Source organism: Caballeronia sp. EK (assembly GCF_014384845.1).
GTDB classification, from domain to species: Bacteria; Pseudomonadota; Gammaproteobacteria; order Burkholderiales; family Burkholderiaceae; genus Caballeronia; species Caballeronia jiangsuensis.
Genome location: NZ_JACSUE010000005.1, coordinates 1 through 57,017, shown reverse-complemented (window position 1 = coordinate 57,017; position 57,017 = coordinate 1). Strand labels below are relative to the sequence as shown.

The window sequence follows — 57,017 nt, the reverse complement described above, 5'->3', positions numbered from 1 at the left end:
GCACAACGGCTGGACCCTAACGCCAGCGACACGCGACACGCCGAGCCTGCGCGAACGCATCTTTGGTCAAGGGCCGTTCGAGCCTAAGCCCGAAGTACCCCGGCAGCATCAACCCTTGGAGAGAGAGCAGCCATGAAAGTCAAGATCGAGAATCAGGGCGACAGTGATATCCGCGTCGTGACGGATCACGACACGATCAACGACACCACGCTAGAGGCAGGCGCGACCGACGTGTTCGAGTCGAATGACGAGGGCGTCATCGAACTGCGGGAACTCGGCAGCGGCAGCAGTGAGCAGCAGGAGGATGACCAGCGCGAGCAGGCCTGAGGGACGAAAAAAAGCCCGCGAGGACAGCGGGCCGGAAGGTGTTTCAACGCGATTCAATTATAGGCCGAGCAGCCACACGATATGCTCGCGCACGTAGTCAAGACTCATGCGCGGGTCGGCATCGTAGCCGCCTCGTGCTGTCCCGACCCAGACGCCGCGACCGACTAGCGGCTGATGCGGCCACAAGGTGCAGAAGAACAGCGCCTGCTCAGGCTTAAACAATCCTTCCTCGTCAACGTAGATCACGTCGCCCTCGGTGTCGTCTGGATAGACAGCCTGCACAAGGTCGCAGCCGATCGCCTTGTAAAGCTCCTGTAGTCGGTCCTGTGTGCCTGAGCCGTCGCGCTCGAACTCGGTGACGGTCTGCATGAATGGGTCAATCAGATACGCTTTCATGGTGTTTCTCAAATGATGACGGCGACCAGACCGGTTACTGCAATGCAGATCAACAGCAGGCCGCACGCTATATAGGTAGTCGGGTTAGAGAGCAGCTTTCGCATTGCGCTTGTCGAGAAAGCGCTTGGCGGCATACATACCGGGCAGCGCGACAGAGAGGAACAGGCCTACGTCGCTCGGATGATGGGAGCCGCCCATCGCAGCGAAGGCCGTACCACCGAAAAGACCGAGCAGGAACAGCGACAGGTACTTCATGGCCCGACCGAAGCGCGGGAAGTTCTTGAACAGCCAAGCCAAGCAGACAACAATTACTAGAAATGCGGCAATGCCAATCATGACGTTCTCTCAATCTTGTAAAAGCGGAAGTTCGTGCCCTGTGCATCGTGCTGGATGCCGTAACAGAGCGTGACGGTGTAATGCGTGTCCTCGCCGAAGCGGGCGGCTTCGCGCACGGCCTTTTCGAGGGCATTGCGTGACCACTTGCTTTTCTCTGGCTCAAGCAGGCAGTCGCCTGCACGCATGCAGGCAATCCGCGCCACCAGTGACACACTCGGGACTGCGGTTTCGACCGTGGACATTAACGGCTCCATCCGAGGCTTTCCGTCACCTGTCCGGGCAGATACCCGACCTGCTCGCCTTCAGCGAGATAGACCATGAAGCCATCATCGGTAAGCAGTTCAGCGACTTGTCCGATCTTGTATTCGAGCGGCCAGCTAGGTTGATGTGCGAATCGCACTTCGGCCTGCGGCGGCAGGCCTTCTAATACTTCCATCAGTTCTTCGACAGTCATTCGGTTACCTAAGGGTTATGGGTGAAACAGGGTTTTTTGATATGACATGCTGCCCTGAGACACCAATATATTCGTACCCCATACCATAGGGTACGAGAACCCGTTGGCGAACCGCTCTAACCTGGAAGGCTTGTCATGCAAGGCCTTCAGGGCCCTCCGACGCTAGGCTGGCATAATGCCCAGTCGTCATTTCTTCTGAGGCTTTTATGCCTGATCTGAAAGAAGTCCACGAGACCGCGAACGCCATCATCGGGATGTTCGATCGTGAACTCCTGCCGCGTATCATCGTGCAGGCCGACAATGACGCGGCGAAGATGTCCGCCTGTCTTACGTTGTCGATGTTCGAGCAGTTTCACGCCGCCATGAAGTTAAGCAGGCTTGGCCTAGCAAGTCATGCGGCAGGACCGATTCGGTCGATGCTTGATGGGCTCGGCGACCTACTGAACTTATCGAGGGACCCAGCCTATCTGGACTCGATGAAGCTCTATACCGCTCAGGAGAACGGTAAGCTATTCAACGAGCTTCTGGGTAGCAAAAATATCGATGACGACATGAGACGCACGCTCGAAACATGGGTCGGAGTAAACAAGCCGATCGTCGCGGAGCTATTGGCCCGGCAGGTTAGGACGTTCGGACTTAAGGACAAGCTAAAGAAAGTCGACGTGGAGCCGATGTATGTGTCCTATCGAGTGCTGTGTGCGTTCGTCCATTCGAACGCGACGACCTTGCTGCAACGGCACGACAGTGGAGCGTCGCCAGTGCTTGAGTATCGCGCAGCGATAAGGCCCGAGGTGGTGGTCATGCTGCATAACCTCGCCGTCGACTACCTCATTCGCTGTGTGAACGAGATACCCAAGTTCTCGACCGGCGTGTCTGCCGAGGAAGTCGACACGATGACGACGAAGGCAGTGGCTATGTGGCGAGAGGTGGCGCCTGCGCCCGAAGGCGAGTAGGCGTCTGAGGTCGTCGCCGTCGTCGTCGGTGCCTGCTGCTGTGGGAGGACGAGGCCGAATGTCCTCGTCGCCCATGTTCTGGTTACTGCCAGTTGAGATGTCCGGCGGAAAGGGCCTTGAACTTTGTATCCAGGACGACTCGCCCAGAATTCGGCAGGTTGGCGATCAGGTAATCAATACATTCGATGAGTCGTTGGTTCACAACGCTGCGCTTGATAACAGTGAGAGCGGCGCAGGCTTGCACCCGGCAAATGGTTCGCTCAAGTTGTGATTGAATTTCGTAGCTAGTCAACGATGCAAGAGCCTGCCAGCCAAATTGATCTCCGAGTAGCGCTAGTAGCCGGTCATAATAAGGCTTCGCTCGCGGCGACACTCCATCGTTGTAAGAAACGCCTCTTCCGATCCGGCATGTGAGGAAGACCTTGATGAGCTTGTTCGCAAAGTTCGGCAAGATATCCGGCTGCGAGACAATGTATGAAGCCAGCGTGTCTGCAACCGGGGCTTCGTGATGAAAGTTGTCCCATCCGTTGTGTTTTTCCAGCAATTCGTCAAGTAATGCATCGACTTGCAGGGCTTTTTCAGAAGGTGAACGGAAGGCGTTGCCTCCGACGGCGGCAAAGAACTGCTCACCAAGGAGGTGTTTGTCCGCGTATAGATTTGTGTTGTAACCTTCGAGCGTCAGTCCAAGCTTGTACTTCGTTTCAACGTCGCTAGACGCCCACACGGTCACCGCCAGTATGGAGATGTTCTTTCGAACCTGCGGGTCAGTGTCAGCCGCAACATAGATCCCGAACATGGTGCGAAGCATGTGGCCACAGTGATGCGACGCGAGGGATTTGATCTTCTGCTCGATGCTCGCTTGATTGGCAGGCTCGAACGGCTTGGTGTAGGTGCGAAGATTTTGAATGAACGCTTGTACTTGAAGTGCGGCCTCCGTCGGTTGGTCGTTGAGGACGTCCTGTATGCATGTGGTCAACCAGCCGAGCAATTCATATGCGTTGATCACATAGTTAGTCGGATGCGAGATTCCAATATCGTTCCGCATATCAAGGATGTGCTTCAGCTTTTTATGAGTTGTCTCGGCAATCAACTCAAGCTTGCGGCAGGTGTCTAGCAGTACCGCATCCTTCAATGAACGAAGGTCGTCCTCAGACTTATAGAATTCCCGCGCCTTGCCTCCAACGGCAGCGTCGTAGAAGATGTCGAGGCCATAGGCAACGACTTTTTTATGCAGGTTAAGGACAACCTCGTTCCAGACGGCATTAAGCGAATAGTCGAATAGCCCGAACCCGGCCCCAACGACAAATTTGGACAAATAGCGAGCGTCCTTCTTAACCTCGGGAGGAAGCGACGCTATAACGTTTGGAAGGGCTTGTCCAATGATGGCTCTTTGATCCTGCGCGGCGATTATGTTGTCGTGTGGCAGCCCGATGTTTTTCAGGAAGTCCACGATTCTTTGCGCCTGTGGGTCGACAAGCTCCATCGACTGCTTCGGGGTTAGTTCGTTCATGCCGGTTGATAGTTAGAAGGTTGGTGTGTGAAGGAGCCGTCGCGGCGTGTTGTAGGTCGAAGTTACTCACGTGCGTCACGTCGATGCACAGAACCGCACGCGGTGCGAACACGAGTCAACGGCCCCAAGACTAATGTTAGAAATGGGGTCCTACGGAAGGTCGGCGCGCTGCGCCTCGTAGTCAAATTGAAGCTGAGGCGAGAGGGCCGGCATCGGCACTTCCCACGTCAAGATAGCGTTGACCCCGTTCTCAGCCGCATGCTTCGCAAGCGTCGTGTCGCCCGTGTATAGCGATTCAACCCGATTCGCTTTCGCGATGGCGATCACTTGACGGTCGAACTTTACCTTGGCCTTCGTTTCATTAGGCGTGAGCTTTCTCTTTCGTTTTGAATCGCCATCTTCAATCATGGCGCATTCGATGGCTGCGCGTTGATCGAAAGCAGCGACCGAAAAAACCCGAGAGCCCGCAAAGACTTGCACCCGCTTGTCTTTGTCGTGTCCGCCTTCGACAAGGTACTCGGCCAAGACCGGTGTAGGGATGAGAATACGTTGCTTCGACATGCTCAGGCGGCGAATCAAGTGATTAATGCGCTCTGCGCACTGCGTCAGTGGCTCTCCAGTCGTTGGGTCGAGCGGGACCTTGTAATCGCCGTCGAAGGCGAGTGCGAGAAAAGATGTATCAAACACTACCATCAGTGCAACCCGTCACTTTCGCCTCTTAAGGCGGTAATGTAGCCGTCGATGTCGTCATGCTTGCTCCAGCCGGAACTTTCCAGCTTACGGAGCCGATCTGTAACTTCGAGAAGTGTTTCATCGTCTAGGACGCTGAACTCGTTAATCTTCAGCGAAGTGACATGCCATGCACCGTCTTCTCGACGCTCCCAGCGAGCATCACCGTTTACACGCAGAATCGGACCTTTGTAGAGATAAGGTGCCAGGTCTTGTGCAAGCTGGCGGCTGATCTCGCCGTGCCATGAGCGGCCGTCTGGGTCGATGATTGTGGCGTGAGCGCTTTTATCCCGACCGCCGACTCTCACGAGTTCGCCGTCGAATGTTGCAGGTTCGGTGAACGGTCCAAATGTAAGTGGTCGCGGTAGATCTTTGCCTGGGAATCGGAGGACGACGGCACCCATTTCTTGGCCAAGGAAGCGTTGGCGGAGTTCGCCGGTCGCGTTATCGTCACGAAGCAGAGCGTTCAGTTCGTCGAATCCAATGCGGGCATCGTTTGCAGCTTCCCCTCTGCTAAGGTCGGCGATGCGTGCTGACACTTTCGATGCGGCCTCAACATCGACCTTCAGCACAGGCATAGTGCTACCTTCTTCGATGTGATCGAGGTGGACGTTGGCATCGTTCCCGAATAGCCTTGCAAGCGAAGTCATGTACTTCGCGAGGCGCTCCATCGGTATTGTTCCCGGCGTGAAGGCGCCTATCCGAAACAGATATTCGTCTTGGTCGTCCATGTCTATAAGCCTCCGCTTCGTCAGGGCACCGTCGCGCATGGAGCAGCAGCACCGAACGTAGCTCCGCAAAACCGAGCTAAGCTCGCGGATACTTCCCTATTTTCAGTCGTTAATTCGTCGACAGTGATCATATCAATGTCGGGGCGCTCAAGAAAAGGGGGCAGCACCACATGTCTGTTCATATCCCAATTTTGGCATTCACTGTGCCATCAAAATGGGACATGCGACGTCCGTGCGCGACTGGGACGCCTTACGCCGGCTTTTTAGCGGTTATTCTTGTGCGGCGGGTGAGGCGCGACGACCGGCTGTTGGATGGAGTGTTGGATGGAAAAGAGGGATTTTTCCTGAAAATCCCTATTCACACGGGTTTGAGCCTCGTTCCCGTCTTTGCTGCTGCAAAGAAAGTAACCAAAGAAACAGCTTTCCCCAGCCTAAGCACTTCACACCGGCCGCGGCACAGGCGATTGGCCTAATGGCCCGGCAGTAGCGAGTGCCCTCGAAGGTCTCGCGGGGCTTGGACCGCGCACGGTCTGACGAGCCATACCCTTGAGCGCGCTGGTTCAGCACCAAAGAGCTTCGGCACAGCGCTACGCGCTGCCGTTGGGTATGCGAGGGAAACCGTCGAAGAAGCGCACGCGGACCCGATTGACCCATCGGCCGCGAAGCGGGCCGGAGCCATTTCGTGCTGAACCAGTCAGTGAAGCGGTGCGATGCGTCAGACCGTGCGCGAGCCAAGCCCGAATGGGCCTTCGAGGGCGACACTTAGGCGAGTGCCACCACGGGCTGGCAAGCATGGCCAACGTGCGTGTGACCGCGGGCGATGAGAAGCTGCTTTCTTTGGTTACTTTCTTTGCAGCAGTGTATAGACCGGGGACATCGCTGACAGGTGTGCGGGGACATGGTTGACACTTTCGGGCATGCAACGCCCGAGACCAATCATGCCGTGGAACCCCCAAAACATCATGCAACTTCGCCTTGATTTCGTGAGCCTTGCGCTCAAGCGCGAGATCCCGTTCAGTGAGCTGTGCCGGCGTTTCGGCATCAGCCGGCAGACGGGATACAAGATACTCAGACGTTATGAAGTGGGCGGCGATCAAGCGCTTGCCGATCTCTCCCGTCGCCCGCTCACCAGCCCGCGCATCAGTGCGCCGGAGCTCGAGCAGCAGGTGCTGCAACTGCGCGATGCCCACCCGGCTTGGGGCGCGCGTAAGCTCAGCCGACGCCTCGTCGATATGGGGCTGGCCAGGCTGGCACCCAGCACGGTCAATTCGATCCTGCATCGCCACGGGCGCATCGGCCAGAAGGCCTCGGCCGATGCCACCGCCTGGCAGCGCTTTGAGCGCGGCGAGCCCAACGAGCTGTGGCAGATGGACTTCAAAGGCGATTTCCTCATACTCGATCAGACGCGCTGTTTCCCGCTCACCGTGCTGGACGATCATTCGCGCTACAACGTGGTGCTGCACGCGTGCGGCGCCACCGATGGCAACACCGTGCGCGCCCAGTTGGAGCGCGCCTTCACCTGCTACGGCCTGCCCGCCCAGATCAACACTGACAACGGCGCGCCCTGGGGCTCGCCGGGCAAGCCCGGCCAGCTCTCGGAGCTGGCCATCTGGCTGATTCGCCTGGGCATTCGTGTCACCTACAGCCGTCCCTATCACCCGCAGACCAACGGCAAGGACGAACGCTTTCACCGCTCGCTGAAAGCCGAAGTGCTCAACGGGCGCAGCTTCACCACCCAGGCTCAGGTACAGAGCGAATTTGATTACTGGCGCGAGATTTACAACCACCAGCGCCCGCATCAGGGCATCGGCATGGCCACGCCGATCACGCGCTATCGCAGCAGCCCGCGCGCGATGCCCAGCACGCTGGCGCCGATCGAGTACGGTCCCGACGACGAAGTGTTGCGCGTGGGCTGGAACGGCAAGATAACGTTTCGAGGCTACCAACTACGCGTATCGAGCGCATTGCATCGATTGGACGTGGCAGCGCGTATGAACCCGGAAATTGCAGACGCCTATGATTTTTATTTCGCTCATCATCGACTCATGACCTTTGACCCAAATCAGCCCGATGCGTCAAGATAGAAGTGTCAGCTATGTCTCCGCACATGTGTCAACCATGTCTCCGGTCCATACACAGCAGCAAAGAAAGTGACCCCCGCCCCGGGGAGGGGCAGTGCTAATAGACCACCGCGAAACCGGGATCCGGCGAAAACCCAACTCAGTCACGCACACGGGATTCGGGCGAAAAAACCCAACTCAATCAACCGTGCGATCATTAGGATTGGCAAACAACGCCTTCATCTCCGGCGACATCGGGAATTCCAGGTTCATACCATCCGGCGGAATCGGCCGCATGAACCAGGTGTCGTAGAGCTTCGCAGCTTCGCCAGAACGCTGCATATTGGCGATCACATCATCCACGATGCGCTTGAACACCGGATCGCCCTTTCTCATCATGCATCCATACGCCTCATTCGCCAGCGATGCGCCCGTCACCGTATATTCATTGCGCGCGGCGCCTTCCTGAGCGATCTTGCCGTAGAGAAGCGGATCGTCCATCACGAAAGCCACCGCGCGATCCGACTTCAGCGCGGCGAACGCTTCCGCATGATCGCGCGCGCTGATAATGCGCAGATTCAGCTTCTTGTCGATGCTCATCTGCCGCAACATGCGCTCATCCGATGTGCCCGCCGTCGTCGCCACCGTCTTGTTCGCGAGGTCCGCGTAATCGCGGATGCCCGACTTCTTCTTCACGGCCATGCGGATGCCGTACTGAAAGAAGCTGTTCGAAAACGCGACGAGCGGATCGCGGTCGGCCACATGCGCGGTCGAGCCGCATTCCAGATCGACCTGATTGTTCACGACATACGAGATGCGGTTCGCCGACGTGACCTGCACGTTCTTCACCGCGAGATTCGGCAATTTGAGGCGCTTCTTGATTTCGTCGACGACTTTCAGCGCGATGTCGTACGAGTAGCCGACCGGCTGCTGCTTCACCGTGTACGAAAACGGCACCGACGACTCGCGTGTGCCGAGCACGATCGCGCCGTTCTCCACGATCTTGCGCAGCGTCGCGGAAGGCGGCATCTGATCGACGGTGGCCTGCGCCGTGGTGAGTTCGGCAGCGGTGGCGCCATGCGCGCCGGCGGATGCGAGCACGAGCCACGAGGCGAGGGCGGCACTTCGTTGCGCCCAGGTGCGATGCGGCGCGAAGGCATGCGGCAGCTTCATGGATGTCCTCGTTAGAAGCGGCGTGCGGTGAGTCCGGCGAGATTCACCGAGTGCGCCGCGTGGCTGCGCGGCGCCTTTGTTACGTCGATATCAGGCCGGTTTGCCCCAGCTGTCGCGCAGGCTCACGATGCGGTTGAACACCGGCTTGCCCGGCTGCGAATCCACACGGTCCGCGACGAAATAGCCGTGCCGCTCGAACTGGACGCGGTCTTCGGCGTTCGCATCGCGCGCGCTCGGCTCGAGATACGCGTTCACGACGCGCTTCGAATCCGGGTTGAGCGCATCGAGGAATTCCGCGCCGCCCGCGCCGGGCTGCGGTTCCTTGAAGAGACGGTCATAGAGGCGCACTTCGGCCGCATACGCGGTGGCCGCGCTGACCCAGTGGATCGTGCCCTTCACCTTGTAGTTGTTCGCGCCTTCCGTGCCCGACCGGCTGTCCGGGAAGTAGTTGCAATGGACGGCGATCACGTTGCCGTTTTCGTCCTTGTCCGCGCCCGTGCATTCCACGACGAAGCCGTATTTCAGGCGCACCTTGTTGCCCGGGAAGAGGCGGAAATAGCCCTTCGGCGGCGTTTCCTGAAAGTCCTCGCGCTCGATCCACAACTCGCGCGAGAACGGGAACGTGCGCACGCCGCGATCCGGATGATGCGGATGCACCGGCGCGCTGCACGACTCGCTCTGTCCTTCCGGATAGTTGTCGATGATGAGCTTGAGCGGATCGAGCACGCCGATCGCGCGCGGCGCTTTCTCGTCGAGATCGTCGCGCAGTGCGCCTTCGAGCACGCTCATGTCGATCCACGAATCGACCTTGGTGACACCGACGCGCTCGACCATCAAGCGGATGCTTTCCGGCGTGAAGCCGCGCCGGCGCACACCGACAATGGTCGGCATGCGCGGATCGTCCCAGCCATCGACGTGATTGTCCTGCACGAGCTGCAGCAGCTTGCGCTTGCTCGTGATCGCATACGTGAGATTCAGGCGCGAGAACTCGATCTGCTGCGGCAGCGGACGTTGAAACACGCCGTCGTCAGCGAGCTGCGCGAGGAACCAGTCATAGAGCGGCCGATGATCCTCGAATTCCAGCGTGCAGAGCGAGTGCGTGATGTTCTCGATCGCGTCCGACACGCAGTGCGCGTAGTCGTACATCGGGTAGATGCACCACGTGTCGCCCGTGCGGTAATGATGCGCGAAGCGGATGCGATAGATCACCGGATCGCGCATGTTGAAGTTCGGCGACGCCATGTCGATCTTCGCGCGCAGCACGTGCTCGCCTTCCTTGAACTCGCCCGCCTTCATGCGGCGGAAGAGGTCGAGGTTCTCTTCGGGCGTACGCGAGCGATACGGCGAGTCGATGCCCGCTTCGGTGGCCGAGCCGCGCGTCGCGCGCATCTCTTCGGCGGTCTGACTGTCGACGTACGCCTGGCCCTTGGCGATGAGCATCTCGGCGAACTCGTACAGCTTGTCGTAGTAGTCGCTCGCGAAATATTTGTGCTCCGCGCCGTCCTTGTTCCAGTCGAAGCCGAGCCATTTCACGGCGTCGATGATCGAATCGACGTATTCGACGCTTTCCTTCTCGGGGTTCGTGTCGTCGAAGCGCAGATGGCACACGCCGCCGTAAGCCGCGGCGAGGCCGAAGTTCACGCAGATGCTCTTCGCATGGCCGATGTGCAGATAGCCGTTCGGCTCGGGCGGAAAGCGCGTCTCGACCCGCTGCGCCCATTTGCCGGAGCGGTTGTCGTCTTCGATGATGTTGCGAATGAAATTGGATGGCGCCGGAGCGTCGTTGCGATCGGTGTTCATGCGAAAGAGAGTGCCAGCGGATGCGCTCGCGCGCGTGAAACGGTTCGGGAAGCGTTCCTTGCGGCCAGCCGGCCAGAAACGCGTACGAATGCCTTGAATATTGGGTCGATTCTACCTTACGCAACCATCGAGGGCAGGCCGCGACGGCGTTCGTCGCGCGATTCGCACAGTCGCCTCCTTTTGTCCTTTTGCGAGTTCCATTACACGGTGTGTGCGCGATAACGCGCTTCGTAACCGCCGTAACGGGACGTAAATCGCGTTGAAAGGCACGGGTGCGCGATTCTAAGATCGGCTCGCCTGCATCGATCGCAGGCATGCACGAAAAGCACGACACATCACAACGATAAAACAAGGAAGCCCATCATGAAGAAGATCGCCCTCACGACGCTCAGGTTCGCCGCTGCAGCCGCGCTCGTATCGAGCCTCGCGGCCTGCGCGAACGTGTCCCGCCAGCAGGCGCACGCCGGAGTCGGCGCGGCCGCGGGCGGCGCGCTCGGCTATCTGGTCACGGGCGGGCCGATCGGCACTGTCGCGGGCGCGGCGGCGGGCGGTCTGATCGGCGCCGGCGTTCGCTGATCTCCGCTCAGATTGCCTTCGACGCCCGCAACTGCGCGATTTTCGCCTCGTCGTAACCGAGCACTTCGGCGAGTACGCTCGTCGTGTGCTCGCCCAGTAACGGCGGATGCGTGCGCGCTTCGGGCGGCGTCGCGCTCATCTTGATCGGACTCGCGACGACCTTCACCGTGCCGGCCGTCGGATGCGGCAAATCGATCTGCATCTTGCGCGCGAGCACCTGCGGATCTTCGAACACTTCGCCCAGATCGTTGATCGGACCGCACGGCACGCCCGCGGCTTCGAGTTCCGCGATCCATTCGTGCTTGCCCTTCAGCCGCACCATGTCCGCGAGAATGGGCACGAGGATGTCGCGGTTGCGCACGCGCGACGGGTTCGCCGTGAAACGCGGATCGTCGGCCAGATCCGCACGACCGCCGACGTCCACGAACTTGCGGAACTGCCCGTCGTTGCCCACGGCGACGATGATCCAGCCATCGCTCGTCTGGAAGGTCTGATACGGCACGATGTTCGGATGCGCATTGCCCCAGCGCACCGGCGGCGTGCCGCTCGCGAGAAAGTTGGTGTTCATGTTGGCGAGCATCGCGACCTGAACATCCAGCAGTGCCATGTCGATGTATTGGCCTTCGCCCGTGCGGTCGCGGTGCGCGAGCGCGGTGAGCACGCCGATGGTCGCGTACATGCCGGTCATCAGGTCCGCGATCGCCACGCCGGCCTTTTGCGGACCGCCGCCGGGCTGGCCGTCGCGCTCGCCGGTGATGCTCATGAACCCGCCGATGCCCTGCACGATGAAGTCGTAGCCCGCGCGCTGCGCATACGGCCCGGTCTGTCCGAAGCCCGTGACCGAGCAATAGACGAGGTCCGGCTTCACGGTCTTCAGCGATTCGTAGTCGAGCCCGTACTTCTTCAGTTGCCCGGCCTTGTAGTTCTCCAGCACGACATCGCTTTGCGCGGCCAGCTCGCGGACGATCCGCTGGCCTTCCGGCGTGGCGATATCCACCGTCACGGAACGCTTGTTGCGGTTCGCGGCGAGATAGTACGCGGCCTCGTGCGTGTCCTCGCCGCCGGGCGTCTTCAGGTAGGGCGGCCCCCAGTGGCGCGTGTCGTCGCCGGTTTCGGGCCGCTCGATCTTGATGACGTCCGCGCCGAAATCGGCGAGGGTCTGCGCGCACCACGGACCCGCCAGCACGCGGGTCAGGTCCAGCACGCGGATATGGCTCAAGGCTCCCATTCGATGGTTCGCTCGCTCAAATTGTCTCCGGACTGCGAATGTCGCACAGAACGGCCGCCCGCGCGAGACCGGACATACCGCGCGGACACGCCGCGCGCCCGGCTGCGCGCGGCGAATCCCGTATAATCGACAATCACCCTTGCCGCGCCGGCAACGCTCGAAGCGAGCCGCCCGCGAGCACCATCAAAGAACCGAAGACACGCCCCGTACGCTATGAAAGCCGCCGAAATACGCGAGAAATTCCTGAAGTTTTTCGAATCGAAGGGCCATACGATCGTGCGTTCGTCGAGCCTCGTGCCCGGCAACGACCCGACGCTGCTCTTCACCAACTCGGGCATGGTCCAGTTCAAGGACGTGTTCCTGGGCAGCGAATCGCGTCCGTACTCGCGCGCGACCACCGCGCAGCGCAGCGTGCGCGCGGGCGGCAAACACAACGATCTGGAGAACGTCGGCTACACCGCGCGCCATCACACGTTCTTCGAGATGCTCGGCAACTTCTCGTTCGGCGATTACTTCAAGCGCGACGCCATCCACTATTGCTGGGAACTGCTGACCAAGGTCTACAACCTGCCGGCGGAAAAACTCACGGTGACCGTCTACCAGGAAGACGACGAAGCCTTCGACATCTGGGCGAAGGAAATCGGCGTGCCGGTCGAGCGCATCATCCGTATCGGCGACAACAAGGGCGCGCGCTACGCATCGGACAACTTCTGGCAGATGGCCGACACCGGCCCGTGCGGTCCGTGCTCCGAAGTGTTCTACGACCACGGCCCGGAAATCTGGGGTGGCCCGCCGGGGTCTCCTGAAGAAGACGGCGACCGTTTCATCGAGATCTGGAATCTCGTGTTCATGCAGTTCAACCGCGACGCGCAGGGCAACATGACGCCGCTGCCCAAGCAGTGCGTCGATACGGGCATGGGCCTCGAACGGCTCGCCGCCGTGCTGCAGCATGTGCACAGCAACTACGAAATCGATCTGTTCCAGACGCTCATCAAGGCCGCGAGCCGCGAGACGAACACCGAAGATCTGGAAAACAACTCGCTGAAGGTGATCGCGGACCACATCCGCGCGTGCTCGTTCCTCATCGTCGATGGCGTGATTCCCGGCAACGAAGGCCGCGGCTACGTGCTGCGCCGGATCGTGCGCCGCGCGATCCGTCACGGCTACAAGCTCGGCAAGAAGGGCGCGTTCTTCCACAAGCTCGTGACCGATCTCGTCGCGGAAATGGGGGCGGCGTACCCCGAACTGAAGGAAGCGCAGCAGCGCGTGACCGACGTGCTGCGTCAGGAAGAAGAGCGCTTTTTCGAGACCATCGAGCACGGCATGTCGATTCTCGAAGGCGAACTCGCGGATCTGGAAAAGAAGGGCGTCAAGCAACTGGACGGCGAACTGGCGTTCAAGCTGCACGACACCTACGGCTTTCCGCTCGACCTGACCGCCGACGTGTGCCGCGAGCGCGACGTGACCGTCGACGAACCCGCATTCGACGACGCGATGGCGCGTCAGCGCGATCAGGCCCGCGCGGCGGGCAAGTTCAAGATCGCGGCGGGCCTCGAATACGCGGGCGCGAAGTCCACGTTCCACGGCTACGAAAAGGAAATCTTCGACGACGCGAAAATTCTCGCGCTGTATGTCGAAGGCGCATCGGTGAATGAGGCGAAGGACGGCCAGCAGGCGGTCGTCGTGCTCGATCACACGCCGTTCTATGCGGAATCGGGCGGCCAGGTGGGCGATCAGGGCGTGCTCGCGAACGCGAATGTGCGCTTCGCCGTCGCGGATACCTTGAAAGTGCAGGCCGATGTCGTCGGTCATCACGGCACGGTCGAGCAGGGCACGCTCAAGGTCGGCGATGTCGTGAAGGCCGAAATCGACGCCATTCGCCGCGCCCGCACCGCGCGCAACCACTCGGCCACGCACCTGATGCACAAGGCGCTGCGCGACGTGCTCGGCGGCCACGTGCAGCAGAAGGGCTCGCTCGTCGATGCCGACAAGACGCGCTTCGACTTCGCGCACAACGCGCCGATGACGGACGACGAAATCCGCCGCGTCGAGCAGATCGTGAACAACGAGATCATCGCGAACGCGCCGGGCGTCGTGCGCGTGATGCCGTACGACGACGCGGTGAAGGGCGGCGCGATGGCGCTCTTCGGCGAAAAGTACGGCGACACGGTACGCGTGCTCGATCTCGGCTTCTCGCGCGAACTTTGCGGCGGGACGCACGTGCAGCGCACGGGCGACATCGGCTTCTTCAAGATCGTGATGGAAGGCGGCGTCGCGGCGGGCATTCGCCGCGTCGAGGCGATCACTGGCGACAATGCAGTGCGCTACGTGCAGGAGCTCGATTCCCGCATCAACGCGGCGGCGGGCGTGCTGAAGGCGCAGCCGTCCGAACTCACGCAGCGTATTTCGCAGGTTCAGGAGCATGTGAAGTCGCTGGAGAAGGAGCTCGGCGCGCTGAAGTCGAAGCTCGCAGCCAGTCAGGGCGATGAACTCGTGTCGCAGGCCGTCGATGTGTCCGGCGTGCGCGTGCTCGCCGCGCAGCTCGAAGGCGCGGACGTGAAGACGCTGCGCGAAACCGTCGACAAGCTGAAGGACAAGCTCAAGAGCGCGGCGATCGTGCTTGCGTCGGTGGAGGGCGGAAAGGTCAGCCTGATCGCGGGCGTGACGGCGGATGCGTCGAAGAAGGTGAAGGCGGGTGAACTCGTCAATTTCGTCGCGCAGCAGGTTGGTGGGAAGGGCGGCGGCCGTCCGGATATGGCGCAGGCGGGGGGCACGGAACCGGCGAATTTGCCGGCCGCGCTCGCCGGCGTGACTGGTTGGGTGCAGCAGCAGCTCTAGAGCGGATGTTCATTCGGCGGATGTCTGTCAAGTTCGCCGGATCCCGTTTTCTTGTCGGTCTATTGGCACTGCCCCTCCCCGGGGCGGGGGTCACTTTCTTTGCTGCTGCAAAGAAAGTAACCAAAGAAAGCAGCTTCTCATCGCCCGCGGTCACACGCACGTTGGCCATGCTTGCCAGCCCCTGGTGGCCCTCGCCTAAGTGTCGCCCTCGAAGGACTTACCGGGCTTGGCTCGCGCACGGTCTGACGCATCGCATCGCTTGCGTTATTGGTTCAGCACCAAATGGCTCCGGCCCGCTTCGCGGCCGATGGGTCAATCGGGTCGGCGTGCGCTTCTTCTTCGACGGTTTCCCTCGCATACCCAACGGCAGCGCGTAGCGCTGTGCCGAAGCTATTTGGTGCTGAACCAGCGCGCTCAAGGTTATGGTTTGTCAGACCGTGCGCGAGCCAAGCCCGGTTGGGCCTATGAGAGCCACACTTAGGCGAGTGCCACTTCCGGCTGGCAAGCATGGCCAACGTGCGTGTGACCGCGGGCCTGAACGAGCTGCTTTCTTTGGTTACTTTCTTTGCAGCAGCAAAGAAAGTGACTGCCGCCCCGCACAGGGGCAGAGCTAATAGACCAAAAAGAACCCGGGATCCGGCGACAACCCAAGCAAACCGCCCCTCCGAACCGCACCGTCAACTTACAGCCTGTCAGGCACATCACATGCAACGCTCCCATCACGTTCAACGAGAAGAGGGAGAAGCACCATGAGTCGCAAAATCGCATTGATCGCACTGACATCCGCCATGCTCGCCGCCACCGGCGCGGCACAGGCCAAGGGCTGCGTCGAAGGCGCGGCGGTCGGCGGCGTGGCGGGACACGTCGCGGGCAAGCACGGCACGGCGGGCGCGGTCGGTGGCTGCGCGATCGGCCATCACGAAGCCAGCAAGAAGGACAAGAAGGCGCAGCAAGCCAACGCGGCGAGCGGGACCGACGCCAAGTAAGACGGCAAACAAGCATCGCCCGGATCGGCGCCACGGCGCGCGCCGATCCGAGCCGCTAGAATGGCCGGATTGCCGGCCGCGCGACGCCACGCGTTGCGCGCGCCTCGTTTCGACAAGGCCATCACAGCGATCCCATGACAGCGTCCACGGACCCGATCCAGCACTTCGCCTCCGACAATTACGCAGGCATCTGCCCCGAAGCGCTGCAGGCGCTCATCAATTCCAACACGAGCGGCCACGAACCCGCCTACGGCGACGATTCGTGGACCACGCAAGTCTGCGACCGCATCCGCGATCTCTTCCAGACCGATTGCGAAGTCTTCTTCGTATTCAACGGCACCGCGGCGAATTCACTCGCGCTCGCTTCGCTGTGTCAGTCGTATCACTCGGTGATCTGCCACGAGCTCGCGCATATCGAAACCGATGAATGCGGCGGCCCCGAGTTCTTCTCGGGCGGCTCGAAGCTGCTCACCGCCCGCGGCGAGAACGGCAAGCTCACGCCCGATGCAATCGAGGAACTCGTCACGAAACGCGCGGACATCCACTATCCGAAGCCGAAGGTCGTCGCGCTCACGCAAGCAACGGAAGTCGGTACCGTGTACACGGTCGAGGAAATCCGCGCGATCGCCGCGATCGCCAAGCGCCGTCATCTGAAAGTGCACATGGACGGCGCGCGTTTCGCCAACGCGGTCGCGACGCTCGGCGTGCATCCGTCGGAGATCACGTGGCGCGCGGGCGTCGACGTGCTGTGCTTCGGCGGCACGAAGAACGGTTTGCCGGTGGGCGAGGCGGTCGTGTTCTTCGACAAGGCGCTCGCCGCCGATTTCGCGTATCGCCTCAAGCAGGCGGGACAGCTCGCATCGAAAATGCGCTTCATCTCCGCGCCGTGGCTCGGTCTGCTCGATGACGACGTGTGGCTGCGCAACGCGCGTCATGCGAACGCGATGGCGCAACTGATGGCCGAGCGCCTCGTCGAGATTCCCGGCGTGAGTCTGCTCTTCGAGCCCGAATCGAACGCGGTGTTCGCGGAACTGCCAACGCACGTCGCGGCCGCGCTGCGCGCGAAGGGCTGGCGCTTCTATCAGTTCATCGGTTCCGGCGGCTGCCGCCTGATGTGCGCATGGGACACGCAGCGGGAAACCGTCGAACGCTTCGTCGATGACGTGCGCACGCTGGCCGCGTCGACCTAACCCCGATTGACACGCGCGTCGCAGCGCTCCAACATGCCCGCACATTCCTCACCGGTTCCCGCGCAATGGCCTATATCTTCTACCTGACTCATATCCATCTCGGCTACGACGCGCTGCAGTCGCTGGAAAGCGAATGCGCGCGCATCGGCGTGAAGCGTCCGCTCGTCATCACCGATAAAGGCGTCGCGGCCGCGGGCCTCGCCGATCGCGTGATCGAAAGCGCGAAGCTGGGCGCGTTGCCGATCTTCGACGATACGCCCTCGAATCCGACCGAAGCGATGGTCATGCGCGCCGCGGAGCAATACCGGCGCGAAGGGTGCGACGGGCTGATCGCGGTGGGCGGCGGCTCGTCGATCGATCTGGCGAAGGGCGTCGCGATCGCGGCGACGCACGACGCGCCCCTGACGAGCTTCGCGACGATCGAAGGAGGCAGCGGCAAGATCACCGAGCGGTCCGCGCCGCTGATCGCGGTGCCGACCACGTCGGGCACGGGCAGCGAAGTGGCGCGCGGCGCGATCATCATCCTCGAAGATGGGCGCAAGCTCGGTTTCCATTCCTGGCATCTGTTGCCGAAATCCGCGATCTGCGATCCGTCGCTGACGCTCGGCCTGCCGCCGTCGCTCACGGCCGCAACGGGCATGGACGCGATCGCGCATTGCATCGAAACGTTTCTCGCGCCCGCATTCAATCCGCCCGCCGACGGCATCGCGCTCGACGGACTCGAACGCGCGTGGGCCAATATCGAGCGCGCGACGCGCGACGGTCAGGATCGCGATGCGCGCCTGAACATGATGTCCGCATCGATGCAGGGCGCGATGGCGTTTCAAAAGGGCCTGGGCTGCGTGCATTCGCTGTCGCATCCGCTGGGCGGGCTCGCGGTGAACGGGCGCACGTCGCTGCATCACGGCACGCTGAACGCGGTGGTGTTGCCCGCGGTGCTGCGCTTCAACGAGAGCGCGCCGACGGTCGTCGCGGACCGGCGCTTCGCACGCATGCGCCGTGTGATGAATCTCGCGGAGAACACCGATGTCGCGCAGGCGGTTCACGACATGACCGCGCGCCTCGGCTTGCCGACGCGCCTTTCGCAGATGGGCGTCGAAGAAAGCATGTTCGACAAGGTGGTGAAGGGCGCGCTCGCCGATCATTGCCACAAGACGAATCCGCGCGAGGCGAGCGCCGACGATTATCGACGCATGCTGACGGAGTCTCTCTAAGCGATGAGCAAGCCGGTCCCGACCACGCGCGCGGACTACGCGCACTTTCTCGCGATCAGCACGCGCTGGTCGGACAACGACGTCTACGGACACATCAACAACGTCGTCTATTACAGCTACTTCGACACGGTCGTGAACGAGTATCTGCTGCGCGCGGGCGTGCTCGATTTCAGCGAGGGCGAGACCATCGGCCTCGTCGTCGAGACGCGCTGCAACTTCTTCGCGCCGGTCGTGTTCCCCGAGCCGATAGAGGCGGGCTTGCGCGTCGAGAAGCTTGGCAACACGAGCGTGCGCTACGAAGTGGCGATCTTCACGCAAGGGTCGGACGTCGCCGCCGCGCAAGGGCATTTCGTGCATGTCTACGTGGATCGCGTGACGCGCAGGCCGGTGCCGCTGCCCGCGCCGCTCGTCGATGCGCTGAAGCCGCTCATCACCGGCTGAGGGTCGCGTCTTGCTTCAGTGGTTCTGCGTGAGTCTGCTCAACGGCGTGAGCGTGGGCTTGCTGCTCTTCATGCTGTCGGCGGGACTGACGCTGATTTTTTCGATGCTCGGCGTGCTCAACTTCGCGCACGCGAGTTTCTATATGCTCGGCGCGTATGTCGGGCAGGCGCTCGCCGCGTATGGCGGATTCTGGTTCGCGTTGATCGTCGCGCCGATCGTTGTCGGCATTGCGGGCGCGCTATTCGAGCGACTGTTGCTGAGACGCGTGCACGCGCGCGGCGCGCTCGGGCAAATGCTGCTCACGTTCGGCGCGGCCATCGTGATTGGCGAGGGCGTCAAGCTCGTGTGGGGGCTCGGGCCGTTGCCGGCGGCGATTCCTCCCGTGCTCGATGGTCCGCTTTTCACGCTCTACGGCGCGTCTTTCGCGCGCTATCGCGTGTTCATGATGACGATCGCCGTGCTGATGCTCGGCGCGCTCTGGCTCGTCTTGCGCATCTCGAAGACGGGCCTCGTCGTACGCGCGGCGCTCACGCATCCCGCCACGGTCGAAACGCTCGGCCACGACGTGCCGCGCGTGTTCACGATGGTCTTCGCCATCGGCACCGCGCTCGCCGCGCTCGGTGGCGTGATCGGCGCGCCGCTCGCCGTCATCGAGCCGGCGATGGCCGATGCGATGGGCCCGATCGTGTTCGTCGTCGTCGTGATCGGCGGGCTCGGGTCGCTCGGCGGCGCGCTCGTCGCGTCGCTGCTGATCGGCTGCGTGCAGACCTTCGCGGTGGGCGCGAGCGCGTCGGCGGGCAGCATCGCCGCATCGCTCGGCGTGACGCTTCCGGCCGCGTGGAGCGCGTTGACGGTCGCGCAGCTCGCGCCCGTGCTGCCTTATCTCGTGCTCGTCGCGATGCTCGCCGCGCGGCCGCGCGGACTCTTCGGCGAGCGCACACACGATGCCTAGGTTTCTCGCGCTCGTCCTCGCGCTCGCGCTGCCGCTCTTCTTCGATCAATCCTGGCTGCTCGCGTATTGCGCGCAGACCGCGACGCTCATCGTCTTCGCGCTCTCGTACAATCTGCTGCTCGGCGAAACTGGCCTGCTGTCGTTCGGCCACGCCGTGTATTCGGGGCTCGGCGCGTTCGCCGCCGCGCATGTGTTCAATCGCTACGGCGTGCCGTTGCCGCTCTTGCCGGTCATCGGCGGATTCGCGGCGATGCTCGTCGCCATCGTGTTCGGCGCGATCTCGACGCAGCGCGCGGGCACGGCTTTCGCGATGATCACGCTCGGCATCGGCGAACTCGTCGCTGCGTGCGTGTGGCTCGTGCCCGGATGGTTCGGCGGCGAGGGCGGCGTGACGATCGATCGCGCGAGCGGGCCGTCGTTGTTCGCCTGGAGCTTCGGACCGCTGCGCGAGGCCTACGCGCTGATCGCGTGCTGGTGCGTGGTCGCGGCGCTCGCGATGTTCGCGTTGTCGCGCACGCCGATGTGCCGCCTCGCCAACGCCGTGCGCGACAACCCCGCGCGCGCGGCCGCGATCGGTTTCGCGCCGGCGCGCGTGCGCTTCACGATGCTGGTCGTGTCGGCGTTCTTCGCGGGTATCGCGGGCGTGCTGTCGTTGATCAACGTCGAGCTGGTGTCGTCGGAAGGCGTGGGCCTCGCGCGCTCGACGAGCGTGCTCGTCGCGACGGTGATCGGCGGAGCGGGCGCGTTCTTCGGGCCGGTGATCGGCGCGGTGCTGCTGACGTTCTTCAGCGTCGCGGTGGCGAGCGTGAGCGCTGCGTGGCCGATGTATCTCGGGCTCTTCTTCGTGTGGGTCGTGATCGCCGCGCCGGAGGGCGTGGCCGGTCTGCTCCGGCGCGATGGGCGATCGCTGTGCTTCGGCGCGATCAGCGCGTTGGTGTGGAGCGTCGCGGTCATCGTGCCGGTCGAAGCGCTCTATGCGGGACGAATCGACGTGCGTGCGTGGCTCATCGCATTGCCGTGCGCCTTGCTGGGTCTCTGGCTCGCGCGACGCACGAGGGCCGCGCGATGAACGCCGCGCTCGAACTGCACGGCGTGACCAAACGCTTCGGTGCGACGCGTGTGCTGCGCGGCGTCGATCTGCACGTTGCAGAGGGCGAACGGCATGCGCTCATCGGACCGAACGGTGCGGGCAAGTCCACGCTCTTCGATCTGATCTCGGGACGTGCGCGACCCGACGACGGGCGCATCGTCGCGAAGGGAATCGACATCACGGGCAAGCCGCCGCAGCGTGTCTCCCGAACGCTCGCGCGCAGCTTCCAGACGACGAGCGTGTTCGGCGGTTTGTCCGTGCTCGACAATCTGCATTGCGCGGCGCTGGGCGCGTCGTCATCGCGCTTTATCGACCGATGGCTGCCTTCGCGAAAAATCGATGCGCGCGCACACGCGATGCTCGATGCCATCGGCCTTGCCGAACGCGCGTACGAACTCGCCGCGCGGCTCACATACGCGGAGCAACGCGCGCTCGATCTCGGCATCGCGCTCGCAACCGACGCGCCGCTCATCCTGCTCGACGAACCCACCGCCGGCATGAATCGCGCGGAGGCCACGCGCGCGCTCGCGTTGATCCGGGCGACGACGCAAGGGCGCACACTGCTCGTGATCGAGCACGACATGGATGCGGTGTTCAGTCTCGCGGATCGCATCTCGGTGCTCGTCCAAGGGCGCGTGATCGCGACCGGCACGCCTGCCGCGATCCGTGCGAATCGTGATGTGCGGGAAGCGTATCTCGGCGGAGTCGCAACATGAACGCGCCATTGCGCATCGACAATTTGCGCGCGTGGTATGGCGCGGCGCAGGTGCTGCATGGGGTGAATCTGTGCATCGGCGAAGGGGAAGTGGTCGCGCTCGTCGGCCGTAACGGCTCGGGACGTTCGACGCTCGCGAAGGCCATCATGGGACTCGTGCGATGCGCGGGCGACATGCGTTATCGCGATGTTCAACTCGTCGGTTTGAGGCCGCATCGTATTGCGCGGCTCGGGATCGGTTACGTGCCCGAAACGCGTGACGTGTTTCCCGCGCTCACCGTGCGCGAAAACCTGTTGCTCGGCGAGAGGAAAGGCACGCGCTTTTCGCTGGGCGACGCGTATCGGTTGTTTCCTGTGCTCGAAGAACGCGCGTCGGTGAAAGCGGGGGCGTTATCGGGCGGCGAACAGCAGATGCTCGCGCTGGCACGTACGTTGACGGGCGATCCGTCGCTCGTCGTCATCGACGAACCCGGCGAAGGGCTCGCGCCGCAAGTGCTCGCGCAAGTGGCCGGATGCCTCGCGATGTTGCGCGAACGCGGGGTCGCGATGCTGCTGATCGAAGAGCGATTGACGATCGCGAGCATGCTCGACGCGCGCGTCGCGGTGATGGGGCATGGGGCGATTCAGTTCGATGGCGCGATCGAGGTGCTCGTGGCGAGCGAGCATGTTATGCGGGATTGGGTTTCGATAGGGTAGAGCGTCGTTGCTTGACGTGCTTCGGTTTTTCGCCGGATCCCGTTTTCGCGTTGGTTTATTAGCACTGCCCCTGTGCGGGGCGGCAGTCACTTTCTTTGCTGCTGCAAAGAAAGTAACCAAAGAAAGCAGCTCGTTGAGGCCCGCGGTCACACGCAGTTTGGCCATGCTTGCCAGCCCGCGGCGGCACTCGCCTAAGTGTCGCCCTCGAAGGCCCAATCGGGCTTGGCTCGCGCACAGTCTGTCGTCTCGCACTGCTTCACTGACTGGTTCAGCACCAAATGGCTCCGGCCCGCTTCGCGGCCGACGGGTCAATCGGGTCCGCACATGCTCTCGTGCTAACGCGGCCATCTCACTGCATTCGCATTCCACTGGTTTCCCTTGCATACCCAACGGCAGCGCGTAGCGCTGTGCCGGAGCTATTTAGTGCTGAACCAGTGCGCTTAAACATTTGGCTCGTCAGACCGTGCGCGGTCCAAGCCCTTATCTGCTTGCGGGGGCACTCGCTACAGCCGGGCCATTCAGCCAATCGTCTGTGCCGCGGCCGGCGTGAAGTGCTTAGGCTGGGGAAAGCTGTTTCTTTGGTTACTTTCTTTGCAGCAGCAAAGAAAGTGACCCCCGCCCCGGGGAGGGGCAGTGCTAATAGACCGACGCGAAAACGGGATCCGGCAAAAAACCCGTCCCGCGTCCAACGCCATCGGCTAGCTCGAAGCCTTGCTATCCCTCTCCACGATCCACTCATGCTTCGGATCGTTCTTGAAGTGCCACGTGCGTTTGCTTCCCGCCATCACGTTGAGATAGTAGTTGTCGTATCCATAAGGCACGACCACCGGATGATACCCACGCGGCACCATCACGACATCGTGATTCTCGACGGCCATCGTTTCGTCGAGGTCGCGCTCGTCGGTATAGACGCGCTGAAACGCAAACCCTTGCGGCGGATTCAGCCGATGGTAGTACGTCTCTTCGAGCGAACTCTCGACGGGCACATTGTCCTGATCGTGCTTGTGCGGCGGATAGCTCGATGCGTGTCCGCCCGGCGTGCGCACTTCGACCACGAGCAACGACTCGGCCGCTTCCGTTTGCGGAAGAATGTCGCACACGTAGCGCGTATTGGCGTTCCTGCCGCGCGTCGAGCGCTTCATCTGCGACGGCTCGATCAGCCGCGGCGGAAGATCGCCCTTGGCGGGTGCGCTCGCGACGCCGATTTCCGCATCGCGCTCCGCACGCACGATCGCCGCGAGCTTGGGCGGCACATAGACCGCATACGGTGCGGCGTCCTCGAACACGCTGTCGCGCGAGCCGATCGACTGATAATGCTCGTCGCCCGCTTCGACGCTCACTGTGCCCGTCAGCACGACGATGCAGCTCTCGCGATCGGCGTCGTACACATGCACGACATCGCCCGCGTTCAGGCGATACGCCGCGAAGCCGACATGCTTCCAGCCCGCGGAATCGGGCGTGACGCGCGCGATAGTTTGTCCTTCGCGCGATGCTTTGACCAGCAGGCTCATGCTGCCTCCTTGAATGTTCCATCGACGAGCGCGCGCAGCGTGCGATAGCCCTTGTCGGCATACGCATAGCTCGGAGAGATCACCGGATCCTGTTCCGCTTCGACGACGAGCCAGCCGTCGTAATCATGTTTCGCGAGACACGCGATGATGCCCGGATAGTCCACGCAGCCATCGCCGGGCACGGAGAACGCACCGTTGATGACCGCATCGAGAAAACTCCAGTTGCGATTGCGCGCGAGCTTCACGATGTCCTGCCGCACGTCCTTGCAATGCACATGACACACGCGGGCGATGTGCTTTTGCAGCACGCTCAGGGCATCGCCGCCCGCGAACGTGATGTGCCCCGCGTCGAACAGCAGACCGACTGCATCGTTTGTCAGGGCCATGAGGCGATCGACATCCGCGGGCGTTTCGACATACGCGCCCATGTGATGATGATAGGCGACGCGCACGCCGCGCGTGAGCGTGAATTCGGCGAAGCGGTTCAGGCGCTCGGCGTATTCGTTCCACTGCGCATCGGAGAAGAAGCGCGGACGTTGATAGAGCGGCCGCGGCGCGCCCTGGATCGAATGCGCTACCTCGCCGTAGACCATCACGGTCGCGCCGTTCTTCGCGAGCAGATCGAGATGCGGGCCGACGGCTTCGATTTCCTCTTGGGCGCTGCGCTCCGCGAGCCTGCCGGAGTACCAGCCGGACACGAGCGCGAGATCGTATTGGGCTAGCAGCGATTTGAGCGCCTGCGGTTCGCGGGGGAACTTGTTGCCGAGCTCGAATCCCTCGTAGCCGATTTTTTTGCCTTCGGTCAAGGCGGTGGACAGTGGGGTCTCGCCGCCGAGCGAGGGCAAGTCGTCGTTCATCCACGACAGGGGGTTGATGCCGATGCGGACGTTTAATGCCATGGTTTTGTCCTTGTGGTTTTGATGGTGCTTCGCGTTTTGTTTCGCCGGATCCCGATTACTTTTTGGTTTATTAGCGTTGCCCCTGTGCGGGGCGGCAGTCACTTTCTTTGCTGCTGCAAAGAAAGTAACCAAAGAAACAGCTATCCCCAGCCTAAGCACTTCACACCGGCCGCGGCACAGGCGATTGGCCTAATGGCCCGGCAGTAGCGAGTGCCCCCACAAGCAGACAAGGGCTTGGACCGCGCACGGTCTGACACCTCGCACCACACAAGAAACTGGTTCAGCACCAAATAGCTCCGGCCCGCTTCGCGGCCGATGGGTCAATCGGGTCGGCGCAGACCTTCTTGCTAAAGCCGCCATCTCATGCACTGCACATGCGCTCCGTTGGTTTCCCTCGCATACCCAACGGCAGCGCGCAGCGCTGTGCCGAAACTATCTGGTGCTGAACCAGCGCCCTAAAACAACTAGCTCGTCAGACCGTGCGCGATCCAAGCCCGATTGGGCCTGTGGGGGCGACACTTAGGCGTGTGCCATTGGCGGCTGGCAAGCATGGCTAACGTGCGTGTGACCGCGGGCTTAAACGAGCTGCTTTCTTTGGTTACTTTCTTTGCAGCAGCAAAGAAAGTGACCCCCGCCCCGGGGAGGGGCAGTGCTAATAAACCGACACGAACACAGGATTCCACGACAAAAACCCCCCCTAAAACCCCCGAGCCTTGACCGCCCGCTCATAACCCTCCCGAGCAACGACCACCGCAGCGCGATCAGAAACCTCGGGCACGGCGACTTCCCACCACCATCCACCTTCCTCGGTAGGCCGAGCCGGATCGGTATCGATAGAAATCAGATAACTTCGATCCGCCGCCCGCGCGCGCTTCATCGCCGCTTGCAGTTCATCGATACCAGCCACATGCTCCGACAACGCCCCAAGCGCCCGCGCATGCATCGCGAAATCGATCTCCGGCGCCCCGAGCGCGCCTTGCTTGCAATCATCGATAAGGTTGTTGAACGGCGCCCCCCCGCAAGCCTGCTGCAATCGATTGATGCAACCGAACCCGCGATTGTCGAGCAGCACCACAATCAACTTCGCGCCGAGCATCACGGAACTGGCGAGTTCGCTATTCATCATCAGATAGCTGCCGTCGCCGACGATCACGATCACCTCACGTTCCGGCCGCGCGAGCTTCACGCCGAGACCGCCCGCTATTTCATAGCCCATGCACGAATAACCGTATTCGACGTGATAGCCGCCCGGCTTACCGGTGCGCCAGAGCTTCTGCAAATCCGCAGGCAAGGTGCCGGCCGCACACACGACGATGTCGTTCGCAGGCGATTCATCGTCCGAGCGCTGCACCGCGCCGATGACATCGGCTTCCCGCGGCAACGAGCCATCCGCGACAGGCGTGTTCGTCACATGCGCGACGGTCTCGCGCCATTCGTTCGCGAGCCGGTGCGCCCGCGTCGTCCATTGCGGCGATGCGCGCCAGTCGCCGAGCGCGGCCGACAGCGCATCGAGCGCGACGCGCGCATCCGCCTGCACAGCGACAGCGTTCTGCTTCAGCGCATCGAACGGATTCGCATTGATCGCGACGAGCCGCGCTTGCGTAAAGAGCGTGTTCGATCCGGTCGTGAAGTCCTGCAGGCGCGTGCCGACGGCGAGCACGCAATCGCTCGCATGCGCGAGTTCGTTCGCCGCCGACCCGCCCGTCACGCCGATGCCGCCCGCATTCAACGCATCGTCCCACGCAAGCGCGCCTTTGCCCGCCTGCGTCTCCGCGACCGGAACGCCGTGCTTGTGCGCGAACGCGCGCAAGGCATCGGTCGCGAGTCCGTAGAGCACGCCGCCGCCCGATACGATCATCGGTTCACGTGCTTCACGCAGCATCGCGGCGGCACGTTCGATCTCGCGCGGAATGGGCGCGGGCGCATGAAACTCGACCACCGGCGGCTCGAAGAACGAAGCAGGGTAGTCATACGCCATCGCCTGCACGTCCTGCGGCAGCGCGAGCGTGACCGGGCCGCACAGCGCCGCATCGGTGAGCACGCGAATCGCGCGCGGCAATGCGCTCAGCAACTGCGCGGGATGCACGATGCGATCGAAGTATCGCGACACCGCTTTCAGTGCATCGTTCGCGGACACGCCACCGTCATGACCGTCTTCGACCTGCTGGAGCACCGGGTCCGGCGCGCGCGACACGAAGATATCGCCCGGCAGCAAAAGAACCGGCAGCCGGTTCACATGCGCGAGCGCGGCGGCCGTCACGAGATTGGTCGCGCCCGGTCCGATGGACGTCGTCACCGCCATCATGCGACGGCGCATGTGCGCCTTCGCATAAGCGATCGCGCTATGCGCCATCGCCTGCTCGTTGTGCGCGCGATACGTCGGCAATTCATCGCGATGCCGATACAGCGCCTCGCCGATGCCCGCGACATTGCCGTGCCCGAAGATCGCGAACACGCCGCCGAAAAGCGCTTCGCCATGTTCGGTGCGAAGCGCCGCGAGATAGCGCACGACGGCCTGCGCGGCGGTCAGTCGAATGGTGTTGTTCACGGCAGTTTCAGTTTGCGTAGCACGCTGGTTCATGCGGCTTGCTCCTGTTTGATCCGATGGTCTTCGACATGCGACGCCGCACGCGCATCGCGCCATGCACCGATCAGCGCTTCGAACGTGCGGCGCACACGCGCAATCAATTCGCGGTCGTCGATCTCGTTCGCGAGCCACGCATGGCTCGGCTCATGAAAGATCGTGCGTCCGACGGTGAAGCCCTTGCAGGTCTTCGACGATGCCGCCGCCCTGAAGCCATCGCGCAACTGATCGACAGCCGCCGAGAGCCCGAGCAGCACGACGCCCCGGCAATACGGATCGCGTTCGGCGATGAGCGCATCGATCGCCTGCCATTGCTTCGCGCTCATCGGTTCGAGCTTCCACCATTCCGGATAGATGCCGAGGTTGTAGAGACGCTTCAACGCGCGATACACGGTGTCGTCTTCCACAGGCGGACCGTTCTTCGGCACGATCACTTCGAGCAGCAGTTCGTTGCCGCTTTCCTGCACGGCATCGTAGAGCGCGCGAATCTGTGCTTCCTGTTCGAGCCGCACGTCATGCGGATGATCGGGGTGATACTGCACGAGACACTTCGCGACCTGCTCGCGCGGCCATTGAACGAGCGTCGTGCCGATCGAGCGGCCGTGATCGAACACGAGCGGCATCGAGCCCGGCAATTCGACGGGACGTCCGACCCACCAGCCGCGCCCGGTCGCCGCGTTCAGCGCATCCTGCCCGTAGCGATCGTCGATCAGAACGCCGATGCGTCCTTCGAGCCCGAGTTCCTTTTCCGTCTGCGCGACGGCATCGACGAACAGGTTCTTCAATGTCGCGATGCGCGTTTCGCTCGCGCCCGTCTGCTGCGCCAGATCGAAGAACTGGTTGCGATGATCGAACGCGAAGCCGAGCACTTCATCCCATTGCCTGCGCTTCGGACTCACGCGATGCAGCCGCGCCAAGGTCGCATCGCGGTCCGGTCGGCGCATGCGCACGGGATCGTCCTTGGCCGCGGCGAGAAAGTAGTCGAGTTCGGCGGGCGTGGGCATCGCGGGTGCGCAGCCGTGACGCGACACAACGAGCGCGCCGCATGCATTGGCCGTGCGCGCGCAGGCTTCGAGCGGCTCGTCGCGCAGCCAGCCCGAGAGGAAGCCGGACGCGAACGCATCGCCCGCGCCGAGCACGTTGAGCACTTCGACCTCGACGCCGCCGTGTATCGGCGCATCGTCGATGGAAGCGGGCACGTCGCCCTCGATGATCGAGCAGCCGAGCGGCCCGCGCTTCACGACGAGGGTCGCGCTCGTGACGCTGCGGACCATCGCGAGCGCATCGGTCAGACGGTCCTTGCCGCCCGCGATGCGAAACTCTTCTTCGGTGCCGATCACGAGATCGATCAGCGGCAGGATGCGCTGCAGATGCGCGGTGACGCTTTCATTCGCGATGAAGCGCGTCTCGCCATCGGCCTTGCCCGTGAGGCCCCACAGCACCGGCCGATAGTCGATGTCGAGAATCGTGCGCACGTCGTTGCGGCGCGCATATTCGAGCGCGCGGCGGCTCGTGCGGTTCACCTGTTCGGTGGAGAAGTGCGTGCCCGTAATGAGCAACGCTTTCGACGACGCGATATACGCTTCATCGAAGTCGGCTTCATCGACGGCCATGTCCGCGCAGTTCTCGCGATAGAACACGAGCGGGAATGTGTCGCGGTCTTCGAGGCCGAGCAGCACGAGCGCGGTGAGCCGTTCAGGATCGATGCGCACATGGCTCACATCGCAGCCTTCGCGTTCGAGCGTCTCGGTGAGAAAGCGCCCCATGTGATCGTTGCCGACGCGGGCGAGCATCGACGAATCGAGACCGAGCCGCGCGCAGCCGAACGCGATGTTCGCGGACGAGCCGCCGAGATATTTCGCGAACGTCGATACGTCTTCGAGACGCGCGCCGACCTGCTGCGCATAGAGATCGACGGCGAGGCGTCCGAGGCACACGATATCGCGCGTGCGATCCGGCGCAAAGCGAGAAGTATTTTGTGTTGGCATGGTTTCCATGTCCTCAGATCGTCGCGCCTTCGAGTTCGGTCATCATCTGCTGCATTTCGGCGCCGCCCGCCATCATGTCGAGCACTTCGTTCTTGCTGATGGTGTCCTTCGTATAGGTGCCCATCGAGCGGCCGCGATTGAGCAGCGTGAACGAATCGCCGATCGGATATGCGTGATGGACGTTGTGCGTGATGAAGATCACCGAGATGCCTTTCTCGCGCGCCTTGTGAATCAGCTTCAGCACGTTGAAGCTCTGCTTCACGCCGAGCGCGGCGGTCGGTTCGTCGAGGATCAGCACGCGTGCGCCGAAGTGGATCGCACGGGCGATCGCGAGACATTGCTTCTCGCCACCGGACATCGTGCCGATAGGCTGATGCGGATCGCGCACGTTGATGCCCATTTCCGCGAGCTTGGCGCGCGAGGTTTCGGCGGCGAGGTCGAGGTCCATCACGTTGAACATGCCGAAGCGCTTCTTCTGCGGCTCGCGTCCCATGAAGAAGTTACGCGCGACGGAAAGAAGCGGCACGAGCGCGAGATCCTGATACACCGTCGCGATGCCGAGATCGAGCGCTTCCTTCGGCGAATCGAAATGGACCGGCTTGCCATCGACCAGATAATCGCCGGAAGAGGGCGTATGGACGCCTGCCAGCGTCTTGATGAGCGTGGACTTGCCCGCGCCGTTATCGCCGAGCAGGCAATGCACTTCGCCGCGTTTGAGCCGCAACGTGACGCCGTTGAGCGCGATCACCTTGCCGAAAAACTTGCTGACGTTCTCGAGTGCGAGGATGTTGTCGTCGTTCATGTCGGTTCTCCTCTTATTGAGCCTGCGAGACGCGGCGGCGCACGTAGTGATTGAAGAGCACGGCGATGAGCAGCATCACGCCGAGGAACACGCGGAACCAGTCCGAGCTCACGTTCGTATAGGTGATGCCGATCTGCACGACACCGAAGATCAGCGCGCCGAAGCATGCGCCGACCACCGAGCCGTAACCGCCCGTCAGCAACGTGCCGCCGATGACCGCCGCGATGATCGCCTCGAATTCCTTTTGCAGGCCGCGATCCGCTGCTGCCGAACCGATATCGCACACTTGCAGCACGGCGAACAGGCACGAGCAGAATGCGGTCAGCACGAAGAGCGAAATCTTCACGCGCTTCACCGGCACGCCGACATTCTTCGCGGCGTTCGCATCGCCGCCGACCGCGAGAATCCAGTTGCCGTAGCGCGTCTTGGCGAGCACGAACGCGCCGATCGCCGCGAGCACGAGCCACCAGATGATGACCTTCGGAATGCCCGGCACGAGCGGCTCGCCGCTATCGAGCAGCTTGCCGATGCCCATGTGCGCGAGCCAGGTGAACACGCCGTGCAAGGCGACGCCGTGAAAGAGCGTATTGGCGATCGGATCGGCCTGGGCGAGATCGCCCACGCCGGAGATGATGGTGCGATCCGCGAACATGATCGACAGCGCGAGCGTGAGGCCCCGCAGGATGAACAGGAACGCGAGCGTGACGATGAACGAGGGCAGGCGCGTCTTCATCACGAGATAGCCGTTCAGTGCGCCGAGCAGCATCGACATCAGGAACGCGAAGAGAATGGACAGCGATAGCGGCCAGTGGAAGTAGACCGAGGGCAACGCGACCATCATGCCGGCGAAGCCGATCATCGAACCGATGGACAGGTCGAACTCGCCCGCGATCATCAGAAGACACGCGCCGACCGCGAGCAGGCCGAGATAGGCGGCGACCTGCGACCAGTTCATCACGCCGTCGAGGTTGAACATGCCGGACGAGCCCGCGCCGAACCCGAACACGATGAACACGAGCACCGTGCCCGAAATCGCCGCGAATTCCGGGCGATTCAGCAAGTGACCGAACCACGATTGCTGGCGTACGCGCTCATCCGATGGCTTGGCCTTGTCGGGTGTTTCAGCGTCGTCCTGCTGAGCGTTCACGTGAGGAGGGTAATGCTTGCCGGCTACGCCCATGATGGCTCCTTGAGACTCGATACGATGCAGTACGGATGTGCGTGCCCCCGCCGCGTCCCGCAAGGGAACGCGACAGAAGCATGAGACATCGATGAAAGCGGGCGGCGCTAAGGAAGCCGCCCAAAGAAGGTCAGCTTGCGATCAACGATATTGACCGGCGTACTTCACGACCTTGTCGAGATTTTCTTTAGTGATGAAGCCCGGTCCCGAACGAATGTTCTTGGGGCCGTACGACGGTTGCAGTCCGTAGGTTTCGAGGCGCGCCTTGAATTTCGGATTCGCTTCGAGAATCTGGCGGATCTTCGCCGGATCGGTGGTGTGTTCCTTATGCACGATCGCGAGCACCGCCACCGGGATATAGCCTTGCAAGTACGGCTGCTGATCGATCGCGAACTTGATCGTGCCGTCCTTGATCCCCTTCGCGATGTCGTCGGAGAAGTCGAAGGTCACGAAATAGATCTTGTTTTGCAGGCCCATTTGCGTGACGGCCTTGAGCGTCGCGGATGCGGGCGTCGGTCCGAGCGTGAGGATCGCGCCCGTGTCCGGATGGTTGCGCAGATACGCCGATACCTTCGACTGAATCTCGGTCGGATCTTGTCCCGAATCGATCGTCGAGGCCTTGTAGTCGATGCCGAGCGCGTCCGCGAAGCCCTTGCAGCGATCGAACGAAACGGTATTCGTCGCGATGTGGTTCACGCACAGGAACGACTTCACGCCCGCGGCCTTTGCCTTTTCGCCCGCCGCCTTGCCGGCCACATATTCCGGCTGGCCGACGTGCATGATCGCGCCCAGTTGCGCGCTCTGTTCTTCCGTGCCCGAGTTGATCGTCACGAGCGGAATCTTCTTCGCGGTGACCTTGTTGATCGAACTCTTCAGCACGTCGAAGTCGGCGATGGTGGTGATGACGCCGTCGTAGTTGCGCGCGGCCGCCTGCTCGATCAGACGCGACATGTCCGCGATATCGCCGTTCGGCGGATTGCGGTAGTCCGTCTGCACGTTGAAGTCTTCGTCAGCCTGCTTGATCGCGTTCTTGATGGTGTTCCACCAGGAATCGGAATCCGGCGCGTGGCTGATCAGCACGAACTTCGCGTCGGGCGCCGCCTGAGCGGGACTCGCCGCCATCAACGTTGCGCTGCACAACGCAGCAGCAGCCGCCAGCGCGCGCAGCGCGGCCCGACCGTTGCAAATGGTCATTGTCTCCACCTATCTCGGTTGTTGTTTGGTGTGATGTTTTCGCGAGCCGACCGTTTGATGTGCCGTGCTCAGGACCAAGAGTAGGTCAGTTTTCGGCGACCTGCAACAGAAATTTCATTGGTTCGGCAAATGGAAAATACATTCCAATTTGCTTGCCGCCTTCCTATAATCGGTTCTACGACGAACATCGAAAGAGCCTGTGATGGATGACGCCAGCACCGACGTACAAAGCGTCGACGAACTCATGCAGCGGATCACCGACGCGTACGACTCGCTGCCGCGTCAGCTGAAGAGTGTCGCGACCTACATCGAGCAGCATCGCCAGAGTGTGATGATGGATCGCACGAGCGATATCGCCAGTGCGTGCGGCGTGCATGCGTCGGCGGTCGTGCGTTTCGCGCAGCGCTTCGGCTTTTCCGGCTTCTCCGACCTGCAGGCCGTGTTCAGGCAGGCATACACGGGCGCGGGCGGCTCGCAGCAGAGCTATCAGCAGCGCATACGCAAGCTCATCGACGAGAAGGCGGGCGAGGCGTCGGGACTGTCGGTGGCGCGCGAGTTCATCGCGGCGAGCCGCACGGGTCTCGACGAACTCGAAGCCGGCCTCGACGACGCGCAGTTCGAAGCCGCCGTCGACATGCTCTCGCAAGCGGAGAACATCTATGTGATAGGCGTGCGCCGCTCGTTCGCGGTGGCGAGCTACATCGTCTATGCATTGCAGCACACGAAGAAGCGCGTGCATCTGATTTCGGGCTTCGGCGGCATGTTCCGCGAGCAGGTCCGCAGCGTGAAGAAGGGGGACGTGGTGGTCGCGATCAGCTTCGCGCCCTACGGCAAGGAGACGCAATATTGCGTGCGCGCCGCGCAGCATCACGGCGCGGCGACCCTCGTCATCACCGATAGCCAGCTTTCGCCGCTCGCGCGTCACGCGAGCGCGAGTCTGCTCGTGAAGGAGGGCAGCGCGTTCGCGTTCCGTTCGCTCACGAGCACCATTTGCCTGTGCCAGGCGTTGTTCATCGCGCTCGCGTACCGGCTGGAGTTGAACGTCGAGGAATCCAAGGAGACAGGTGGCTATGACGATTGATGTGGCGGTGTTTGGGGCAGGGCGCATCGGCAAGATTCACGCGGCCAATCTCGCGCGGCAGCCGGGCGTGCGTTTGAAATACGTCGTCGATGTGAATCGTGACGCGGCGTCCGCGCTGGCTGCCTTGCATGGAGCACAGGTCGCCGATGTCGATGGCGCAATGGGCGACGCTTCCGTCGGCGCGACCGTCGTGTGTTCGAGCACGGATACGCATGCGGATCTGATTCTCGCGTCGGCGGCGCAGAAGAAGCATGTGTTCTGCGAGAAGCCTGTCGATCTCACGATCGAGCGCGCGCGTGCGTGCGCCGATGCGGTCGCGAAAGCGGGCGTCGTCTGCATGATCGGGTTCCAGCGCCGCTTCGATCCGACTTTCTCGGCGGTGAAGGCGCGCATCGATGCGGGCGAGATCGGCGATCCGGAAATGCTGATCGTCACGAGCCGCGATCCGGGCGCGCCGCCGGTCGAGTACATCAAGCATTCGGGCGGCATCTTCAAGGACATGCTGATCCACGATTTCGATATCTTCCGCTGGATTCTCGACGACGAAGCCGACACGCTGCACGCGACGGGCAGTTGCCTGAGCGATCCGGCCATCGCCGATGCGGGCGATATCGATTCGACCGCGGTGACGATCCGCACGAAGCGTGGCCGTCTGTGCCAGATCAATACGGCGCGGCGTGCGGCGTATGGCTACGATCAGCGCTTCGAACTGCTCGGCAGCGCCGGCATGCTGCAGGCGGGCAACGTGCGGCCGACCGAAGTCACCGCCTACACGGCGACGGCCGTGTCGAGCGACAAGCCCGAGGCGTTCTTCCTCGAACGTTATCGCGCGGCGTACGCGGCGGAAATCGCGCATTTCTTCGATGCGGTCGAGAACGGCAAGCCGGTGCGTACCACGGTCGCGGACGGTCTGAAGGCGCTGGAACTCGCCGAAGCCGCGACGCTGTCGTGGCGCGAGAAGCGCATCGTGACGCTCGGGGAGAAGGTCGCATGAAATCGCTGCGCTTCGGTATTGTCGGATTGGGGCGGCTCGGGCGCCGGCATGCGGAAAATCTCGCGTGGCACGTGCCGGGCGCGCAACTCGTCGCGGCGTGCAGTCCGGTGGAGGAAGAGCGTGCATGGGCTGAGCAGTCGCTGCCCGAGCTTTCGCTTCATGCCGATTACGACGAACTGCTCGCGGACGCTTCCATCGACGCCGTGTGGCTCGTCACGCCCACGTCGCTGCATGCCCGGCAGATCATCGCCGCATTGCGCGCGGGCAAGCACGTGTTCTGCGAGAAGCCGCTGTCGCTCGATCTCGCCGAATGCGATGCCGTGCTCGAAGAACATGCGCGTCATCCGCATCTGCAGGTGATGATCGGCTTCGTGCGACGTTTCGATGCGAGTTATCGCGATGCGTTCGATGGCGTCACGAAAGGCGCGATCGGCCGGCCCTTCATGGTGCGCTCGCAGACCTGCGACAAGAACGATCCGGATGGCTTCTTCGTGCGATTCGCGCCGACATCGGGCGGGCTTTTTCTCGATTGCAGCGTGCATGACATCGATCTTGCGCGCTGGCTGCTCGGCAATCCGCGCGCCAAACGGGTGTATGCGAGCGGCACCATCGCGATTCACGAGGGCTTGCGCGAGTGCGGCGATATCGACAACGGCGTGGGCACGATCGAGTTCGAGGACGGGCGGCTCGCGGTGTTGTACGCATCGCGCACGATGGCGCATGGGCACGACACGCAGACGGAAGTGATCGGCACGGCGGGCGCGCTCTCGGTGGGACGCAATCCGAGGGCGAACCGCGTCGAGATCGCGGATGCGCACGGCATGCGCAACGCGTGTACGCCGACGTTCTTTGAGCGCTTCGAGGATGCGTTTTTGCGCGAGGCGCAGGCGTTCGTGGCGTTGCTCAGGGACGGGAAGCCGACTGGGCTCACGCTGGAGGATGCGAGGGAGGCGACGCGGATCGGGATCGCGATGCGCGAGGCTTATGAGAGTGGAAGGGCGGTGGAGTTGTGAACCCTGCGTTAAAATCGAACCTTCACCGAGCGCTCACCCCCCAGGCAAAGAAAGGTTCAATCGCGATGGAAGTTCACAAGGAAGTCGACGCGCGCGGGCTCAACTGTCCGTTGCCGATTCTGCGGGCAAAGAAGGCGCTCGCCGACATGACGAGCGGTCAGATTCTGAAGGTGCTCGCCACCGATCCGGGATCGCAGCGCGATTTCGCGGCGTTCGCCAAGCAGACCGGCAACGAGATCGTCGAATCGACGTCGCAGGACAAGACGTTCATCTTTCTGATGCGCCGTCGTTAAAGCGGACAAGCAGGCGCACAAAAACAAAATGCCCGTCACGCAGGTGACGGGCATTTTTTTCAGGCGAACCAGCCAGCTAGCTAGCCAGCGCGGCTTCAGCCTTCGAGAATCGGCGCGCGATTGCGCAAATATTCCTCGAAGTCCGCCTTCACTTCCGGATGACGCAGCGCGAATTCCACCGTGGCCTTGAGATAGCCCAGCTTGCTGCCGCAGTCGAAACGGGTGCCGTGGTACTTGTACGCGAGCACTTGCTCGTCCGACAGCAGCGATTGAATCGCGTCCGTCAGTTGCAGTTCGCCGCCCGCGCCCGGCTTCAGCGCGCGGATGTGATCGAAGACGCGCGGCTTGAGCACGTAACGGCCGACCACGCCCAGATTCGACGGCGCCACAGCCGGTTCCGGCTTCTCGACGATGCCCGACAGCTTGAAGATGTTGTCTTCCCACTCCTTGCCGTCGATGACGCCGTAGGACTTCGAATCCTGCGCCGGGATTTCTTCGACGCCGATCACCGAGCTGTGATAGTGATCGAATACTTCGATCATCTGCGACATCACGGGCGGCTTGCCGTACAGCAAATCGTCCGCGAGGATCACGGCGAACGGGTTATCGCCGACGAGCTTTTCCGCGCACAGCACCGCGTGGCCGAGACCGAGCGCTTCGGCCTGACGCACATAGAAGCAGTCCACGTGGCTCGGCTTGATGCTGCGCACGAGTTCGAGCAGCTTGTCCTTGCCGCGCGCTTCGAGTTCCGCTTCGATCTCGTACGACTTGTCGAAGTGATCTTCGATGGCGCGCTTGCTGCGACCGGTCACGAAGATCATTTCGGTGATGCCGGCGGCCATCGCTTCTTCGACCGCGTACTGAATCAGCGGCTTGTCCACGACTGGCAGCATTTCCTTCGGGCTTGCCTTGGTCGCGGGTAGGAACCGCGTGCCCAGACCTGCGACGGGGAAAACCGCTTTGGTAACTTTTAGCATGTGATGACCCTGATCCTCTTAATTCATTGAAACGTCGAGACAACCGGAACGGATCGATAAATGATTCGAACCCCCAATTCAAGCCGGCAGACGCAATAATTGGGCCTGAAGTTTCTCGATGGTGGTTCCGTATTCTGCCAGCCTTTTGCGCTCCTGTTCAACGACAGCCGCCGGCGCTTTTGCAACAAAGCTTTCATTACCGAGCTTCGCGTTACATTTTGCGATCTCGGCAGTCAGACGGTCCACTTCCTTCGTGAGACGCTCGCGCTCCGCGGCGACATCGATCTCGACCTTCAGCACGAGCTTGCTCGTGCCGACGATCGCGACCGGCGCGCCGTGGGCTTCCTTGTCGAGAGCGGCTTCGTCGTCGATGATCTTCACTTCGGAAAGACGCGCGAGGGCGGCGATATACGGCGCGAACGCGGAGAGGCGCGCCGCGTCGCCGTGCGCGAGCAACGGCACCTTCACCGCGGGCGACAGATTCATTTCGCCACGCAGATTACGACATGCATCGATGACAGTCTTCAGTTCGGCGGCCCACTGTTCTGCGGATTCGTCGATTTTTTTCTGCGCGGCGCGCGGGTAGGGCTGCGTCATGATCGACACTTCGCCTTCCTTCGCACCCGACGGGAACGCGTCCGTCAGCGGGGCGACCTTCTGCCACAACGCCTCGGTGATGAACGGAATGATCGGATGCGCGAGGCGCAGCACCGTTTCCAGCACGCGCAACAGCGTGCGGCGCGTCGCGGTCTGCTGCTCCGGCGTGCCCGTCTGAATCTGCACCTTCGCGAGTTCGAGATACCAGTCGCAGTATTCGTCCCACACGAACTTGTAGATCGCGCTCGCGACGTTGTCGAATCGATAGTCCGCGAAGCCTTTCTCGACTTCCGCTTCCACGCGCTGGAGCAGCGACACGATCCAGAAATCGGCCTGCGAGTAATCCGTGTAGCCGCCCGGACCGCAATCGCCCGGCTTGCACGCGCCCGGATTCGCGAAACCGCAATCGTGACCCTCGCAGTTCATCAGCACGAAGCGCGTGGCGTTCCACAGCTTGTTGCAGAAGTTGCGATAGCCCTCGCAGCGCGCGAGGTCGAAGTTCACGTTGCGGCCGAGCGTAGCCATCGACGCCATCGTGAAGCGCAGCGCGTCCGTGCCGAACGACGGAATGCCTTCGGGGAACTCCTTGCGCGTCTTTTTCTCGATCTGCGCGGCGGCCTTCGGGTTCATGAGGCCCGTCGTGCGTTTCGCGACGAGCGCTTCGAGATCGATGCCGTCCACGATGTCGATCGGGTCGAGCGTGTTGCCCTTGCTCTTCGACATCTTCTGACCTTCGGCGTCGCGCACGAGGCCGTGCACATAGACGGTGTCGAACGGCACCTTTCCGGTGAAATGCGTGGTCATCATCACCATTCTGGCGACCCAGAAAAAGATGATGTCGAAGCCCGTCACGAGCACGGAAGAAGGCAGGAATGCGTCAAGTTCCTTCGTCTCGTTCGGCCAGCCGAGCGACGAGAACGGCACGAGCGCGGACGAGAACCATGTGTCGAGCACGTCTTCATCGCGCTTGAGCGAGCCTTTGTAGCCTTGCGCGTCGGCATCGGCGCGGGCTTCTTCTTCGGTCTTCGCGACGAAGATTTCGCCGTTCTCGCCGTACCACGCGGGAATCTGATGCCCCCACCACAACTGACGCGAGATGCACCAGTCCTGGATGTTTTCGAGCCACTGATAGTACGTGGTGGTCCAGTTCTCCGGCACGAACTTGATCTGGCCGCTGCGCACGACATCGAGCGACGTTTCCGTGATCGACTTGCCCGGATTGAACGTGCCTTCGGGCGCGGCCTTGGTCATCGCGACGAACCACTGGTCCGTGAGCATCGGCTCGATCACGACCTGCGTGCGATCGCCGCGCGGCACCATCAGCTTGTGCGGCTTGACGGATTCGAGCAGGCCGAGCGCTTCGAGATCCTTCACGACTTCCTTGCGCGCGTCGAAGCGGTCCATGCCGCGATACTTTTCGGGCGCGTTGTCGTTGATCTTCGCGTCGAGCGTGAGAATCTCGATCTGCGGCAGCTTGTGGCGCTGGCCGACGGCGTAGTCGTTGAAATCGTGCGCGGGCGTGACCTTCACGACGCCGGTGCCGAATTCGCGATCGACGTATTCATCGGCGATGACCGGGATTTCGCGGTCGCACAGCGGCAGCACGACCGTCTTGCCGATCAGATGCCGATACCGCTCGTCTTCCGGATGCACCATCACGGCGACGTCGCCGAGCATGGTTTCGGGGCGCGTCGTCGCAACCGTGAGATGGCCCGATCCGTCCGGCAGCGGATACTGGATGTGCCACAGGCTGCCGTTCTCTTCCTCGCTCACGACTTCCAGATCCGACACGGCCGTGCCGAGCACCGGGTCCCAGTTCACGAGGCGCTTGCCGCGATAGATGAGCCCTTGTTTATAGAGCGTGACGAACACGTCGCGCACGGCGGCCGACATCTTGTCGTCCATCGTGAAGTATTCGCGCGACCAGTCGATCGAAGCGCCCAGGCGGCGCACCTGATTCGTGATCGTCGAGCCGGATTGCTGCTTCCACGCCCAGACGCGCTTCAGGAATTCCTCGCGGCCGAGGTCATGGCGCGAGACGCCTTGCGCATCGAGCTGGCGCTCCACGACGATCTGCGTCGCGATGCCCGCGTGGTCCGTGCCCGGCACCCACAGCGTGTTCTCGCCGAGCATGCGGTGATAGCGCGTGAGACCGTCCATGATGGTCTGATTGAACGCGTGCCCCATGTGCAGCGTGCCGGTGACGTTCGGGGGCGGCAACTGGATGGAGAAATTCTTCGCGCCCTCTTTGAACGTGGGAGCGGAAAGCCCGCGTTTTTCCCATTCCGGGCCCCATTGGGACTCGATGTTTTGAGGCTCGAAGCTCTTCGCAAGCGTGCTGTCGCTCATTGTGGAATCTGCCGAAAAATGCGTGAAAAAATGCGGGGGAATCCCCAATTATAAGGTTGCGCGCGCGACGTCGGACGAATTCGGCCCGTGGGCGCGCACCTCTGGCCGGCCGGCGACTCCATCGGCGCGGTCTTATAATGACCGGCCTGTCGCCAGAATTATTTCTGGCCCGCTCTCCTGCCGCTGCACTTTCCCATGCCCGACCTGCTCGCGAATCTGAACCCCGAACAACTCGCCGCCGTGACGCTGCCGAACGAGCCCGCGCTCATTCTCGCGGGCGCCGGCAGTGGCAAGACGCGCGTGCTCATTACGCGCATCGCATGGCTGATCCGGCAGGGCTATGCGTCGCCGCCGACCGTTTTGGCCGTCACCTTCACGAACAAGGCGGCGCGCGAAATGATGGCGCGCCTTTCCGCGCTCCTGCCGATCGACACGCGCGGCATGTGGATCGGCACCTTTCACGGCCTGTGCAACCGCATGCTGCGCGCGCATTACCGCGACGCCGGCCTGCCGCAGACCTTTCAGATCCTCGATACGGCCGATCAGCTCTCCGCCATCAAGCGTCTGATGAAGGGCCTGAACGTCGACGACGAAAAGTATCCGGCAAAGAACCTCCAGTACTTCATCAACAACGCGAAGGAGCAGGGCCTGCGTCCGAAAGACGTCGATGCCACCGACGCGTTCAATCGCAAGTTCGTCGAGCTTTACGAAGCCTACGATCAGCAATGCCAGCGCGAGGGCGTCGTCGATTTTCCGGAGTTGCTGCTGCGCTGCTACGAGCTGCTCGCGCACAATCCGCCGCTGCGCGCGCACTATCAGGCGCGCTTTCGCAACATTCTCGTCGACGAGTTTCAGGACACGAACAAGCTGCAATACGCATGGCTGAAACTGCTCGCGGGCGAGCACAACGCGATCTTCGCGGTCGGTGACGACGACCAGTCGATCTACGCGTTCCGTGGCGCGAACGTCGGCAACATGCACGACTTCGAGCGCGAGTTCCGCGTGCGCAATCTCATCAAGCTGGAGCAGAACTACCGCTCGCACGGCCATATTCTCGATACGGCGAACTACCTCATCGCGAACAACGCGCGGCGGCTCGGCAAGAATCTGCGCACCGACGCCGGCCACGGCGAGCCGGTGCGCGTCTACGAATCCGCGACGGATTCGCAGGAAGCGGGCTGGATCGTCGAGGAGATCAAGGCGCTCATCAATACGGGCGTGTCGCGCGGCGAGGTCGCGGTGCTTTATCGGAGCAATGCGCAGTCGCGGACCATCGAGCACACGCTCGTGAACGCGGGCATTCCGTACCGCGTGTACGGCGGCCTGCGCTTCTTCGAGCGCCAGGAAGTGAAGCACGCGCTCGCGTATCTGCGTCTGATCGACAATCCGAACGACGACACCGCGTTCGCGCGCGTCGTCAATTTCCCGACGCGCGGCATCGGTGCGCGTTCCATCGAGCAGGTCGCCGACGCCGCGCGTCTCTATAACTGTTCGATGGCCGCCGCCGTGCCGTATGTCACCGGCAAGGCGGGTTCGAGCCTCGGCGCGTTCGCGACGCTCATCGCGAAGATGCGCGCCGAGACGCAGCAGATGAGCCTGCCGGAAACGGTCGAATACGTCGTGCGCACGAGCGGCCTCGCCGCGTTCTACGAAGGCGAGCGCGAAGGTCAGGACCGTCTCGAGAACTTGCAGGAACTCGTGAACGCGGCGGCGGCATTCGTCAGCGAGGAGGGCTACGGTCTCGACACGCCCGCGCGCTCGATTCCGTTGCGTCCGGGTGCGACGGCTGTGCCGGAGATTGTCAGCGACGACGGCGAGATCGAAGTGCTCGACGCGCCCAACATCGCCGACCCCGCGCAGAATCCCGACACGATGACGCCGCTCGCCGGTTTCCTGTCGCACGCATCGCTCGAAGCCGGCGACAACCAGGCGCAGGCCGGCCAGGACGCCGTGCAACTGATGACCGTGCACGCGGCGAAGGGCCTCGAATTCACGGCGGTGTTCATCACCGGGCTGGAAGAGGGCCTGTTCCCGCACGAGAACAGCGCGCAGGAATCGGACGGGCTGGAGGAAGAGCGGCGTCTCATGTACGTGGCGATCACGCGGGCGAAGGAACGGCTCTATCTGTCGTTCGCGCAGAGCCGCATGCTGCACGGCCAGACGCGCTACAACATCCGCTCGCGTTTCTTCGACGAATTGCCCGAAGGCTCGCTCAAGTGGCTCACGCCGAAGGTCGAGGCGGGCGCGCGCTGGGGCGGACGCGCCGACAACGCCGGCTGGGGCCGCGACTGGTTCGCGCGTCCCGGACAGGAGCGCGGCGGTTCGTCGTATCCGCGCGATGAAGCGGTGAGCGCCGCGCTGCCCGCGTTCGCCAATCAGCAGCGCGCGGCCGAATCGGGCTTCAAGGTCGGCCAGGCCGTGTTCCACACGAAGTTCGGCGAAGGCACCGTGACGGCGCTCGAAGGCTCCGGCGGCGATGCGCGCGCGCAGGTGCGCTTCAAGCGCCACGGCGAGAAGTGGCTCGCGTTGTCGGTTGCGAAGCTGCAGGCCGTCGAATGAATATGAAGCGCCTCGGGATCATGGCGGCGCTGCCGCAGGAACTGGGCGACCTGATCGCGCAGATGCAGGCGGCGGGCGAGGTTCGCACGGTCACGCTCGGGCGGCGCGAGTACTACGTCGGCGATGCGCGCGGCCGGGCCGTCGTGGTCACGCTCGCGCGCATCGGCAAGGTGGCGGCGGCGGCGACCGCCAGCGCGCTGATCCACGTCTTCGACGCCGATGCCATCGTCTTCACGGGCGTCGCGGGCGGCGTTCGCGCGGATGTGCAGGTGGGCGACGTCGTCGTCGCGGATGCATTGATGCAGCACGATCTCGATGCGTCGCCGCTCTTTCCGCGCTACGAAGTGCCGCTGCTCGACCGCGCGCGCTTCGACGCCGATCGCCCGCTTTCCGATGCGCTCGCCGCAGCCGCCGACGCGTTCATCGCCGAAGAAGGCGGCGCGCTGGCGGAACGCTTCGCCGTCGCCGCGCCGCGCGTGCATCGCGGGCTGGTCGTGAGCGGCGATCGCTTCATCGCGAGCCACGAGGCGCTCTTCGCGTTGCGCGATGCATTGCCGGACGCGCTCGCGGTCGAAATGGAAGGCGCGGCCATCGCGCAAGTCTGCTACGAGCACGACGTGCCGTGCGCGGTCGTGCGCACGATCTCCGATACCGCCGACGCCGCGGCGCCCGCATCCTTCGCCGAATTCCTCACCTCGATCGCCGCGACTTACTCGTCGGGCATCCTGTCGCGGTTTCTGCGCGACGCGGCCTGATTCACCGCCCGCGCCCACGTTCTCTCGCTGAAAATCCCGCTTGTAGTTGAGAATGATTCTCAATACAATGACTCGCACGACGTGAGGCAGTCATCGAGCAAACGGGAGGTCCGACGACATGACCAACGATTTCACCGCCATCGGCATGATCTCGGCGAACGCCGCCAAGGTGCTCGAAACGACGCGCCGCGCGTGGAACGAGGCGTCGGCTCAGGCGCCGAAGAAGGCGACGCAACGTCCGCCGCGCGTCGCGCAACCGAAGAAACGCGTGGTGCCGCGGCGTTCGCGCTGGTCGTCGCTCGTCGCCGCGCTGAACTACTGGAGCCCGAAACCGCTGTGAACGCCGCCGATTCCACTTCGAAATCCATGACGCCTTCCTCGCTCGCGCTCGACGCGCGCTTTTTCGACGCGAGCCGTTTCCCGCTCGTGCGCCTGCGTCCGCGCGCCGTGAAACCGGGTTACGCGTTCGCGTGGAGCACGCAGATGCGGCGCCTCGTGGCGCTCTCGACGCCCTTCGTGCTGGTGGCCGAGCACGACGAAAACGAAACCGCCGACGACGCGCGCCTGCGCGCCGCCTGGATGCGCACGCATCGCGCGATGCTTGCCGCGTACTGCCGTGGCCTGATCGTGATCGAGCCGCGCATCGCGGCGCGCGCCACCACGCGTGAAGCGTTGCGCGCGCTCACCGAAGGCTGCGGCGTGCGCACGGTCGTCGTGTCGAGCATCCGGGTCGCCGGCGAGCTCGCGCCGGTGCTGCTGAAGCATTCGGCGTCCGAGGCCGCGCCCGTTCCCGCTACGCGAAGTCGGGCGATCTGAACGATCCGATCGATCAGGGCGCGCCCTGTCTAGCACGGGTTTGTCGGCTGCTCTATTCTGTGAGGCCAGCCAACGCCGTTTTGCAGAGGACGCGCATGCCGACTTACCAGGAAGCGTATCGACGGTCCATCGACGAGCCCGAAGCATTCTGGGCCGAACAGGCCCGACGCATTCATTGGCAAACTCCGTTCGATCAGGTGCTCGATCGCAGCAAGCCGCCGTTCGCGCGCTGGTTCGTCGGCGGCAAGACCAATCTTTGTCACAACGCGGTGGATCGGCATCTGGCGTCGCGCGCGCAACAGGACGCGCTCGTCTATGTGTCGACGGAAACGGGCATCGAGCGCCGCTACACCTACGCCGAACTCCATGCCGAAGTGAACCGCATGGCCGCCGTCATGCGTTCGCTGCATGTGAAGAAGGGCGACCGCGTGCTCATCTATCTGCCGATGATCCCCGAAGCGCTCTTCGCGATGCTCGCGTGCGCGCGTATCGGCGCGGTTCATTCGGTCGTGTTCGGCGGCTTCGCGGCGCCGAATCTCGCGGCGCGCATCGATGACGCCGAGCCCGCGCTCATCGTCACCGCCGATGCCGGCGCGCGCGCGGGCAAGGTGATCGACTACACGCCGCTCGTCGACGAAGCCCTGTCGCGCGCCGAATACAAGGTGCCGCAGGTGCTGCTGATCGACCGGCAGCTCGCGCCCGAGCGTTTGCAGGCGAGCTATCTCGTCTCCTACGAGCCGCTGCGCGAACAGTTCTTCGATGCTCACGTGCCCTGCGAATGGCTCGAATCCAACGAGCCTTCATACGTGCTCTACACGTCCGGCACGACGGGCAGGCCGAAAGGCGTGCAGCGCGATGTCGGCGGTTATGCGGTGGCGCTCGCCGCGTCGATGGAGCACATCTTTCGGGGCGCGCCGGGCGACACGATGTTCACCGCATCGGATGTCGGCTGGGTCGTCGGGCACAGCTACATCATCTATGCGCCGCTCATTGCCGGCTTGACGACCGTGATGTACGAAGGCACGCCGATCCGTCCCGACGGCGGCATCTGGTGGCGGCTCGTCGAGCAGTACAAAATCAACCTGATGTTCACCGCGCCGACCGCAATCCGCGTGCTCAAGAAGCAGGACCCGGCGCTGATGGAGAAATACGATCTGTCGAGTCTGCGCGCGCTGTTTCTCGCGGGCGAACCGCTCGACGAACCGACCGCGCAATGGATCCAGAGCGCGCTGAAGAAGCCGGTCATCGACAATTACTGGCAGACGGAAACCGGCTGGCCGATGATCGCGATACCGCGCGGCATCGAGGAATTGCCGACCAAGCTCGGCTCGCCGGGCGTGCCGTCGATGGGCTTCAACCTCAAGCTGCGCAACGAAGCGACAGGCGATGAGTGCGCGCCGGGCGAGAAGGGCGTCGTCACGCTGTCGTATCCGTTGCCGCCGGGCTGCATGCAGACCGTCTGGGGCGACGACAAGCGTTTCATCGATACCTACTGGGAGAGCGTGCCGAACCAGATGGTCTATTCGACCTTCGACTGGGGCGTGCAGGACGAAGACGGTTACGTGTCGATCCTCGGGCGCACCGATGACGTGATCAATGTCGCGGGGCATCGGCTCGGGACGCGCGAGATCGAGGAGGCGTTGTCGGCGCATCCGGCTGTGGCCGAAGTGGCGGTCGTCGGTATCGCGGACCCGGTGAAGGGACAGGCTGCCGCGGCGTTCGTCGTGCTGCGCGATGCGGATCGCATCAACGCGCCGGGCGCGCGCGAGGGCATGGAGGCGGAGCTTTGCCACGCGGTAGATTCGCAACTCGGCGCGATCGCGCGTCCGGCCCGCGTGCATTTCGTGACGATGCTGCCGAAGACGCGCTCGGGGAAGTTGCTGCGAAGAGCGATTGCCGCGCTGGCCGAAGGGCGCGATCCGGGCGAGCTGCCGACGATCGAGGATCCGGGCGCGCTGATGCAGGTGAGGGAAGCGCTGGGAAACTGAGCGCCGAAAACGCGACGGGCGCGCGGTCCGCTAAAGAACCGGCGCGCCCGCCGCGACGCATCACAACGTATCGCGATCAGCCCTTCGCGTGTACCTCGTGCGTCTTCGGCAGCAACACCGTCAGCACGCCGAGCAACGGCAGGAACGCACAGACCTTGTACACGTAATCGATGCTGGTGGCATCGGCGAGATGCCCGAGCACCGCCGCGCCAACGCCGCCCATTCCGAACGCGAAGCCGAAGAACAGGCCCGCGACCATCCCGACCTTGCCCGGAATCAGCTCCTGCGCATAGACGAGGATCGCCGAGAACGCCGAGGCCAGCACGAGCCCGATGATCACCGACAACACGCCCGTCCAGAACAGATTCGCATAAGGCATCAACAGCGTGAACGGCGCGACGCCGAGAATCGACACCCAGATCACCACCTTGCGCCCGACCTTGTCGCCGACCGGCCCGCCGATGATCGTGCCCGCCGCCACCGCCGCGAGGAACACGAACAGGTGAATCTGCGCGGCCTGCACCGACAGCCCGAACTTGCTGATCAGATAGAACGTGAAGTAACTGGTGATGCTCGCGAGATAGAAATACTTGGAGAACACGAGCAGCACGAGCACGCTCATCGCCATGATGACCTTGTTGCGTGGCAGCGTCGCGTGCGCGACCTGCGCGCGGCCCTTCTTCGTCGCCGGATGACGCTTGTACCAGCGGCCGATATTCGCGAGCACGAACATCGCGACGAGCGCCGCCGCCGAGAACCACGCGATGCTCTTCTGTCCATGCGGAATGACGATCAGCGCGGCGAGCAGCGGCCCGAGCGACGAGCCCGCATTGCCGCCGACCTGAAACAGCGACTGCGCGAGCCCATGTCTGCCGCCCGACGCCATGCGCGCAACCCGCGACGACTCCGGATGAAACACCGACGATCCGCAGCCGACCAGCGCCGCCGCGATCAGGAGCGTGCCGAAATTGCCCGCGATCGACATCAGCAAGAGACCCGATAGCGTGAAGCCCATGCCCACCGGCAGCGAATAGGGCTTCGGGTGCTTGTCCGTGTACAAGCCGACGAGCGGTTGCAGCAGCGAAGCCGTGACCTGATACACCAGCGTGATGAGGCCGATCTGTCCGAACGAGAGCGCGAACTCGGCCTTGAACATCGGATAGATCGCCAGAATCAGCGACTGGATCATGTCGTTCAGAAGGTGCGAGAAGCTGATCGCGCCCAGAACGGAATAAACGGTGCGTTGCGTGCCCGTGGTCGCGGAACCCGCGGCCGTTGCGCCGGCCGATGCGCCGGAAGGCGACAAAGCGCCCTTGTCGATGCTCGTTTGCATGGTGAATGGCTGATGAAAGCGAAAAAGTCCCGGTTTTTGGTCCATTTCAGTGCGGCATTTATGCGCAGGCTGAATTTCTGACAAGTTTAGGATGTCCCCGTTACGTTGTCCTGCCAAGCTTTGTCGCGAATCGGACAGGATAAGCGCTGCCATCCCCGTTGTTTCGTCTTACGCAACCATTTTTGGCCGGTTATAACAAGCACGGCGGGCGAACGCATGTTCGCTTTCCGATAAAAAGGCTCAAGAAAGCCGACAAACCTGCCGTACTCCGGTGGGGAGACCAGACCAGGCCAGGACTTGCCGCACGACGGCTCAGTCCGCAGATCAAATCGGGGAAACGATCGATGAAACTGCTTTCGCTACGCGCCGCAAAAGACGCGGGCTTCGTGGCGCGCACCGACGCCGCGGCAACCGAAGAACACGCGCGCGAGCGCACGACCAAGCGCGCGCTGTCCGTCAAGGCATCGCTCAGGCTCGCGTTCGGACTCGTGCTCGCGGGGACGCTCGCCATCGGCGCGATTTCGCTCACGCAGATCAGCCGTCTGAACGGCGCGACCGAATCCATCTACACGCAAGGTTATGTCGCAAGCCGCGCGGCCGAGGAAACGCGCGGCTATCTGCTGCGCGCGAGCCGCTCGCAGAAGATGCTGTTGACCGCATCGACGGCGAAAGAGCGCGACGATCTCGGCGCGCAGATCGAGCAGTCGCTCGCGGACATCGGCCGTGAGCAGGCGCAGCTCGGGCAATATATCGATCACGCCGACAAGGACGCGCTCGTGCAGCAAAAGAGCTTCTCCACCGCGCTGTCGAAGTGGAGCGAGAACCTGCGCACCTTCGTCAAGCTCGTGAAAGAGCAGCCGCTCGATCTCTCGCAGATGAACTGGCAAGTCGGCACGCAGGACGTGTCGCTGCTCGTCGAAACGGGCAAGCTCGAAAAGATGGTCGACGATCTCGTCGCGCGCCGCGGCGCCGCGGCCAAGGCGACGATCGATTCCGCCGCGTTCATCTTCCACTCGTCGTTCGTGATGGTGCTCGGGCTGACGCTCGCGTTGTTCGTGCTCGCGATCGTCGTCTCCGAATGGGTCGTGCGGCGCCTCGCCGGACAGCTCGGCGGCGAGCCCGGGTATGCGAAGGACATCGCGCGGCGCATCGCGTCGGGCGATCTCGCGTATCCGGTCAGGCTCAAGCGCCGCGACGATGCCTCGATGCTGCACGCGCTCGCGGAAATGCAGGCGGGCCTTTCGTCGACCGTCGGCGATATCGCCGCGAGCGCGGAGGCGATCGCATCGGCGTCGAGCGAAATTTCCACGGGCAACGTCGACTTGTCGCGCCGTACCGAAGAGCAGGCGGTCGCGCTGGAGAAGACCGCGGCCAGCATGGAGCAGCTTACGTCGACGGTTCGTCAGAACGCGGACAACGCGAAGCAGGCGAGCACGCTCGCCGCGAACGCATCGGCGATCGCGGAGAAGGGCGGCGCGGTCGTCGGCCGCGTCGTCGAGACCATGCAGCGTATCGATGCGAGCGCGAAGAGCATCGGCGACATCATCGGCGTGATCGAGGGCATCGCGTTTCAGACCAACATCCTCGCGTTGAACGCGGCGGTCGAAGCCGCGCGCGCGGGCGAGCAGGGGCGCGGCTTCGCGGTCGTCGCGGGCGAGGTGCGCAGTCTCGCGCAGCGCTCGTCGTCGGCGGCGAAAGAGATCAAAGGGCTGATCGGTACATCGGTGTCGCGCGTGTCGGACGGCTCGACCTACGCGCAGGAAGCCGGTGCCACGATGGAGGAAGTCGTGAAGGCGGTGCGCCGCGTCACCGACATCATGGGCGAGATTTCGGCGGCATCGGCGGAGCAGAAGACGGGCATCGAGTCGATCGGCGAAGCGGTCACGAAGATGGACGCGAACACGCAGCAGAACGCCGCGCTCGTCGAAGAAGCGGCCGCGGCGGCGCAATCTCTCGACGATCAGGCGCGCGCGTTGAAGTCGCTGGTCGGCAAATTCCATTTGGCCTGACGCAAGACATCGATATAGAATCGCGGACGGGCGCGGCAGGGCGCCCGGTCTCGCGAAAGTCTTGGGCATCTGCCACGCAACACATCAATTTTGGATCGAACCGCATCGTCGAACCTTTATAGCCGCAGCGAGAACGGCGCAACAAAGGAACAACGTCATGTGGTCAACATCCTGTCCGATCTCTTCTTCCGTTTCCAATAGCGACTTTCTGCGCGAACACGCGCGGCGCTTGCTTCGCCATGCGCGCGACGGCGACACGAGCGCATCCATGCCCGTCTTGCGCCGCCTGCTCGCGGCAAGCGTCACGCGCGCAGAACGTCTCGCCGACCTGCACGCGATCCGCGACGATCTGCAACTGAAGCATCTCCTTGCGATGCTCGCCGCCGAACTCGGCTACGCGAGCTGGGACGCCTGCAAGCTCGATATCGACGAGCAGCCGGGCGCGGCGATCGACCGTTATCGGCTCGACGCGGGCGCGTTCAACGACTATGAAAAGAACTGGTTTGCGAACGAGGAGGACGCGCTCGAATGGCAGCGCGCGCACGGCGGCTATATCGTGCGATACGGCGATCAGGCCGTGGCGATCCTGAAGCGGGAATGAGGCAGAAAGGCTGATGCGCGCAGGAGGGAAGCCGGTCAGATCAGCTCGACTTCCTTCCAGTTCGCGCTAAGGAAAAAACGGCTCAGCTCCTTCGTGAGCTCGTTCAGCGCGCTCATCTCGGGCGCCGAGATCTTGCGCACGTGCTGCGGGGACGTCCAGTCGCCGTAGATGAGCGCGACGGTCGAATCGTTCGATTTCACCGGCAGCAGCACGAAAGCCTGCGCCTCGCCGAGCGTGTCCTTGTACCAGCGCGGCAGGCGCGCATCGATACGCGCATCGTGTGCGTTCTCGATGAAGATGCCGACCGGATTCGTGATCGCGAGATGGAATACGTCGGGCCGGAACTCCGCGGAAAAGTGCAGTTGCGGCAGCATCGGCTCGACGCCGCCACCGAGCGCGAGACGCGCCTGGAACTCGTTGTTGGCCTGGCGCACGAACACCACGGTGCGCGACAGATGCAGACTCCCGAGAATCGATTCCGATGCCAGCGCGAGCGCCGGCGCGAGCGCATTTTTCGTCGGCAACGAGCGCAAGTCCTCCACGCTCGCGCCGATGCGCGCCTCCGCCGATACCTTCGCGCGGGCCATTGCATCGGCGTTCGCCTGCAGCTCGGAGATTTCGCGGATCACGCCGTCGCTCGCTTCTTCGTTCGCGAGCGCAAGGCTCATCGCGGTGAGGGTGTCCGCGTCGGTCTTGAGCGGTCCGCTATAGCGGCTGGCGATATCGAAGAGCACCGATTCGCGGCCTTCCACGGCGGTGTTCTGCGCGGTGAGCGCGTCGGCGACTTCGGTCGAATAGTTGGAGATGGCGCGCAGCCAGCGCACGTGCTTCGGCACGGTTTCATCGACGGGCGCGTTCGGATCGGTGGCGCGCATGCCTTCGCGGATCGTTTCCGGCAGCCGCCAGCGATCCGCGGCTTCGAGACCGATTTCGTCGAAGGTGACGCCCAGAAGCGCAGCGCACGCGTCGCTGTCCGGGATGTTTTCCGACGCCGCCTTGCGCCGCAACTGATCCCACTCGTGTTCGAGATAAAACGCGACGAGCAGCTTGCCGATCTGCCGCATCAGCGTACAGACGACCGCTTCCTCGGCGGAGCGCAGATCCTTGTGCTCGGTGAGCTGCCGCGCGACCGCGCCCGAGAGCAGGGTGCGGTTCAGTTCGAGCTTCGCGTCGATACGGCGCGGCGCGCTCTGATGGAAGTGATCGACGAGCTTCAGTCCCACGACGAGATGGCCGACCGCGTCCATGCCGAGCACCATCAGCGCGCGCGTGACGGTGGTGATGTTGCCGCCGAACGCGATGTACATCGCCGAATTGGCGAGGCGCAGCACCTTCTGCGTGAGGCCGACGTCCGACAGCACGACATGCACGAGCGACGTGAAGTCGAGGTCGTTGTCGTTCATCGCGGACACAGTGGTGCGCAGCGCCTGAGACAGCATGGGGAAGTCCCCGCGCTCGCTCATGCGCGCCCACAGCTTGTCCAGTAGTTCGGCCTTGGTGCGTGCCATTGCTAAAAGTTAAAAGCCTGTTCGTTACGCGACGGCTAACCCGAGGCGGCCCTGCAAGTTCAATCCGCCCTGACAACGAAATGTACACGTTATTAGGGAGTTACGGCGCGTCCTTCGATCAGAACGCGAACATCGCCCGCTCGTCACGACTCGTGCAACACCAGCGAATTCGACTGGAACGAGCGCGCCAGCTCGTCCGACGGCAACGCGTGGCTGATGAGCCAGCCCTGAATATGATCGCAGCCGAGGTCCGCGAGCAAGTCGCGCTGCGCCTCCGTTTCGACCCCTTCGGCAACCAGTTCCAGCCCGAGCGACTGCGCGAGCCCGACGACCGCGCTCACGATCGCGCGGTTGTTGCGGGACGTAATCAGGTTCTCGACAAAGCTGCGGTCGATCTTGAGCTTCGAGAGCGGAAAACGTTGTAAATAGGCGAGGCTCGAATAGCCGGTGCCGAAATCGTCGACGGCGAAACGAATGCCGATCGACGTCAGCGCTTCCAGAAGGCGCGTCGCTTCTTCCGGATCGTGCATCAGGAGGCTCTCGGTAATCTCGAAGACGAGCCGGCGCGCGTCGATGCCGGTGAGCGCGAGCGCTTCCTTCACCGCCGCGGTGAAGCGCTTGTCGCGGAACTGCTGCGGCGACACGTTCACCGACACGTAGTCGAGCCGGATGCCGATCGCATCCCACTGCGTGATCTGCATGCACGCGGCCTTCAGCACCCAGTTGCCCAGATAGTTGATGAGGCCGATCGATTCCGCGAGCGGAATGAACGTCGACGGCGGCACGAGCCCGTGTACCGGATGATTCCAGCGCATCAGCGCCTCCACGCCGACCACCGCGCCGGTGCGGATCTTCGTGATCGGCTGGAAGTAGAGCGAGAACTCGCCGTTGCGCACGGCTTCGTACAGATCCGCTTCGAGCTTCAGGCGCTCGGCGTCGGCGGGGTTGTCGTCGATCGTATGGAAGACGAGCGCGTTGCCGCCCGATTCCTTCGCCTGCGCGAGCGCGTTATCGGCCATGCGCAAAAGACTCGTCTGCGCGCCGTTCTTCGCGCTCTTGCCGCTCTGATCCGGATACAGCGCGACGCCCACGCTCGCCGACAAATGCGTGTGCTGCCCGCGATGCCGATACGGCTGCGCGATCGCGGTGAGCAGGCGTCGGCCGAGACTTTCGGCGAGTTCCGCCGTGGTGCCCGCGGGCAGGAGCACGGCGAATTCGTCGCCGGCCACGCGGGCAACGCGTTCACCATGCCCGGCCGTGTGCTGGATGCGCCGCGCGGTCTCGCGCAGGAGTTCGTCGCCGGCGTCGTAGCCGAGCGCGCGGTTGATGCGCTGATAATCGTCGATGTCGAGCAGCACGAGCCCGGCGTGCGTGCGCATCAGCTCGGCTTCGTCCTGCGCCGCGCTGATGGCCGTCTTGAGCGCGACGAGGTTGTCGAGGCCGGTGAGCGCGTCGTGGTTGAGCGTGTGCGTGAGCGACGCTTCGCGTTCCTGCCAGTGCGTCACGTCGAACGCGGCGAGCGCGAAGCCGGGCGTGCCGCGCGCGGCCGTCGATACGAGCCGCAGCTCGACGCAGATCGGATAGGTGAGCGACTTCACGACGGTCAGCGTCGCCGATTCGAGCTTGCCGCTCGCGCGCGCCCGTGCGACGAGCGCGTGCAGCTCGTCGGCCTCTTCGGACGCGACGAGATCGTGCAGCGTCAGCATGAGCAGATAGTCACGGTGATAGCCGATGAACTCGATGCTCGCATCCGATACATACTGAAAGCGCAGCGCGTCGTCGAGCTGCGCGAGGAAATCGACCGCGCCGAGCATGGCTTCGCTCGCGCCGGCCAAAGCGGGCGCGACGGTTGCGGCTGATGCCGTGTTGTCGTTGACATCGCCGGGCAACGACGGCGGACTCGCCTCGGGATGCGAGTCGGGCGCGCTGTCGTGCCGCTCGCGCGCGGCGCTTCCCCATGCGCGCGCGAGCACATCGAGCGCGATGCGCCACGGTGTGCGGCGGGAGACGTTGATCCGGTTCGCTTGCATGGTCTCGTAGGGTTCTGGCGGCTGCGCTCGCCCGCGTCGGGCGAACGGCGGCGCGCGAAACGCCGCGACTCGCGGGTTCCGGCCGGGACGTGCCGCGACGCGCGCGACACGCTCTATCAGGCGAGTTATCGGCCTTGCAGGGGATTTCTTTAACGGGCCACGCAGGTGCAACAATTCCCTTCGGGGATCAAGATTGTCCAGGAATTGTCGATATGAGGTTTCATATTATCTCGTCAGGCGAATTCGGGTACAGTGGCGCGTTTCCAGCAAGCACGGTTTCCCGCGAGTTGCGAGCGATGCCGGGTCTTCGGCGCGCTGTTGACCACCAGAATTCCGTTCGACTCGTTCGCCCCATGATCGAATCCACTATGCTGCCGGCCTGCGTCATGGCCCGAACCTCCGAGCCGGCCTTCATGCAGAGCTTCACAGCGCCGCGGCGCGTCCCTGAGCGGTCTTCGTCATGCCCGATTCGTCCCTGAAGCGCACGGCGCCCGCGCGGCGCGGACAGAGCGTCTATGTCGGGCGTCAGCCGATCCTCGACGGCGACGGCGTACTCGTCGCCTACGAACTGCTCTTTCGCGACAGCCCCGACAATCGCGCGCGCGTTCACGACGACGTGCAGGCGACCGCGCATGTCGTCGCGCGCACGATCGGCGAGATCGGCGTGCCGGCCGTGCTCGGGCCGCATCCGGGCTACGTGAACATGAGCCGCGAGCTGCTGTTCGACGACATCGTCCACATCATGCAGCCCGAGCGCTTCGTGCTGGAGCTGCTGGAAAACATCACCTTCGACGACTCGCTCTTCAAGCGCTGCGCGCAACTGCGCAACGCGGGCTTTCGCTTCGCTCTCGACGACGTCGTGCGGCTCGACGATGCGCTGCTCGCCGCGCTGCCCTCGGTGGATATCGTCAAGGTCGATTTTCTGGCGGCGGATCATGACCATCTGCCGGAACTCGCGGCGGCGGTGAAACGGCGCGGCAAGCTGCTGGTGGCGGAAAAGGTCGAGACGCCCGACGACTTCACGCAGGCGAGGAAGCTCGGCTTCGACTTCTTCCAGGGCTATTTCTTCGCGCGGCCTCAGGTGCTCTCGGCACGTCGCGCCAGTCCCGCGCGCGGCTCGCTGCTGCGACTCATGGCCGTGCTCGCCGGCGAGCCGGGCCTGCGCGAACTGGAAGCGGAGTTGAAGCGCAATCCGGACATCGTCGTGCAGTTGATGCGCCTCGCCAATTCGAGTGCGCAGACGCGCGGGCGGCGTGTGTCGTCGCTGCGCGAGGCGATCGCGGCGACCGGCACGCGCCAGCTGATGCGCTGGACGCAGTTGCTTTTGTACGCGGACGGCAGCGGCCTGCCGTGGCGCTCGGATCCGCTTCTGCAACTCGTCGGCACGCGTGCGCGCTTTCTGGAGCTCGCAGCCGAAACGCTGCGTCCCGCCGACGAAGCCTTCTCCGATGCCGCGTTCATGACGGGCATCTTCTCGCTCGTGCATGTCGTGCTCGACATGCAGCCGGCGGAAATTCTCGATAAGCTGCATCTGGCGGCGGAAATCCGCACCGCGATTCTGGCGGGCGACGGGCCGCTCGGCGCGCTGCTCGGCATCGCGCGGGCGGCGGAGCGGGGCGATGGTTCCGCCATCGACGCGAGCCGGCACGCGCAGCCATCGCTCGACGTGCTCACGCCCGCCGTGCTCGCGAAATTGCAGTTCGACGCGGCGGCGTGGTTTGCCGGACATCGCATGGATCAGGGCGCGGACGACGCGTAGAACGAGATCATCTAAAGGAGCGGGCATGAAGAGCAGGATTCTCAGCTTTACGGCGGGTGGCGCCCTGGTGATCGCGGCGGCGATGCATTCGCTCACGGCAGGCGCGACGCTCAAGCCCGGCGATGCCGCGCCCGACTTCACCGCGCAGGCATCGCTCGGCGGCAACGTCTACGACTACTCGCTCGCCGACGCGCTCAGGAAGGGCCCGGTCGTGCTGTACTTCTACCCGGCGGCATTCACGAAGGGCTGCACGATCGAGGCGCACGAATTCGCCGAAGCGGTCGATCAGTACAAGGCCGAGGGCGCGACGGTGATCGGCGTGTCGCATGACAACATCGATACGTTGAAGAAGTTCTCCGTGAGCGAGTGCCGCAGCAAGTTCCCGGTCGCGGCGGACGCGGACTCGAAGATCATCCGCTCCTACGACGCCTCCATGCCGATGAAAAGCACGATGGCCAATCGCGTGTCCTACGTGATCGCGCCCGACGGCAAGGTCATCTACGAGTACACGAGCCTGTCGCCGGACCAGCATGTCGCGAACACGCTGCAGGCGCTGCGTGACTGGAATGCGAAGCACAAGGCGCAGTGATAGGTTTCGGTTTCACCGGTTGAGCGCGCGGGAGACGCCATGCCCATCGTCGTCGGATTGATCGCCTTAGGGTTGCTGATTTACGGCGCGATATGGTCGTTCAACGCGCTTCATGCGCATTTCGGGCTGGGCGTGGCCGTTGCTGTGGCGATCGTCGTGTTGCTCGCGATCGCCGCGGGCGTGATGCGCTGGCTCGCGAGCCGCCGCGAGATCGCGCCGAACCTTCGCAAGGGCGAGAGCGGCGACTGGACGCACGAGCTCAGGACCGACTGGGGCGGCGTGCGGGTCGCGGCGGGCAAGCGTCTGTGTGATGTGCGCGTCGGTGACGAGCGCGGCAGTTATATCTTCGCGGACCTGCGCGGGGCGCGGATGCAGGAGCCGGGTGGTGGGAGCGGTGTGTGGCAGGTCGTGCTCGATGTGCAGGATGCCAAGCACGGCGCGTGGAATCTGCCGATGCGTGATCGCGAAGAGGCGCGCAAGTGGGCGCGTATTTTGTCGCTTGCGACGCAGCAGAGGCTTTGATTCGCCGGATCCCGATTTCTTTTTGGTTTATTAGCGTTGCCCCTGTGCGGGGCGGCAGTCACTTTCTTTGCTGCTGCAAAGAAAGTAACCAAAGAAAGCAGCTCGTCGAGGCCCGCGGTCACACGCAGTTTGGCCATGCTTGCCAGCTCGAGGTGGCCCTCGCCTAAGTGTCGCCCTCGAAGGACTTACGGGCTTGGCTCGCGCACGGTCTGACACATCGCGCCGCTTGACTCACTGGTTCAGCACCAAATAGCTCCGGCCCGCTTCGCGGCCGTTCGGTCAATCGGGTTTGCGTGTGCTTCTTCTCCGGCGGTTTCCCTCGCATACCCAACGGCAGCGCGTAGCGCTGTGCCGAAGCTATTTGGTGCTGAACCAGCACGCCAAAACATTTGGTGCGGCAGACCGTGCGCGAGCCAAGCCCGGTTGGGCCTATGAGAGCCACACTTAGGCGAGTGCCACTTCCGGCTGGCAAGCATGGCCAACGTGCGTGTGACCGCGGGCCTCGACGAGCTGCTTTCTTTGGTTACTTGTATATTGATTCCAGGTGGGCGGAAACTGATCTCTTCCGCTCACCCGAAGCGGTAGCCCGTTTGTGTTACATGGGCTCGCAGCCCGAAAGAAAGCTGGTGGCGCCGCTTCTTCTTACCGCTTTGAACCCGGACAGTTGACTGAGCCTCGAGCTCGTATCTTT

Annotated in this window: 50 protein-coding genes (1 of these 50 running past the window's edge); 28 read left to right on the top strand and 22 right to left on the bottom strand. The window is 63.1% G+C overall.

Annotated elements, in window-relative coordinates:
* Positions 1 to 136, top strand: the 3' portion of a protein-coding gene (locus tag IAG25_RS15660; RefSeq protein WP_187605693.1) for a hypothetical protein. 149 nt of this gene lie to the left of the window's left edge; only the last 136 of its 285 coding nucleotides appear in the window; its start codon lies beyond the left edge, outside the window; its stop codon occupies positions 134 to 136.
* Positions 133 to 327: a hypothetical protein gene (locus IAG25_RS15655; protein WP_187605691.1), complete on the top strand. Its 195-nt coding sequence runs from the start codon at positions 133 to 135 to the stop codon at positions 325 to 327. The genes IAG25_RS15660 and IAG25_RS15655 overlap by 4 nt, the downstream gene beginning before the upstream one ends.
* Positions 328 to 384: 57 nt before the next feature.
* On the opposite strand, the gene IAG25_RS15650 is transcribed toward IAG25_RS15655, so the two are convergent.
* The 4 genes from IAG25_RS15650 to IAG25_RS15635 all read right to left on the bottom strand — a co-directional run bounded on the left by IAG25_RS15650 (position 385) and on the right by IAG25_RS15635 (position 1,495).
* Positions 385 to 723 (bottom strand): DUF3846 domain-containing protein, encoded by a 339-nt coding sequence (locus IAG25_RS15650; RefSeq protein WP_187605689.1) that lies wholly within the window; start codon positions 721 to 723, stop codon positions 385 to 387.
* Positions 724 to 807: 84 nt separating this feature from the next.
* Positions 808 to 1,059 (bottom strand): hypothetical protein, encoded by a 252-nt coding sequence (locus IAG25_RS15645; RefSeq protein ID WP_187605687.1) that lies wholly within the window; start codon positions 1,057 to 1,059, stop codon positions 808 to 810.
* Entirely contained in the window at positions 1,056 to 1,301 is a 246-nt protein-coding gene (locus IAG25_RS15640; protein ID WP_187605684.1) for a hypothetical protein, read from the bottom strand. The genes IAG25_RS15645 and IAG25_RS15640 overlap by 4 nt, the downstream gene beginning before the upstream one ends.
* Complete coding sequence (locus IAG25_RS15635; RefSeq protein ID WP_187605683.1) at positions 1,301 to 1,495, bottom strand: hypothetical protein; 195 nt, start codon at positions 1,493 to 1,495, stop codon at positions 1,301 to 1,303. The genes IAG25_RS15640 and IAG25_RS15635 overlap by 1 nt, the downstream gene beginning before the upstream one ends.
* Before the next feature lie 224 nt (positions 1,496 to 1,719).
* Here IAG25_RS15635 and IAG25_RS15630 point away from each other — a divergent pair, with 224 nt between their 5' ends.
* Positions 1,720 to 2,466 carry a DUF5677 domain-containing protein gene (locus IAG25_RS15630; RefSeq protein ID WP_187605681.1) on the top strand — a complete coding sequence of 249 codons (747 nt, stop codon included), beginning with the start codon at positions 1,720 to 1,722 and terminating at the stop codon, positions 2,464 to 2,466.
* 82 nt (positions 2,467 to 2,548) lie between these two features.
* Here IAG25_RS15630 and IAG25_RS15625 read toward each other — a convergent pair whose 3' ends face one another.
* The 3 genes from IAG25_RS15625 to IAG25_RS15615 form a co-directional block, all read right to left on the bottom strand.
* Positions 2,549 to 3,976, bottom strand: coding sequence for a hypothetical protein (locus tag IAG25_RS15625; RefSeq protein ID WP_187605679.1), 1,428 nt, complete (start codon positions 3,974 to 3,976; stop codon positions 2,549 to 2,551).
* A gap of 150 nt (positions 3,977 to 4,126) precedes the next feature.
* Positions 4,127 to 4,669 carry a VapC toxin family PIN domain ribonuclease gene (locus IAG25_RS15620; protein WP_187605677.1) on the bottom strand — a complete coding sequence of 181 codons (543 nt, stop codon included), beginning with the start codon at positions 4,667 to 4,669 and terminating at the stop codon, positions 4,127 to 4,129.
* Positions 4,669 to 5,436, bottom strand: coding sequence for a hypothetical protein (locus tag IAG25_RS15615; protein WP_187605675.1), 768 nt, complete (start codon positions 5,434 to 5,436; stop codon positions 4,669 to 4,671). Before IAG25_RS15615 ends, IAG25_RS15620 begins: the two co-directional genes overlap by 1 nt.
* A 938-nt stretch (positions 5,437 to 6,374) precedes the next feature.
* Between IAG25_RS15615 and IAG25_RS15610 the strand changes: the two genes are divergently transcribed.
* On the top strand, positions 6,375 to 7,520 hold the full coding sequence (locus tag IAG25_RS15610) for an IS481 family transposase (protein WP_187605673.1): 1,146 nt from the start codon (positions 6,375 to 6,377) through the stop codon (positions 7,518 to 7,520).
* A 174-nt stretch (positions 7,521 to 7,694) separates the two neighbouring features.
* Here IAG25_RS15610 and IAG25_RS15605 read toward each other — a convergent pair whose 3' ends face one another.
* A complete protein-coding gene (locus IAG25_RS15605; protein WP_187605671.1) occupies positions 7,695 to 8,669 on the bottom strand; it encodes a transporter substrate-binding domain-containing protein in 975 nt (324 codons plus the stop codon).
* Positions 8,670 to 8,759: 90 nt separating this feature from the next.
* Entirely contained in the window at positions 8,760 to 10,469 is a 1,710-nt protein-coding gene (locus IAG25_RS15600; RefSeq protein ID WP_187605670.1) for a glutamine--tRNA ligase/YqeY domain fusion protein, read from the bottom strand.
* A 363-nt stretch (positions 10,470 to 10,832) separates the two neighbouring features.
* Here IAG25_RS15600 and IAG25_RS15595 point away from each other — a divergent pair, with 363 nt between their 5' ends.
* Complete coding sequence (locus IAG25_RS15595; protein WP_035510797.1) at positions 10,833 to 11,045, top strand: hypothetical protein; 213 nt, start codon at positions 10,833 to 10,835, stop codon at positions 11,043 to 11,045.
* Positions 11,046 to 11,052: 7 nt separating this feature from the next.
* On the opposite strand, the gene IAG25_RS15590 is transcribed toward IAG25_RS15595, so the two are convergent.
* Positions 11,053 to 12,273 carry a CaiB/BaiF CoA transferase family protein gene (locus tag IAG25_RS15590; protein WP_187605668.1) on the bottom strand — a complete coding sequence of 407 codons (1,221 nt, stop codon included), beginning with the start codon at positions 12,271 to 12,273 and terminating at the stop codon, positions 11,053 to 11,055.
* 213 nt (positions 12,274 to 12,486) lie between these two features.
* Here IAG25_RS15590 and alaS point away from each other — a divergent pair, with 213 nt between their 5' ends.
* The 9 genes from alaS (at position 12,487) to IAG25_RS15545 (ending at position 22,395) form a co-directional block, all read left to right on the top strand.
* Positions 12,487 to 15,111, top strand: a complete 2,625-nt coding sequence (gene alaS, locus IAG25_RS15585) for an alanine--tRNA ligase (RefSeq protein ID WP_187605666.1) — start codon at positions 12,487 to 12,489, stop codon at positions 15,109 to 15,111.
* A gap of 749 nt (positions 15,112 to 15,860) precedes the next feature.
* On the top strand, positions 15,861 to 16,097 hold the full coding sequence (locus IAG25_RS15580; protein ID WP_187605665.1) for a hypothetical protein: 237 nt from the start codon (positions 15,861 to 15,863) through the stop codon (positions 16,095 to 16,097).
* Positions 16,098 to 16,252: 155 nt separating this feature from the next.
* A complete protein-coding gene (locus IAG25_RS15575; protein WP_187606116.1) occupies positions 16,253 to 17,287 on the top strand; it encodes a threonine aldolase family protein in 1,035 nt (344 codons plus the stop codon).
* A gap of 65 nt (positions 17,288 to 17,352) precedes the next feature.
* Positions 17,353 to 18,501 (top strand): iron-containing alcohol dehydrogenase, encoded by a 1,149-nt coding sequence (locus IAG25_RS15570; protein WP_187605664.1) that lies wholly within the window; start codon positions 17,353 to 17,355, stop codon positions 18,499 to 18,501.
* A 3-nt stretch (positions 18,502 to 18,504) separates the two neighbouring features.
* Complete coding sequence (locus IAG25_RS15565; RefSeq protein ID WP_035509244.1) at positions 18,505 to 18,942, top strand: acyl-CoA thioesterase; 438 nt, start codon at positions 18,505 to 18,507, stop codon at positions 18,940 to 18,942.
* A gap of 70 nt (positions 18,943 to 19,012) precedes the next feature.
* Positions 19,013 to 19,894, top strand: coding sequence for a branched-chain amino acid ABC transporter permease (locus IAG25_RS15560; RefSeq protein ID WP_255503785.1), 882 nt, complete (start codon positions 19,013 to 19,015; stop codon positions 19,892 to 19,894).
* Complete coding sequence (locus IAG25_RS15555; RefSeq protein ID WP_187605662.1) at positions 19,887 to 20,963, top strand: branched-chain amino acid ABC transporter permease; 1,077 nt, start codon at positions 19,887 to 19,889, stop codon at positions 20,961 to 20,963. Before IAG25_RS15560 ends, IAG25_RS15555 begins: the two co-directional genes overlap by 8 nt.
* Entirely contained in the window at positions 20,960 to 21,700 is a 741-nt protein-coding gene (locus tag IAG25_RS15550; protein ID WP_187605661.1) for an ABC transporter ATP-binding protein, read from the top strand. Before IAG25_RS15555 ends, IAG25_RS15550 begins: the two co-directional genes overlap by 4 nt.
* A complete protein-coding gene (locus tag IAG25_RS15545; protein WP_187605660.1) occupies positions 21,697 to 22,395 on the top strand; it encodes an ABC transporter ATP-binding protein in 699 nt (232 codons plus the stop codon). Before IAG25_RS15550 ends, IAG25_RS15545 begins: the two co-directional genes overlap by 4 nt.
* 698 nt (positions 22,396 to 23,093) lie before the next feature.
* On the opposite strand, the gene iolB is transcribed toward IAG25_RS15545, so the two are convergent.
* The 7 genes from iolB to IAG25_RS15510 all read right to left on the bottom strand — a co-directional run bounded on the left by iolB (position 23,094) and on the right by IAG25_RS15510 (position 32,553).
* On the bottom strand, positions 23,094 to 23,906 hold the full coding sequence (gene iolB, locus IAG25_RS15540; protein ID WP_187605659.1) for a 5-deoxy-glucuronate isomerase: 813 nt from the start codon (positions 23,904 to 23,906) through the stop codon (positions 23,094 to 23,096).
* On the bottom strand, positions 23,903 to 24,805 hold the full coding sequence (gene iolE / locus IAG25_RS15535) for a myo-inosose-2 dehydratase (protein WP_187605658.1): 903 nt from the start codon (positions 24,803 to 24,805) through the stop codon (positions 23,903 to 23,905). Before iolE ends, iolB begins: the two co-directional genes overlap by 4 nt.
* Before the next feature lie 697 nt (positions 24,806 to 25,502).
* Positions 25,503 to 27,386 (bottom strand): 3D-(3,5/4)-trihydroxycyclohexane-1,2-dione acylhydrolase (decyclizing), encoded by a 1,884-nt coding sequence (iolD, locus tag IAG25_RS15530; protein ID WP_187605657.1) that lies wholly within the window; start codon positions 27,384 to 27,386, stop codon positions 25,503 to 25,505.
* On the bottom strand, positions 27,383 to 29,377 hold the full coding sequence (locus IAG25_RS15525) for a bifunctional 5-dehydro-2-deoxygluconokinase/5-dehydro-2-deoxyphosphogluconate aldolase (protein WP_187605656.1): 1,995 nt from the start codon (positions 29,375 to 29,377) through the stop codon (positions 27,383 to 27,385). The genes iolD and IAG25_RS15525 overlap by 4 nt, the downstream gene beginning before the upstream one ends.
* A gap of 13 nt (positions 29,378 to 29,390) precedes the next feature.
* The gene (locus IAG25_RS15520) at positions 29,391 to 30,179 is read right to left on the bottom strand and encodes an ATP-binding cassette domain-containing protein (protein WP_035509225.1); all 789 of its coding nucleotides are present in this window, start codon (positions 30,177 to 30,179) and stop codon (positions 29,391 to 29,393) included.
* A gap of 13 nt (positions 30,180 to 30,192) precedes the next feature.
* Entirely contained in the window at positions 30,193 to 31,359 is a 1,167-nt protein-coding gene (locus tag IAG25_RS15515; RefSeq protein WP_187605655.1) for an ABC transporter permease, read from the bottom strand.
* Positions 31,360 to 31,500: 141 nt separating this feature from the next.
* A complete protein-coding gene (locus tag IAG25_RS15510) occupies positions 31,501 to 32,553 on the bottom strand; it encodes a sugar ABC transporter substrate-binding protein (RefSeq protein ID WP_187605654.1) in 1,053 nt (350 codons plus the stop codon).
* Positions 32,554 to 32,755: 202 nt separating this feature from the next.
* On the opposite strand from IAG25_RS15510, the gene IAG25_RS15505 reads away from it, so the two are divergent.
* The 4 genes from IAG25_RS15505 to IAG25_RS15490 all read left to right on the top strand — a co-directional run bounded on the left by IAG25_RS15505 (position 32,756) and on the right by IAG25_RS15490 (position 35,934).
* On the top strand, positions 32,756 to 33,634 hold the full coding sequence (locus IAG25_RS15505; protein ID WP_035509218.1) for a MurR/RpiR family transcriptional regulator: 879 nt from the start codon (positions 32,756 to 32,758) through the stop codon (positions 33,632 to 33,634).
* The gene (gene iolG, locus IAG25_RS15500) at positions 33,624 to 34,628 is read left to right on the top strand and encodes an inositol 2-dehydrogenase (RefSeq protein ID WP_187605653.1); all 1,005 of its coding nucleotides are present in this window, start codon (positions 33,624 to 33,626) and stop codon (positions 34,626 to 34,628) included. Before IAG25_RS15505 ends, iolG begins: the two co-directional genes overlap by 11 nt.
* Positions 34,625 to 35,641, top strand: coding sequence for a Gfo/Idh/MocA family oxidoreductase (locus IAG25_RS15495; protein ID WP_187605652.1), 1,017 nt, complete (start codon positions 34,625 to 34,627; stop codon positions 35,639 to 35,641). The genes iolG and IAG25_RS15495 overlap by 4 nt, the downstream gene beginning before the upstream one ends.
* Positions 35,642 to 35,706: 65 nt before the next feature.
* A complete protein-coding gene (locus tag IAG25_RS15490; protein ID WP_035509205.1) occupies positions 35,707 to 35,934 on the top strand; it encodes a sulfurtransferase TusA family protein in 228 nt (75 codons plus the stop codon).
* Positions 35,935 to 36,029: 95 nt separating this feature from the next.
* Here the strand turns inward: IAG25_RS15490 and galU are convergent, their stop codons facing one another.
* Together galU and IAG25_RS15480 are read right to left on the bottom strand one after the other, a co-directional pair.
* A complete protein-coding gene (gene galU / locus IAG25_RS15485) occupies positions 36,030 to 36,911 on the bottom strand; it encodes a UTP--glucose-1-phosphate uridylyltransferase GalU (RefSeq protein ID WP_035509203.1) in 882 nt (293 codons plus the stop codon).
* A 78-nt stretch (positions 36,912 to 36,989) separates the two neighbouring features.
* Positions 36,990 to 39,857, bottom strand: coding sequence for a valine--tRNA ligase (locus IAG25_RS15480; protein WP_187605651.1), 2,868 nt, complete (start codon positions 39,855 to 39,857; stop codon positions 36,990 to 36,992).
* A 195-nt stretch (positions 39,858 to 40,052) separates the two neighbouring features.
* Between IAG25_RS15480 and IAG25_RS15475 the strand changes: the two genes are divergently transcribed.
* From IAG25_RS15475 to IAG25_RS15455, 5 genes are all read left to right on the top strand, one after another.
* On the top strand, positions 40,053 to 42,416 hold the full coding sequence (locus IAG25_RS15475; protein WP_187605650.1) for a UvrD-helicase domain-containing protein: 2,364 nt from the start codon (positions 40,053 to 40,055) through the stop codon (positions 42,414 to 42,416).
* A 2-nt stretch (positions 42,417 to 42,418) separates the two neighbouring features.
* Entirely contained in the window at positions 42,419 to 43,171 is a 753-nt protein-coding gene (locus IAG25_RS15470; protein WP_187606115.1) for a 5'-methylthioadenosine/adenosylhomocysteine nucleosidase, read from the top strand.
* 118 nt (positions 43,172 to 43,289) lie between these two features.
* A complete protein-coding gene (locus tag IAG25_RS15465) occupies positions 43,290 to 43,511 on the top strand; it encodes a hypothetical protein (protein WP_187605649.1) in 222 nt (73 codons plus the stop codon).
* 26 nt (positions 43,512 to 43,537) lie between these two features.
* Positions 43,538 to 43,987: a hypothetical protein gene (locus tag IAG25_RS15460; RefSeq protein ID WP_222946526.1), complete on the top strand. Its 450-nt coding sequence runs from the start codon at positions 43,538 to 43,540 to the stop codon at positions 43,985 to 43,987.
* 95 nt (positions 43,988 to 44,082) lie between these two features.
* Positions 44,083 to 45,975 carry a propionate--CoA ligase gene (locus tag IAG25_RS15455; RefSeq protein WP_187605647.1) on the top strand — a complete coding sequence of 631 codons (1,893 nt, stop codon included), beginning with the start codon at positions 44,083 to 44,085 and terminating at the stop codon, positions 45,973 to 45,975.
* A gap of 76 nt (positions 45,976 to 46,051) precedes the next feature.
* Here the strand turns inward: IAG25_RS15455 and IAG25_RS15450 are convergent, their stop codons facing one another.
* On the bottom strand, positions 46,052 to 47,308 hold the full coding sequence (locus IAG25_RS15450; protein WP_255503735.1) for an MFS transporter: 1,257 nt from the start codon (positions 47,306 to 47,308) through the stop codon (positions 46,052 to 46,054).
* A 344-nt stretch (positions 47,309 to 47,652) separates the two neighbouring features.
* On the opposite strand from IAG25_RS15450, the gene IAG25_RS15445 reads away from it, so the two are divergent.
* On the top strand, positions 47,653 to 49,317 hold the full coding sequence (locus IAG25_RS15445; protein WP_187605646.1) for a methyl-accepting chemotaxis protein: 1,665 nt from the start codon (positions 47,653 to 47,655) through the stop codon (positions 49,315 to 49,317).
* Positions 49,318 to 49,474: 157 nt separating this feature from the next.
* Positions 49,475 to 49,918, top strand: coding sequence for a hypothetical protein (locus tag IAG25_RS15440; protein WP_187605645.1), 444 nt, complete (start codon positions 49,475 to 49,477; stop codon positions 49,916 to 49,918).
* A 35-nt stretch (positions 49,919 to 49,953) separates the two neighbouring features.
* On the opposite strand, the gene IAG25_RS15435 is transcribed toward IAG25_RS15440, so the two are convergent.
* Together IAG25_RS15435 and IAG25_RS15430 are read right to left on the bottom strand one after the other, a co-directional pair.
* On the bottom strand, positions 49,954 to 51,426 hold the full coding sequence (locus IAG25_RS15435) for an HDOD domain-containing protein (RefSeq protein ID WP_187605644.1): 1,473 nt from the start codon (positions 51,424 to 51,426) through the stop codon (positions 49,954 to 49,956).
* 143 nt (positions 51,427 to 51,569) lie between these two features.
* Positions 51,570 to 53,456, bottom strand: a complete 1,887-nt coding sequence (locus tag IAG25_RS15430) for a putative bifunctional diguanylate cyclase/phosphodiesterase (protein ID WP_187605643.1) — start codon at positions 53,454 to 53,456, stop codon at positions 51,570 to 51,572.
* Positions 53,457 to 53,916: 460 nt separating this feature from the next.
* Between IAG25_RS15430 and IAG25_RS15425 the strand changes: the two genes are divergently transcribed.
* Genes IAG25_RS15425 through IAG25_RS15415 form a run of 3 tightly spaced genes read left to right on the top strand, consistent with a single transcriptional unit; the run spans position 53,917 to position 56,326 of the window.
* Positions 53,917 to 55,215 carry an EAL and HDOD domain-containing protein gene (locus IAG25_RS15425; protein WP_187605642.1) on the top strand — a complete coding sequence of 433 codons (1,299 nt, stop codon included), beginning with the start codon at positions 53,917 to 53,919 and terminating at the stop codon, positions 55,213 to 55,215.
* A gap of 25 nt (positions 55,216 to 55,240) precedes the next feature.
* Positions 55,241 to 55,804 carry a peroxiredoxin gene (locus IAG25_RS15420; protein ID WP_035509179.1) on the top strand — a complete coding sequence of 188 codons (564 nt, stop codon included), beginning with the start codon at positions 55,241 to 55,243 and terminating at the stop codon, positions 55,802 to 55,804.
* Positions 55,805 to 55,843: 39 nt separating this feature from the next.
* The gene (locus tag IAG25_RS15415; protein ID WP_187605641.1) at positions 55,844 to 56,326 is read left to right on the top strand and encodes a hypothetical protein; all 483 of its coding nucleotides are present in this window, start codon (positions 55,844 to 55,846) and stop codon (positions 56,324 to 56,326) included.
* Positions 56,327 to 57,017: the final 691 nt, after the last annotated feature.

Coding starts and splice junctions, on each gene's coding strand:
- IAG25_RS15465 (WP_187605649.1), top strand. CDS start 43,290: ATGACCAACGATTTCACCGCCATCGGCATGATCTCGGCGAACGCCGCC.
- IAG25_RS15455 (WP_187605647.1), top strand. CDS start 44,083: ATGCCGACTTACCAGGAAGCGTATCGACGGTCCATCGACGAGCCCGAA.
- IAG25_RS15610 (WP_187605673.1), top strand. CDS start 6,375: ATGCCGTGGAACCCCCAAAACATCATGCAACTTCGCCTTGATTTCGTG.
- galU (WP_035509203.1), bottom strand. CDS start 36,911: ATGCTAAAAGTTACCAAAGCGGTTTTCCCCGTCGCAGGTCTGGGCACG.
- IAG25_RS15505 (WP_035509218.1), top strand. CDS start 32,756: ATGGATGACGCCAGCACCGACGTACAAAGCGTCGACGAACTCATGCAG.
- IAG25_RS15615 (WP_187605675.1), bottom strand. CDS start 5,436: ATGGACGACCAAGACGAATATCTGTTTCGGATAGGCGCCTTCACGCCG.
- alaS (WP_187605666.1), top strand. CDS start 12,487: ATGAAAGCCGCCGAAATACGCGAGAAATTCCTGAAGTTTTTCGAATCG.
- IAG25_RS15460 (WP_222946526.1), top strand. CDS start 43,538: ATGACGCCTTCCTCGCTCGCGCTCGACGCGCGCTTTTTCGACGCGAGC.
- IAG25_RS15545 (WP_187605660.1), top strand. CDS start 21,697: ATGAACGCGCCATTGCGCATCGACAATTTGCGCGCGTGGTATGGCGCG.
- IAG25_RS15595 (WP_035510797.1), top strand. CDS start 10,833: ATGAAGAAGATCGCCCTCACGACGCTCAGGTTCGCCGCTGCAGCCGCG.
- IAG25_RS15580 (WP_187605665.1), top strand. CDS start 15,861: ATGAGTCGCAAAATCGCATTGATCGCACTGACATCCGCCATGCTCGCC.
- iolB (WP_187605659.1), bottom strand. CDS start 23,906: ATGAGCCTGCTGGTCAAAGCATCGCGCGAAGGACAAACTATCGCGCGC.
- IAG25_RS15480 (WP_187605651.1), bottom strand. CDS start 39,857: ATGAGCGACAGCACGCTTGCGAAGAGCTTCGAGCCTCAAAACATCGAG.
- IAG25_RS15435 (WP_187605644.1), bottom strand. CDS start 51,426: ATGGCACGCACCAAGGCCGAACTACTGGACAAGCTGTGGGCGCGCATG.
- IAG25_RS15425 (WP_187605642.1), top strand. CDS start 53,917: ATGCCCGATTCGTCCCTGAAGCGCACGGCGCCCGCGCGGCGCGGACAG.
- IAG25_RS15640 (WP_187605684.1), bottom strand. CDS start 1,301: ATGTCCACGGTCGAAACCGCAGTCCCGAGTGTGTCACTGGTGGCGCGG.
- IAG25_RS15515 (WP_187605655.1), bottom strand. CDS start 31,359: ATGGGCGTAGCCGGCAAGCATTACCCTCCTCACGTGAACGCTCAGCAG.
- IAG25_RS15620 (WP_187605677.1), bottom strand. CDS start 4,669: ATGGTAGTGTTTGATACATCTTTTCTCGCACTCGCCTTCGACGGCGAT.
- IAG25_RS15570 (WP_187605664.1), top strand. CDS start 17,353: ATGGCCTATATCTTCTACCTGACTCATATCCATCTCGGCTACGACGCG.
- IAG25_RS15635 (WP_187605683.1), bottom strand. CDS start 1,495: ATGGAAGTATTAGAAGGCCTGCCGCCGCAGGCCGAAGTGCGATTCGCA.
- IAG25_RS15470 (WP_187606115.1), top strand. CDS start 42,419: ATGAAGCGCCTCGGGATCATGGCGGCGCTGCCGCAGGAACTGGGCGAC.
- IAG25_RS15625 (WP_187605679.1), bottom strand. CDS start 3,976: ATGAACGAACTAACCCCGAAGCAGTCGATGGAGCTTGTCGACCCACAG.
- IAG25_RS15550 (WP_187605661.1), top strand. CDS start 20,960: ATGAACGCCGCGCTCGAACTGCACGGCGTGACCAAACGCTTCGGTGCG.
- iolE (WP_187605658.1), bottom strand. CDS start 24,805: ATGGCATTAAACGTCCGCATCGGCATCAACCCCCTGTCGTGGATGAAC.
- IAG25_RS15560 (WP_255503785.1), top strand. CDS start 19,013: ATGCTGTCGGCGGGACTGACGCTGATTTTTTCGATGCTCGGCGTGCTC.
- iolD (WP_187605657.1), bottom strand. CDS start 27,386: ATGAACCAGCGTGCTACGCAAACTGAAACTGCCGTGAACAACACCATT.
- IAG25_RS15655 (WP_187605691.1), top strand. CDS start 133: ATGAAAGTCAAGATCGAGAATCAGGGCGACAGTGATATCCGCGTCGTG.
- IAG25_RS15510 (WP_187605654.1), bottom strand. CDS start 32,553: ATGACCATTTGCAACGGTCGGGCCGCGCTGCGCGCGCTGGCGGCTGCT.
- iolG (WP_187605653.1), top strand. CDS start 33,624: ATGACGATTGATGTGGCGGTGTTTGGGGCAGGGCGCATCGGCAAGATT.
- IAG25_RS15630 (WP_187605681.1), top strand. CDS start 1,720: ATGCCTGATCTGAAAGAAGTCCACGAGACCGCGAACGCCATCATCGGG.
- IAG25_RS15555 (WP_187605662.1), top strand. CDS start 19,887: ATGCCTAGGTTTCTCGCGCTCGTCCTCGCGCTCGCGCTGCCGCTCTTC.
- IAG25_RS15590 (WP_187605668.1), bottom strand. CDS start 12,273: ATGGGAGCCTTGAGCCATATCCGCGTGCTGGACCTGACCCGCGTGCTG.
- IAG25_RS15440 (WP_187605645.1), top strand. CDS start 49,475: ATGTGGTCAACATCCTGTCCGATCTCTTCTTCCGTTTCCAATAGCGAC.
- IAG25_RS15490 (WP_035509205.1), top strand. CDS start 35,707: ATGGAAGTTCACAAGGAAGTCGACGCGCGCGGGCTCAACTGTCCGTTG.
- IAG25_RS15520 (WP_035509225.1), bottom strand. CDS start 30,179: ATGAACGACGACAACATCCTCGCACTCGAGAACGTCAGCAAGTTTTTC.
- IAG25_RS15420 (WP_035509179.1), top strand. CDS start 55,241: ATGAAGAGCAGGATTCTCAGCTTTACGGCGGGTGGCGCCCTGGTGATC.
- IAG25_RS15445 (WP_187605646.1), top strand. CDS start 47,653: ATGAAACTGCTTTCGCTACGCGCCGCAAAAGACGCGGGCTTCGTGGCG.
- IAG25_RS15605 (WP_187605671.1), bottom strand. CDS start 8,669: ATGAAGCTGCCGCATGCCTTCGCGCCGCATCGCACCTGGGCGCAACGA.
- IAG25_RS15600 (WP_187605670.1), bottom strand. CDS start 10,469: ATGAACACCGATCGCAACGACGCTCCGGCGCCATCCAATTTCATTCGC.
- IAG25_RS15495 (WP_187605652.1), top strand. CDS start 34,625: ATGAAATCGCTGCGCTTCGGTATTGTCGGATTGGGGCGGCTCGGGCGC.
- IAG25_RS15450 (WP_255503735.1), bottom strand. CDS start 47,308: ATGCAAACGAGCATCGACAAGGGCGCTTTGTCGCCTTCCGGCGCATCG.
- IAG25_RS15415 (WP_187605641.1), top strand. CDS start 55,844: ATGCCCATCGTCGTCGGATTGATCGCCTTAGGGTTGCTGATTTACGGC.
- IAG25_RS15645 (WP_187605687.1), bottom strand. CDS start 1,059: ATGATTGGCATTGCCGCATTTCTAGTAATTGTTGTCTGCTTGGCTTGG.
- IAG25_RS15475 (WP_187605650.1), top strand. CDS start 40,053: ATGCCCGACCTGCTCGCGAATCTGAACCCCGAACAACTCGCCGCCGTG.
- IAG25_RS15650 (WP_187605689.1), bottom strand. CDS start 723: ATGAAAGCGTATCTGATTGACCCATTCATGCAGACCGTCACCGAGTTC.
- IAG25_RS15565 (WP_035509244.1), top strand. CDS start 18,505: ATGAGCAAGCCGGTCCCGACCACGCGCGCGGACTACGCGCACTTTCTC.
- IAG25_RS15430 (WP_187605643.1), bottom strand. CDS start 53,456: ATGCAAGCGAACCGGATCAACGTCTCCCGCCGCACACCGTGGCGCATC.
- IAG25_RS15525 (WP_187605656.1), bottom strand. CDS start 29,377: ATGCCAACACAAAATACTTCTCGCTTTGCGCCGGATCGCACGCGCGAT.